This is a genomic window from Arthrobacter sp. K410C (genome assembly GCF_059090105.1).
Genome location: NZ_JBNHFJ010000003.1, coordinates 169,355 through 222,884, shown reverse-complemented (window position 1 = coordinate 222,884; position 53,530 = coordinate 169,355). Strand labels below are relative to the sequence as shown.

Genomic DNA, 53,530 nt, shown 5'->3' with positions numbered 1-53,530 from the left:
CGGCGGGCCAGCTGCACAATCAGGGTGTAGCGGCTCTTGGCGCCCTCGATCTCATCCTCACTGGGCAGGTCGGCGGGCAGCTGGCGGTCCAGCGGCAGGTCCTCGGGATTGACGCGGAGGGTCTTGGCCAGCTGGATCCGGGCATACTCGGGTCTGATCAGCCGGTCCAGTTCGCGCCCGAGCTCCAGAGCTTCCTTCTCCGTCTCGCCGATCACGGGCACGATGCCGGGCAGGACCTTAATGCTTTCCGGGTCCCGGCCAACGGCGGCGGTGCGGGCCTTAAGGTCCCGGTAGAACTCCTGCGCGTCGGCGAGGGTCTGGTGTGCGGTGAACACCGCATCCGCGTACCGGGCGGCCAGGTCCTTGCCGTCTTCGGACGAGCCGGCCTGGACGATCAGCGGGTGCCCCTGCGGGGAGCGGGGGACGTTGAGCGGGCCGCGGACCCTGAAGTGCCGGCCCTCATGGTCAATGGTGCGGATCTTTTCGGCGTCGCCCCAAACGCCATCAGCCTTGTCCGCGAGTATGGCGTCATCCTGCCAGCTGTCCCAAAGTTTCCGGGCCACCTCGATGAACTCGGCGGCCCGCTCGTACCGGACGGCGTGGGCGGGCTGGTCCTCCACGCCGAAGTTCCGGGCGGCGTCCGGGCCGGCTGTGGTCACCACGTTCCAGCCGGCGCGGCCACGGCTGACCCAGTCCACGGAGGCGAACCGGCGGGCCAGGTTGAACGGCTCGTTGTAGGTGGTGGAGGCGGTGGCGATGAGTCCGATCCGCTCCGTGGCGCCGGCGATGGCGGTCAGCAGGACGGTGGGTTCCAGCTTGCCGGCCGGCCGGCGACCCACTTCGCCGAACAGGACGGGGGAGTCGGCGAAGAAGATGGAGTCCAACTTGCCCCGTTCGGCGGTGCGGGCCAGCTGCTGGTAGTGCTCCACGCGGCTGCCGGCATGGGGGTCGCTCTCCGGGAGCCGCCACGAGGCCTCGTGGTGTCCGGTGCTCATGAGGAAGGCGTTCAGGTGCAGCCGGCGCTGCGGGGACGGGTTCTGGGAAGCCATGCGGCTACTCCTTCGGAAGTGGGAAGAGGGGTCAGTGGGAGGCAGGTACGACGCCGGACGCCGGACGCCGGCCCGGAGGAACGGTGCGGGAAGGCGCGGAAAGGGATGAAGGGGAGTGCCGGCGTCGGACGATTGTGCCCGACGCGCCGGTGTTGAAATACCTAAACACGGCCGTTGCGGCCTTGGCCAGCACCGTGAAACGGGAGGAAATGGCGCTACTTATTGCGCCATTCCGGGGTCAAAGCAGGCAATGCGGCGCCATGATCCGCAACGCGGGTTAATGTGGGCTGGAAGGGTTGGGATATGGGTCGATGGGAGAAGCGCATGCGTCACGGGGTCCCTGCTGCGGCTGCCGTCTTTGGCGCAGGAATTTTGCTGGCCGGCTGCACCGCCGCCCCGGCGCCTCCGCCGGGAACCACGTCCCCTGCACCGGTAAGCACGCCTGCCCCCGAGACCTCCGCCGCACCGCCGTCCGCTCCGGCTTCCTCCAGTCCCGCCACCGAAGCTCCCACAGCGGCCGCCACCATCGCCGGCGCCCCGCAGCAGGTGGCGGCGGACCTTAACGCTCCCTGGTCGGTGGTCTTCCGGAACGGGACGCCGCTGGTCAGCGAGCGGAACAGCGGGCAGATCCTTGAACTCCGCCCGGACGGCTCCTCGCGGTCCATCGGAACGGTGGAGGGGGTGGCGGCCCGCGGCGAGTCCGGCCTGCTGGGCCTTGCCGTGGGCAGCCAGGGCGACCTTTACGTGTATTCGACGGCGGCGGACGGCAACCGGGTCCAGCGCTTCCCGGTCAGCGGCGAACCGGGGTCCCTCACGCTGGGCCGGCCGGACACGCTCCTTGACCGCATCCCGTCGGCGAGCATCCACGACGGCGGCCGGATCGCCTTCGGCCCCGACGGCATGCTGTACGTGACGGCGGGCGATGCGAGCCAGCGTGACAGCGCCCAGGACCGCGGCTCCCTTGCCGGCAAGATCCTGAGGATGACGCCCGACGGCGACGTTCCGGCGGACAATCCCTTCCCCGGTTCGCTGGTCTACAGCTATGGCCACCGGAACCCGCAGGGCATGGCCTGGGCGGACGATGGAACCATGTTCGCCACGGAATTCGGCCAGAACACCTGGGACGAATTGAACATCATCACGCCCGGCGCCAACTACGGGTGGCCCACGGTTGAGGGAATCGCTGGCCGGGAAGGCTTCGTGGATCCGGTCCAGCAGTGGCGGCCCGGTGCCGCAAGCCCCAGCGGCATGGCCCACGCCGGCGGCACCTTGTTCGTGGCCAACCTGCGCGGCCAGGTCCTACGGTCGGTCCCCGTCTTGGATCCCGGCACGTCCACGGAGCATTTCAGCCGCGAATACGGCAGGATCCGGGACGCAACGGTGGCGCCGGACGGCCGGCTGTGGTTCCTGACCAACAACACCGACGGCCGTGGCGACCCCCAACCCGGGGATGACCGGATCCTCGCCGTCGACCTGGCGGACGGGTGAGCCGGCACCCCGTCAGCTTCGCGCGCCGGCCTGCGCCAGTTCCACGATCTTCTCGGTGGCGGCCCAGGAGGCGAGCAGCTTGAGCGCCTCGTCGGAGGGGCTGCCGGGTACACGGTGAGGGAGTGCCCGGGGTCCTCCTCAAGGCCCAGCACCTGGTAATTCAGTTCCAGGAGTCCCACCACGGGATGCTGGAAGAACTTGGTTCCGGCGTAATGGCGGCGGACGTTGTGCGCAGCCCACAGCGTCCGGAATTCCTGGCTGCGCATGGACAGCTCACCAACCAGTTCGGCGATGCCCTTGTCGTGCGGGTTCCGGCCCGCCTCGCGGCGGAGGATGGCAACGTTGGTGTTGGCTGCCCGCTCCCAGTCCGTGTAAAAATCACGGGACCGTCGGTCCAGGAAGATGAAGCGGGAGTGGTTCCTGCCTGAGGGGCATGGTGGGCACGTACGGCGCGGAGGACCGCGACGGCACCATCACCCAGGGCGGCTACTCCACCCATGTTGTGGTCACCGAGCACTTTGTGGTTGGCATTCCGGACGGCCTGGAGCTGGACGTCACAGCCCCGCTGTTGTGCGCCGGCATCACCACCTACTTGCCGCTGCACCGCTGGGGTGCCGGCCCCGGCAAGAAGGTGGCCGTGGTGGGCCTTGGCGGGCTGGGCCACATGGCCGTCAAGCTCGCCGCAGCCATGGGCGCCGAGGTCACCGTCCTGTCCCAGTCCCTGAAGAAGCAGGAGGACGGCCTGCGCCTGGGTGCAACCAGCTACTTCGCCACCAGCGATCCCGGCACCTTCGAGCAGCTGGCCGGCAGTTTTGACCTGATCATCAACACGGTCAGCGCGTCCATCGACATCAGCGCCTACCTGCAGCTGCTGACGCTCGACGGCGCCCTGGTCAACGTGGGGGCCCCGCGGAGCCGCTCCCCGTCAACGCCTTCGCGCTGATCGGCGGCATCCCCGAGACCCAGGAGAGGCTCAACTTCTGCGCCGAGCATGGCATCGGCGCCGACATCGAGGTCATCCCGGCAGAGAAGATCAATGATGCATACGAACGTGTCCTTGCCTCTGACGTCCGCTACCGCTTCGTGATCGACACCGCCACGCTGTAGCCGGGAACCGCGTAACGGCGGGCCGGCCCCGGAAGGTGCCGGCCCGCCGTCGTGCGTGGGGCGTTACGTCCTTTTGTTATGCCCCGCAACGGTTCTGCGGCAATCAGCCCGCTCGGGGGTCCGGATTCCAGCTCCAGTTCCACAATTGAAGGACCAGTTTTCCAAGCCCCGGAGGGTGTGATGAAAAGGTCCGGCGGGTTGCTTCCCGCGTTGATCCTGGTCGGTGCGGCGGTGGCCGGATGCGGCCCGCAGGCAGGACCCCCGGCGTCGTCGCCCACCACAACGGCAGCGTCCGCCTCCCCAACTCCCTCGGCGTCGTTACCGGCCGCCACGGCTCCCGTCACCGCAACTGCAACGGCAGCAAGTCCCGCGCCCGCCACCACTGCCACGAGGGGGTCCCTGAAGACCTTTACGACGGCGGACGGCCAGTTGGCGTTCGACCTCCCCGCCACGTGGAGCGTGCGCGATCCCGCCGGGGAACTTCCCGAGGGCGGCGGTGCCTTCGCGGAGGTGACCAACGAGGCCGGCAGGCCGATGGCCACGCTGCGGACCAACATGGCCACGGGCTCCACCTGCCTGGAGAAGTACCCCTATGAGGTCCTGGAGTCGCAGGAGCTGCCGGCCCTTGCGCAGGACGGCGAGGTGCCACGGTTCATCTACGAAACCCGGGGCAACGCCGCAACCCCCGGTCCCGCTGACACGCCGGCCGCGGCGTATGGCATCGTTTCCGTTCCTGCCCCCACCGGTGACCTGGCCTGCCCCATGTTCCACTTCTTCACCTGGCCGCCCACCGCCGCCATGTTCGGTGCGTTCTACAACCCGGAGAACAACAGGACCCCAGGCGCCGAGTCCCTGCCTTACCTGGAACAGGCCCGCAGGTACATGGACACCACCGAGTACCAGAACATCCGCAGGATGATCACCTCGCTCCGGCCGGTGGGCTAGAAGACCCGCAGGTCTCCGCCATCCGTTCCCGCAACCACAACGAATTACTGCCATGAACTACTACACCCCGGCGGCGCAGGAAAGAGTCCGGGACGCCGCATATGACGCAGTGGAAAAAGTACTCGACGGCATGTTCTCGCCGTTGAACAGGCACGCGCTGAACGCGCGCTGGAACCAGGCCTGCGAAGCCATGGCAAAGTACCTGGAAGCCCAGGACACCGGCGAGGAGTAGGGCCCGCCCCTACTCCGCAGCCCGGGACTCGAATGCTTCCCGGTCCAGGAACACCAGTTGCGCCTCCTTTTCGGGCAGCCGGACCTTGGGCCCGGTCTCGAAGCCGAAGCTGGTGAAACGGCGAATGGCTTTGGCGTTCCGCGCATCAGGCTCGGCCACCACACGGTCCTTCGCCGGATCGGAGAGCACGAACCGCACCAGCGCGGACAGCAGGGTGGCCGTGAAGTTCGGGACCGGGCGCGCAGCCGGGGCCAGCAGCAGGTGGATGCCGGCATCCCCGGCACGGGCCGGATATACCTCGCCCACGGGATCGTGCAGCGGCTCGTACGTCTGGAAGACGCCGGCGGGCTCGCCGGCAACGGTTATCAAGAACCCGTGGTGCGTGTCCAGGCTGTCCAGGAACGCGTAGACGTCCCGGACCTCGTCCCGGCTCCAGCCGTTCATGCCCCAAAATTTGGCGCGCTCCTCCCGCACCCAGCTGTGCACCAGGTCAGCGTCCTGTTCAGGTGCCAGGCGGAACAGCCGGAGGCGGCCCAGGCCCGGGAGGTCCTCCGCGTAGACGGCGTCCCGGATTGTGTGCGGAAGTCCGGACTCGATGCTTGTCATGGGGTCTCCTTGGTGAGCTGGTCCCAGTCGGTGGTGACGGGGATGAGTTCGCCGGCGGCCCAGAGCGGCAGCTGGCTGAGGAAGTTCGGGTCATCGGGTTGTCCGGACGCGCCGAACGGCACGATCCACCGGCTCTTCGCACGATCGGAGAGGTCCCAGACGTAGCGGGCCACGGGTCCGCGGAAGGACGCATCCGTCACGCCCGGCAGGCTTTCCGTGCACAGCACGCAGCTGGTGTCCCCGGACAGGGCGGTGGCCGGCACGGCGGGCGCGGCGGCGCACGCGCCCGGGAAATCCGACAGCGAGTGCAGCGGCAGGACCGTGTGGCTTTCGCCCCAGGCAGCGGACGACGGCGATGCTGCCGCCGCCTCCAGCGCCCGGCCCGCCGCGGCTGCCACGTCCAGGCCGTGCCCGGCGCCCTTGGCAATGATGGTTTCCAATGCGAAGCCAACCCGGGACACCGGGTTCAGCCAGGGTGCGAACAGGGCCGAGTGCCCGGCGGGGGCCGCGAGCGGTGCCAGCAGGGGAGCGCCGGCCAGCGCGGCCACAAGTGCCGAACGCCAGGCCGCGAAAGCTCCGGCGTCCGTGCTCGCGGCATGCATGTCTCCGTCCCATCCCAGCAGCCGGTCCCGCAGGTCCCCGGCAGGGGCGGAGAGGCGGACCCCATTCTCCCCGCCCAGTTCCGCCAGCAGGGCACGCAGCGCAGGCCAGGCCCCCAGCCGGCAGTCCATGTGGATCCGCTGCATGTCCTCCGCGTCCAGGTTGTCCCCGGCTTCTTCCAGCAGCTGGCGGATCCGGCGTGCCCGGTGGGCGGGGGCGAACTCCAGCCCGGTCAGGCTGCCGCCGCCGGACTCACGGTCATTGGCGTTCACCGCCAGTGTCTCCACCCGTGACACCGGCAGATCCACCCATTGGCCCGTCCACCGGTGCTGCGGCGACTGGGCAGGGACGGGACGGACCCGGTTCGCCGGGTTCCGCACCGGAACCTTGCCCGCCACCAGCTGCCTGACGTCACCGCCGGCATCGGCGGCCAGCACGCAGTTGACCGGCTCCACCCAGGCCTCCAGGGCAGCCTCAATCTCCGCGGCGCTGCGGCTCCGCAGCAGCGGCAGGAGGGCCTCGAAACCCAGCCACCAAGCGGCCCGCGACGGTGCCCGCAGGCTCAGCGCACCGCCGTCGGGCCCGCCCGAGATGACGGGGCCGCGGGCTGTCTCAATCACGTCCACCGTCTCCGTGGCGGCGCCGCGGACCAGGATCTTCTCCTGGTGGTCGGCAACCACCGGCTCCCAGCCGTCCGGGCCGAGTGCCTGGAGGGTGGCGCCGTCGCGCCTTAGCTGTTCACGGTAAAGGTCCTGGTAGTCGGCCATGGCATTGGTGACGGCCCACGCCGCCGTCCCCGTGTGGCCGAAGTGCGGCAGGCCGGGCACGCCGGGAAAAGCCAGCCCAACAACGTCGAACTCCGGGCAGGCAAGCCGCACCTGCTGGTAGACGCCGGGCAGTTCCAGGAGCCGGTGCGGGTCGCCGGCGAGGAGCGGTGCGCCGGAGCCGGTCAGGCCTCCCGCGGCGGCCCAGGCGTTGCTGCCCGCCCAGACCGGGGCCTCGATGCTGAAAAGCTCCACGGCTTCCGGGCCAAGGGTCCGGGCCACGTGGTCCCGCCACAGCTTGTTGGGAAAGGTGCTGAACAGGATGTGGTGGACCAGGAAAACGCCGAGCGGAGTCCACGGCTCCCAGCGGGCAGGCGCCGTGGCCGTGTACCCGAACTCCCGCGCATCCCGCCGGCCGGCATCCAGGGCGTGGTTCACCCCATCCACGTAGGCCCCGCACCACTGCTGCGTGGCCGGATCCAGGTTGTGGAAGCAGCGGCGGGCGGTGTCATCGATCCGCGCCTGCCGGGCAAACCGGTCCCATACCACGCCGTCCGGCCCCAGGTGTTCCGCTGTCCTGCCCTCCGAGCGCCAGCGCTCCACCTCGATCTGCCAGGAGCGGTCGGTCGCGGCGTTCGCACCCTGCAGGAAGGCAAGCTCCGTGGCCGACCCGGCACGCAGGTGGGGGATTCCCCACGGGTCGCGGAATGTCTCAGCGGCCATGGTGCGGAATTGCGGCAGTGGTGGGCACGGGTCTTTTCCTTCTCTTAGGTAAGCCAAACCTAAGTAAGGGTACGGGGACGGGCGGGCCATCCCCAAAACCCGTGGCGCAACAAACGGCTCCGCAGCCTAAGGCGTGAGCGCGGCCAGGATCGAGGCGGCGGGTCCCTCCACGGCGTGCCGGAACCCGGTGCCCGCCCAGAGGTTCAGCCAGTCCGGATCCCCGGCCGCGGCGGCCGCTGCGCGCAGGGGAGTGGTCAGGTGGTGGATCTCCGGGTAGCCATAGGGTGCCTCAGCGTCGTGCAGGCGCATGAATTCGTTGGTGAGGCCGCGGGCATTCCTGCCGGAAAATGACCGGGTCACGGCGGTGGCGGTGAAGCTCCCGGAAGCCAGCGCTGTCCGGTGTGCGGCCTTGGTCCCGGCCTCGTCCGCGCACAGGAACGCCGTGCCCGCCTGGACTGCTGCCGCACCCAGGGCCAGGGCCGCGCGGACATCCGCTGCGGTGGCAATCCCTCCGGCGGCGAACAGCGGCAGCGGAAGGTCCGCGAGCCCGCCCAGCAGGGTGTGCAGGGGCTGTGTTTCATCGGCGGCGGGATCGAAGGTGCCGCGGTGGCCTCCGGCTTCCGGCCCCTGCACGGCGAGCGCGTCCACGCGGGCGTCGAGCGCCTGCAGGGCTTCGGCGCGGGAAGTGACGGTGGCGAGGACGGCGATCCCCCTCTGCTGAAACGCCTCGATGACAGCGCTGTCCGGCAGGTCGAAGGTGAAGGAGACGACGGCGGGCGCCAGCTCCAGCAGGACGTCCACCTTGTTGTCCCAGTCGTCATCGTCGTGCCGGGGATCCCCCAGCCGGATGCCGAAGCGCTCCGCGTCGGGCGCCAGGGCCTCGGCATATGCGCGCAGCGCATCGGGGTTGCTGAACGGGGGCTGGGGAACGAACAGGTTGACGCCGAATGGCCTGCCCGTGAGGCTGCGGGTGGTCGCAATATCCGCCCGCATGGCATCCGCCGTCTTGTAGCCCGCGGCCAGGAAACCCAGTCCGCCGGCTTCGCTCACCGCGGCCGCCAGCCGCGGCGTGGACGGTCCGCCGGCCATGGGCGCCTGGATGACGGGAACCGGCAGGGAAGCGGGATCGAATCGGGACATGGGCTGGTTACTCATGGATTCCTTGTGGTGCCTTGGCGACTCCGGTGGACGCCGCCTGTATGCCAAGCTGCTTGAGGAGTCCCACGATACCCAGGATGGCGGTAACGGCAGCACCCCAAAACACCCGGAAGCCTTCTGGCACTGGGGGAAACGCCCTAGTCCTGTCAGTGCTGGCCGCGGGGTGCCACCTTGTAGGAGCCGCTGATGGCCACGCGGTTGAAGGTGTTGATGACCATGGCCACCCAGGTGATGGCTGACACCTGCCCCGGCGTCAGGACCGCTACGGCGCTTTCATACTGGCCCACCTTGGAGTGGGACTCTTCGATCCGCGTGATGTACTCGGCCAGGGCAAGTGCAGCCTGTTCCTGGTCGTCGAAGTACCGCGTTTCCCGCCAGGCTGGCAGGACACCCAGCCGCTCCGGGTCCTCGCCCTTGGCCAGGGCGTCCGCAGTGTGGATCCGCAGGCAGTAGGCGCAGCCGTTGATCTGGGACACCCGGATCTTGACCAGTTCCAGGAGCAGCGGGGAGACGCCTTCTGCGAGCGCAGCCTGGTCCGATTCCTGTGCCAGCGTGGCCAGGGTGCTGTACAGCCGCGGATGCCTGCTGCCGACGTTTGTCCGTGCCGGGGTGGTGGTGATGGTCATGGTTCCGGTCCTTCTGCCAAGTCGGTGAAGCGCCAGTTCCGGCGCTTGTTCAACTATGGTTCGGTCCGGATACCAGGGGCCACGGAATGGAACGAAGTGGCACTGAACGTCCCATTCCGCATCACCCGGAGCCGGGCTGCTGCAGGTAGGCGGCGGTGGCGCAGCTGCGCACGGCTAGGCCTGTCAGCTGGCGAAGGAAGGCAGGATTGATCGGGTCCCCGGTGCCCACCAGGCGGTGGTAGACCGCGCCGTACACGGCGTCCACCACCGTGCCCAGGTCCACATCCGGGCGGACCTGCCCGCGGGTCCGCCCGCGCTCCAGGACGGCCAGGAAACCGTCCCGGCGGTCCCGGAGCAGTGTCTGGCGGTACAGGCTTGCGAACTGCGTGCTCCTGATGGCTTCGGCAAGCAGGTTGGCCACGGTGGACGCCGTTTCTCCCTCATCCAGGCACTTGGTCAGCGCCACCAGGTAGGCGTACAGGTCCTGCCGGACATCCCCGGTTTCCTCCACGTGGGTCAGCAGGTTGGTCTTGAAGGTAAATGCCTCCAGCACCAGAACCTGCCGGGACGGCCAGTGGCGGTACAGGGTGGATCTGCTGACGCCGGAGGCCCTCGCTACCGCGTCGATAGTGACGTCGTCGTAGCTGAGCCGGTCGATCAGGCCGCTGGTGGCCGCCAGGACGCGGAGGCGGATTTCCGATTCGCGGGAGCCGGCGGCCGGCCGCGCAGGGTCAGCGGCCCGGCGTGCCGCGGCGGATACCCCGCGGCGTCCTTGCCGGGGTTCGCCGGCTGTTCCTTGCATGGTACCCATGGGGCCCTCCCGCCGTCGTCGTGCCTTTGTCCCCAAGGTCAGCTGCGGACCGGTCCGGTCGATTCCCGGATGACAAGTTCCATGGACGGGAGCGGCGGGGCTTCCGACGCCGGCTGCCCGCCGCGGAGGCGTGCGATCAGTTCCGTCATGCTGCGGGTTCCGAGCGCCTCAAGGTCCATGTGGACCGTGGACAGGGACGGGATGTGGAACTTTGATTCCGGTGTGTCATCCCAGCCGAAAACGCTGACCTGGTCCGGTACCGGGATGTCCTGGTCATGCAGTGCGCGGATAACCCCGATGGCCACCTGGTCGTTGGCCGCCACCACCGCCGTGACGTCCCGGATGGCCGCAACCTTGAGCCCCGCCTTGTAGCCGGAGGCTGCGGACCAGTCAGTCGCTTCGATTCCGTGCGAGGTGAGCCCGAGGGCCTGGACGGTTTCCTCGTACGCAGCCCTGCGGTTGCGGGCCGACGGCCACCCGGCGGGTCCCGCCACGTGGAAAAAGTCCCGGTGGCCCAGCGAGGCCAGGTGCTCCACGATCCTCGCCGCAGGTGTCCCGTCCGCGAGGCTGCCCAGCGCCCGCATCCTGTTGTCGTATTCCCCGGCTACCACCAGCGGAACCTTGGGCGGCTGCCGGTTTCCGGCCGGTCCCGGCCAGGGGACGAAGGACAGGATCCCCGCAATATCCTCGGCGGCCAGTAGCGCGTCCAGCTGCCGTCCGCGGGCGTCTGCAGTCCCCTCCATGGCCACCACGTCCACCCGGTAGCCCGCGGAATGCGCGGCCGCGGCTGCACCGTTGAGCATTCGGCTCGGGAAGTACAGGGACGCTTCGGGCACTACCACAACCACGCGGTACAGTTCGCGGGACCGGAGCGAACGGGCAGCGAGATTGGGGGTGTAGTTCAACTCCGCCAGGGCCTTTTCAACGCGCTCCAGCGTGCTCGGCTTCAGCGCGTTCCTGTCCCTCAAGTAGCGCGAGACGGTCTGGTGGGAGACGCCGGCCAGCGCCGCGACGTCGTAAATAGTGGGCGCCTTCGATCGTCCCGCGCCAACTGTTTCCTGCACCATCTTCGTGGCGTCCCTTCACATGCCGTTCCCGCGCAGGCGGGAGGGATCCGGCTCCCAGCCTAAACCCTCCCCGCTGAACACTGGCCGGAGCTCTGGCCGGAGCCGGACTGCCGGAGCCAGCCAGGGGCGGGTTCAGTAGAGGAAGATGTCGATCCATTCCCGGTTGTGGGCGTGGATCAGCACCAGGAACAGCACGAAGTCGAACAGCAGGTGGACGCTGACAATGTAGGAGAGGGACTTGGTCACCGTGAAGAGCCGCGCCTGCAGCAGCGCAAACGGGAAGATGAAGAAAGGCGCCCAGGCGTGGAAACCGAGCTCCCACAGGAACGACGTGAAGAGTACGGCCTGCAGCAGGTTGGCCTGCCAGTCGGGGAGGTGCCGGCGGAACAGGGTGAACGCGGTGCAAATGAAGAACAGCTCATCCCAGATGCCCAGCGCGTTGGTCCCCAGGAAGAGCCGGGCAATGCCGTCCACGTCATTGACGGCCGGCCAGTTGTTGTAGACGCCGGTGCGGATCATGTAGACCGGCATCAGCGCATAGCCGATCACCAGGACGGCCGGCAGGTACCACTTCTCTGCGCGCGTCCACGGCTGTCCGGTCCTGACGGGGAACCGGATGGCATGGTCCTTGGTGATGAACCGGGATACGGCGTAGGGGATGCCTACCGCCAGGATCATTGCGGTTCCCATCACCGCCATATGTTCGGTGCTGATATCCGTGGTGATGGGCACCAGGCTCATGGCTGTCAGCCCCACCTCGATCAGCGCCAGGTCAATCAACAAACGCCTGCTGACGAACCCCGCCAGGACAAGTGCCGCAGCCAGGAGTAGGAAGCCGGAGAGCCTGTCCTCCCGCGCAAACAGCAGGAAGCCCGACGCCGATACGAGGGCCGCGGGGACCACGGCCACTGTAGTGCGGGTAGGCTTTCCTGTTTCCGCGCCCTGGAGATCGGCTTGCGCCTGTGATTGCTGCCTCATCACGTCCCTATGCTTCAGTGGCGCTTCCGGTGGATGCTCAAAGTCTACTTGCCGACCGGACACCGGGCGAGGTGCGGCGGTTCACCACAGCAGCGTCAGTTCCAGGTCCACGGCGGGCCGGGCGTCCCTCCAGGCGTCGAGCACCGGGCTGAGCCGGGATTCGGCGCCGGCCAGCCCCAGCCGCGTCGCGTCGGACGATGCCGGCACGTGGTGGTGCCCGTCGTCGGGAGTTCCATGGGAGCATTCCGAGCACAGGAGGCGCATCCCGGACCAGTCATCGGCGCCCATGCCGTGCTGCTCCAGGAGATCGGAGAGTTCCTGGAGGTCGTCCGGTGTTGCCCCGGCCACCTGGGCCTGCCACGTGGGCAGGCCGGAGTCCTCCAGCCGCAGGAGCTGGTCGAATACCGCCACGTCCTGCCCGCCCAGCCTGCGGAACCCCTTCGGTTCGCCGTCGTGCAGGACGACGTCCCTGAACCGGTGCCCGGATTCTGGCAGCGGGACACTCGCGATGACGGCGTGGGCGGGGCTCCTGCGCCAGCACCAGACCACTTCAGTGGCGCCGGCGGAGGGCAGCACCTGGTGGGGAAGGCTTGGCTGGTCCGGATTCAGCCGGATGGGCGCCAGGCCGAAATTGGAGTCGATGGGATCGTAGCCGGTTCCCATGCCCTTAATGCCGTAGGCAGCCCAGGCCCGGCGGGCGGTTGCCCAGTCGCCCAAGGCCGTGGAGGCGATTCCCAGGTTCCAGGCGGCGGGGTTGACGCCGTCGAAGTCCGCCGCCTCCACGGGCGTGAAGAGCTCAACGGCCCGGGCGTTGCGTTCCAGGCTTTCAGCCCACTTGCCCAGCGCCTTCGACAGCAGCCCGGCATGGAACCAGGCGTAGAAGGAGTCCGGCGCGAGGCGCAGCATTTCGCCCGCCAGCGCCCTTGCCTTGTCCGTTTCGCCGGCGTCGTCCGCGGCTGTCCAGTCGGACCACACATCCCGGGGCGCACGCTGCTCCCCATGGCCCTGCCATTTGCGAACCGTCACCCGTCCAGTATGCAGGGGCCGCCGGGTGCGCACCATGGCCTTACGGCCCCCTGTCCGGATTAAGGCGAAGCGTACGACGGCGGGGGGGGGCCGGCGTCGTACGCTTCGCCTTCGAAACGGGTTGCCGCTTAGGCGCCCACCAGGGCGTTGTCCTCGCCGCGCACGCTCAGCGTGAAGGTGTTGGGGCCGCTGCAGGTCACGGCAACCCGGCATGTGGTGGTGTTGTGCCGTGCCGAAAGGTCGCTGATCGCGGAGTCCAGGGTGTGGTGGAGGGAGGCTTTGTCCCAGATCTTCAGGGTCACGGAGTCAGTGGCATCGAACGTCATTATTCAACTTCCATTTCTTGCGGTCTGGCGGCCCGATCATGTCCGGCCGTGTCCTCGTCAGTGAGGACAAACAGTAGGGAAAGCGCATTCCCATGTTTCATGGTGCATGGCCCCCGGATGAATGGCAACCCGAACGGGGGTTTGTGAGCAAGCACACCGGAGGGCGGGAAAGCCCGCCCGGCTGCGCTAAAGGGCCGGATTCAGGCTGAGGGTGAAGGTGTTGGGGCCGCTGCAGGTCACTGCGATGCTGCCCTTGTCAGTGTTGTGGCGGGCGGAGAGGTCCTCCACAAGCGTGTCCAACGTGGCGTGGACGGCGGAGCGGTCCCAGATTTTGAGGGTCACGGATTCGGCAGTTTCAAACGTCATTGTTCAGTACTTCCTTGCATTGGTCCGGCCGGTAAAGCCGGAAAGTCGGCCTGCTCGCGCCGTGGGGCGTTCGGCCGCCCGCTGGGCATGCCGGCGCGCCTCATTGCGTCACCAGGATGGGTAAGGGCCGGAAACACCTCCTGCCCTGCCCTTCCATGGTGCCGAAACCGAAAGGGTGCTCTCAACCAAATCGCCGTTTATTGCAAGTGAATCTCATCACGCATGGACGGGCGCCGCCCCCACCGTTCCCAGCGGGATAACGTGCGGACGGCCTTCGGTGGGTTCGGCCACCACGTGGGCGTCCAGGCCGAACACCTCCAGCAGGCACTCGGGGGTGATGACCGCGGACGGGCTGCCCTGCGCCACGATGGCGCCGTCCTTCATGGCGATGATGTGGTCCGAGTAGCGGGCGGCCAGCGAGATGTCGTGGAGCACCATCACGATGGTCCGGTGGTGCTCGCGGTTCAGCCGGCGGACTAGTTCCAGCACATCCACCTGGTGGGCCAGATCCAGGTACGTGGTGGGCTCGTCCAGCAGCAGGATCCCCGTTTCCTGCGCCAGCGTCATGGAAATCCAGGCCCGTTGCCGCTGTCCGCCCGAAAGGTCCTCGAGCGGTGAATCTGCCAGTCCCAGGATGTCGGTGGCCTCCAGGGCAGCCTCTACTACCCCTTCGTCGGCAGCGGAAAACTGCTGGTACCACTTCTGTCGCGGGTGCCTGCCCCGGGAGACGAGGTCCGCCACCGTCAGTCCGGACGGCGCAGTGGGGGCCTGTGGCAGCACGCTGATGCGGGTGGCGATGTGCCGGGTGGAGTGTTCCCGGAGCGGGATGCCGTCCAGCAGTACGTTGCCGGACCGGGGGTTCAGCAGCCTGCCGAGGCCCCTCAGCAAGGTGGACTTGCCGCAGCCGTTGGGGCCGATGATGGAGGTGACCCGGGCGTCGGGGACATCGAGGGTGAGGCCGCTGATGATGTCTGCGCCGTCGTAGCCGAGACTGACGTCCCGGGCACGGAGGCCCTGTTGCCGGGTGGACATGTTCAACTCAGCCTCCGCTGGTATTTGAGGATCAGGTGGATCAGGAACGGTGCCCCCACCACGGCGGTGGCCACGCCCACCGGCAGCGGGGCGGCGAGGGCATTGGCGGACAGGGTGTCCGCCAGCAGCACGAAGATGGCGCCCACCAGGGCGGACACCCCCACGGAGGGAATCACGGTGGATGCCAGTGCCCGGGCAATCCGGGGACTTGCCAGGGCAACAAACGCCACGGGTCCCGCCGTCACGGTCGCCACCGACGCGAGCAGGACGGCGAGGGCCAGGACAACCAGGCGGACCGCGCCGATCCGGGCACCAAGCCCGACGGCGGTGTCCTCACCCAGGCTGGTGAGCAGCAGCCACCGGCCGCTTAGCATCGCAGCCAGGAGCAGCACCGCAGCACTGAGCGCCATGGGCTGGACGGTTTCCCAGTCCTTTCCATTGAGCGAGCCCATCATCCACGTGAGCGCCTGGGCGGCGCTTGTCACGTCGCCCAGGGTGAGGATCCACGTGGTGAGGCTGGCTGCCAGGCCGGAGATGCCCAGGCCGGCCAGCACCAGCCGGTAGCTGTCCAGCCCGCGCCGGTAGGAGAGCAGGTAGACGGCGACTCCGCTGGTAATGCCTGCGGCGAACGCGGCAGCGGGCATGCCCACCGTCGCGGCCAGCCCGCTCAGGCCCGCGTGGCCCCCGCCCGCGATGACCAGCACGGCCACTGCCCCCAGCGAGGCGCCGGCCGTTACTCCCAGCAGGTCCGGGCTTGCCAGCGGGTTGCGCGCTACGGTCTGCGTGATGGCGCCGGCGGCAGCCAGGCAGGCTCCCACTACGACGGCGGCCACCATCCGCGGTGCGCGGAACTCCGTTACTGCCAGGTGGATCCGGGTGTTGGAGTCGTCGCCCAGAAGGGCCCGGAGGACGTCCGGGTAGGCCATGGGTGTGCCGCCGAAGGCAACGTGCAGCGCCATGGCGGCCACCGTTGCCAGGACCAGCAGGACCGCCACCACCAGCACGCGGACGTTGAAGCGGACGGAAACGGGGCCTGCCCGCAGCGCCCTGATGCCTGTGGGGCTCGGGGAAGTTTTCCGGAGCTGCGCCTTCTGGAGGACGGTCATAGCGTCTGCAGCCTCTTACGCCTGGCCAGGTAGATGAAGAAGGGTGCGCCCACCACGGCAAGGACCACGGCGACCGAGAGTTCGCCGGGCCTGGCGATCAGGCGTCCCGCCGTATCAGCGAGCAGCACCACGGTGGCGCCGGTAAAGAGCGAAACCGGTACCAACCAGCGGTAGTCCGGGCCGGTGATGGTACGGGTGAGGTGTGGAACCAGGAGTCCGGCGAAGGCGATGGGGCCTGCCAGGGTCACGGCAGTACCGGCAAGGAGGGTGACCGCGCCAATGCCCACGGCGCGTGCCCGCAGCACCGGGATGCCGAGCGAGACGGCGGTGTCCGTTCCCAGCGCCAGCGCGTTCAGGGCGCGGATGTTGAGCAGGGCAAGCAGCACTCCGGCAGCGATGAACGGCCACACCAGCTCGAGGACCCCGGTCCTGCCGGCCAGGGAACCCACCTGCCAGAACCGCAGGGTGTCCAGGGCCTGGTCGTTGAGCAGGACGATTCCGGCCACAAGTCCGGAGCACAATGCAGTGACGGCGGCACCGGCGAGCACCAGCGTCACAGGGGTGGTTCCGTAGCGGGCCGCCGAGCCGATCATGAACACCAGGACGCTGGCCGCGAGGGCACCGGCGAAGGCCAGCAGTGCCTGGGCCAGGGCGGGAAGGTCACCAGCAATGGCGGTGGCAGCCACGATGGCCAGCGCGGCTCCCTGGTTGATCCCCAGCAGGCCGGGGTCCGCCACGGGATTCCGGGTGTGGCCCTGGACCAGGGTTCCCGCCAGGCCGAGGCAGATACCGGCGCAGATTCCCAGCACGGTGCGGGGCCAGCGCAGTTCGCGGATGGTCACGTCCATGACGTCGCCAGTGGGAGTGAACAGGGCGTGCCAGGCTTCCTGCAACGAGGAGGGCTGCCCTCCGATGCAGATGCTGAGCACGCTGGCCAGGAACAGGGCCAGCACCGAAGCCAGGAACCAGGCTGCCCGGTTCCGGGGAGCCTTCCGCGGCGGGGGAACGGGCGCAACGGGTCCTGCCGGCGCCCGTTCCACCATGGGGCCCGGCTCAAAGTTCAGCGTTTTCACATCGGACTTTCTATTACGTCACGGGTTTGTGAGCTATTCCTCCAAATGCTGCTACAGTCTACGGCAGACGCAGGTAAGCCTTACCTAATGCGTCGCAGACCCGTTCCGTTTATGAAGGCATCCCCGTGAAAACTCGCATCTCCAGGCAGCTCACTGCTGCCGCCGCCGGCGTGGTCCTCCTGGCCACAGCGGCCTGCGGCTCCCTGGCCGCCACCACCAGCAGCACCGCCACCACCGCCGCTGCCGAGGCCGCCGGATTCCCGCTGACCATGGAACACACCATGGGCTCGACCACCATCGAAGAGGTCCCGAAGCGCGTAGTTGCGCTTGACCCCAGCTACATCGACGCGGCGCTCCTGCTCGAGGCTGACCTGGTGGGCTACGTGCAGTACCGGCAGGACCCCAAGGCCCCCTTCGCCCCTTACCTCGGCGACGTTGCCGATGCCACCAAGGATGCGGTGAACGTTGGAACCCTGGCCGAACCCAACTTGGAAAAGATCCTGGAACTGCAGCCGGACCTGATCGTGTCCGCGAAGGTCCGCCACGAGGCGCTCTACTCGCAGCTGTCCAAGATCGCGCCCACCATCTTCTCCGTGAGCACCGGTCCCACCTGGAAGGAGAACGTTGTTTTCCTCGGTGAGGCACTGGGCAAGAAGGCCAAAGCCGAGGAACTGGTCAAGGCCTACGAGGACCGTGCGGCAAAGGTCGGCGCCGAGATCCTGGCAAAGAAGCCGGACGCCACCTACTCGCTGATCCGCTTCACCGGCGGTGACACCGCACGCCTGTACTCCTCGAATTCCTTCATCGGCGAAATCATGGCGGACATGAACATCCCGCGGCCCAAGGACCAGCCGGACAGCGACAAGGAGATCTTCGTCCCGCTCTCCGCCGAGCAGATCCTGCAGGGCGACGCCGGCCTGGTGATGGTCAGCGCCTTCACCCCCGCCGGCGCCGAGGGCGACAAGGCCCGCGCACAGCAGGAGGCCTTCCAGTCCAACCCGCTGTGGCAGCGGCTGCAGGGCGAGGTCAAGAACGTTGACGACGCCACGTTCCTGGCGTCGGTCAGCATCCAGGGCGCCCACGCCGTGATCACCGAGCTGGCCAACCACTACGGCGTGGATCCCCAGCTGCCGTAATGCCCCTGATGGCTGCTTCAGCACCGGTTTCCGGGCACCCTGTGCGGGTGTTCGAAGCAGTGGTGGCGGAAGTGCGGGACCTGTCCCCGAACTTCCGCCGCGTCACGTTAACCGGTCCTTCCCTGCTGGACTTCGGTGTGCCGGGGCCCACCCTTGACCTCCGCATCAAGCTGCTGCTGCCCACCCCCGGCCATCCCCTGCAGCTCCCAGGCGGTGCGAACGGCGTCCTCCAAACGGGCTGGTACCAGGACTGGCTCCGGCAGGACCAGCCCGGCCGCGGCTTCATCCGCAGCTACACGGTCCGGGCGCTGCGCCGGACCCCCTCATGCCCGGAAGTCGACGTCGACTTTGTCCTGCACCGGGGACCGGGGAACCAAGCGGGGCCGGGATCCGCTTGGGCGGCGGAGGCAGCCGCGGGCTGCCCGGCCTGGTTCGTGGGCCCGGATATCACGGCGGTGACAGCCGCCACCCCCTTGCCCGAGGCCGGGATCAACTGGCACCCCGGCCGGTCGGAACGGGTCCTGCTCGCGGGGGATGAAACTGCGGTTCCCGCCATCAGTTCCATCCTCGAAGCACTTTTGCCGCAGATCGGCGGACACGCCTTCCTGGAAGTCCCCGACGCCGCGGACGTCCTTCCGCTCGCCACACAAAGCGGGGTGCGGGTCATCTGGCTCCATCGCGGCTCCGGCGCCGTGCCGCGCGGTGTCCGGCTCGTAAAGGCTGTGCAGCAGGCAGTTGCCTCCGGCGCCAACGCCGGATACCCCTATGCCTGGGTGGGCGCCGAAGCGGCAACTGTTAAATCCCTCCGCCGGTGCCTCACGGATTCGGGCGTGGACCCCAGGGCGTCGGAGTTCCGGGGCTACTGGAGCCTTGGCAAGGCCGGCTCGGGCGTCAACGGGATTCCCGTGCCCAAGCCCTGAACCCGGAACTGTTCGTCGAAGCAGGTAAGGCGGGATCCCTTGAGCCCACAAAGGGGCGGCGCCTTTTCCCGGCGGACAGTAAGATGGGCCCATGTCGACTTCCGCGGATAACGAGTCAGTACTGCAGCTGCAGGAAGTCCTGGTGGGCGCCGAGAACGCGGTGGAATTCCTCTCCGGACTTTCCGGCTTGGCGGCAGCCGCGGTATCGGAAGCGGCCAACGACCAGATTGAATGCGCGGTCACCCTCAAGCTGCGGCGCAGGCCTGCCACGGCTGCCGGGAGCAGTCCGCGGGCCGTGGAGCTTGACCGTATAGAGCAGGCGTTGGGCGATGGTCCTTGCATCAAAGCACTGCGCGAGATGTCCCCGGTGATAATCGATGACGTTTCCGAGGACCCCCGGTGGCCGGAGTTGAATCAGAAGTTCAAGGAGCACGGCGTGCACAGCAGTCTGGGGGTGCCGCTGGAAATCAGCGGGGACTCCCGTGCGGCCCTCAATTTCTTCGCTGCAAAACCGCGCGCCTTCAACGCGGACGTCTATGACAAGGCTTTGGGATTCGCCGCGGCCGCCCACAACACACTGAATCTCTCCGTCCGGATCAACACTGCCCAGAACCGGGCGGAGGACCTCGAAGCAGCCTTGCAGAGCAGGACCGCCATCAATCTGGCCTGCGGTGTCATCATGGCGCAGAACCGCTGCTCCCAGGCCGAAGCCATGGACATTCTTACCAAGGTCTCCAGCAACCGGAACCGCAAGCTGCGTGACGTTGCCGCCGAACTGATCGAACAACTGTCCGGCAACAACATCCAGACCCACTTCGACGGGTAGCGGCAGCCCGCTGTCAGCCCGCCCGCAGGACAGAGACGACGGCGGATCCGCCGGCCGCGTTTGCGTCGCCTGACCCCCGTCCCCGCACATCCCAGCAGTTGCCGCTGCCGATCACCTCGAAGTCCTCCGAGCCCGCCGCGGGCAGGATGAGGGCCGTGCTTTCGTCAATGGCAACAGCCCTCGCCACCAGGCCTGCCGCCACGGCACCGACAGCCCGGCCAAGTGTTCCGGCCTGCGCCGCATGGACGTCCACGGCAAAGGGGGCAAGGCCAAGACCCTCGCGGATGTCCAGCGCGTCCAGTCCTTCCGAGCACTCTTCACCGCACACCTCGATGCCATGCACCCGGTAGCCGCCGATCAGTGCCTGCGCCGGTGCCACCATGGCGCCCGCGGAAAAGCCAAGGTAGGAAGCGCCGCCGGCAACAATGCGGGTAAGTGCCGGCATCGCGGGATGAAGACCCGCCAGGTAGGCCGGGGTCAGTCCGCCGCCCACCACCACCGCATCCACGCCGTCGAACAGCGCCGGGTCCGCGGACCGCACCTCGCCAAGGAGCACCGGAACCAGCTCGAACGGCAGCCGTGCACGCAGCGGCTCAACATACTCGGCCAGCAGGCCAGCGGGGTTGCCGGCCTGGTCATGGACCACCACGGCAATCCTCGCGGAGCGGGCAGCGCCCGGTTTCTGTGACACTTCCGCGGCAAAGCGGTCAAACACTTCGGGAAAGGCCAACGGGTCCGGCCCGGCACCGGCGAGGAAAATGCTCATGCGCTTCAACCTACCCGCCGGGCCCGGGCGTTGTGCGGACGGCGCAGAAGAGGGGGAAAAACCCCTTGACCCGCGCCCGGGACGGGAATATCGTACAACCAAATGGTTGTAGATAAGCTCCGTGATTCCGAACTGGACCGCCTCTTCCAGGCGTTCGCCGATTCCACCCGCCGGGACATTGTTCGGCGCGTGACAGTGGGCGAGTACTCGGTCTCGGGTCTCGCGGCCCTCTACGCCATGAGTTTCGCCGCAGTCCAGAAGCATGTGGCGGTGTTGGAGCGCGCTTCCCTGGTCACCAAGGAAAGGCGCGGAAGGGAGCAGATTGTGCGGGGTGATCATGAAGGCCTGCAGAAAGCCCGGCGGCTGCTCGACGAATACGAACAAATCTGGCGGCAGCGTGCCGCCCGGATGGCCCACATTCTCACTGAAGGTTAGGAAGGCATTGCCATGACAGTCATCAGTATGGTCAAGAATCCCGAGGCCCTGAGCATGACGCTCGTTGCCGAGTTTGATGCCGGCGTGGATCGGGTCTGGCAGCTCTGGGAGGACCCGCGCCAGCTTGAGCGCTGGTGGGGTCCGCCCACGTACCCGGCCACGTTCCACAAGCACGAGTTCGTGCCGGGCGGCAAGGCCAACTACTACATGACAAGCCCCGAGGGGGAGAAGTTCCACGGCTGGTGGGAGTTCACCGCCATTGAAGCGCCGCGGCAGCTGGAATTCAACGACGGCTTCGCGGACAGCGATGGCAACCCCACTGGCGAGCATGGCACCTCGCACGCCCTGGTCACGATCGAACCGCTGGGGGAGCGGACCCGGATGACCATCCTGTCCACGTTCGAGTCCGAAGAACAGCTGGAACAGATGGTGGCCATGGGCATGATGGAGGGCATGAGGGAAGCAGTCGGCCAGATCGATGCGATCCTCGCGGAGCACGCCAACGCCTGACGAAAGGAAAGCGTACGACGGCGGGACCTCCCGCCGTCGTACGCTATGCGTTGGGCGCCGCCTGTTGTGGCGCGGCGGCGGCGAAAACCAGCAGCGAACTGGTGGCGGTGGCCAGCGGGCCGCCGTCCGGAGCGAAGACGCGGCCCTCGGCAAAGATGACCCGGGACCCCGACTTCACCACCGATCCTTCGGCGCGCAGGACGGCATGCTGCAGCGTAATGGGGCGGAGATAGCTGACCGAGAGGTCAATGGACGTGTAGCCGAAGCCGGCAGCCAGCGTGCTGTGCGCCGCGCACCCCACCACGGTGTCCAGCAGGGTGCACGCCAGGCCGCCGTGCACCACACCCAGCGGGTTGTAGTGTGCCTCGGCCGGCCGGCACTCGAACTCCACCCGCCCGTGTTCAACCGCCACCAGGCGCAGGTTCATCAGCGAAGCCATGGGCGGTCGCGGAATGCTGCCGTCCCGCATGCCGGACAGGAAGTCCAGCCCGGACATGGTCGGCAAGTGCTCCAGACCCACTTTCGGGTCCGTCCAGCTGAAGGTCTCCGAGCGTTCCGCCTGCCCGCTGGTGTCCATGGGCTTCTCCTCCGCCGTGGCCGCCTTTGTGTGCCAGCTTAGGCGCTGCCGGGGTTAGCCGGCAGGGCGTTCGGCCCTCTCCTGCCATCCCGTCCAGCGCAGGCGTTGAACCGTCCGAGGGGCGTCCGAAATACTTGAAGAGGGCATTGAAGGGCGGTGGACAGGGTGAGCAGCGGGTCAGGAGAATTCCGGAAGCGGCGGCTGGAGCGTGCCGCCGAGGTGCGGTCCTACCGGGGAGCCGGCATCAGCGCCGAAGAGGAAGCCGCCCTTGCTGCCCTTGAAGCCAAGGAACGGGAGAAGCGCCGCAAGGTGGGCGATGCCGCCAGGGCGGACTACCTGATCCGGGATGCCATGGCCCAGGGCAAGTTCGACAACCTCAAGTACGCCGGCAAGCCCATCCCGGGGCTGGGTGAATCGTATGATCCCGACTGGTGGGTCAAGGGCCTGCTCCAGCGCGAGAACATCAGCGGCCTTGGCCCGCCGGCCATTCTCCTGCGCACTGAGGACGCCGAGCTGGACGCCAAGCTTGACGCCCAGTACACGGAACAGCAGGTCCGCGACATCCTGCAGGACTTCAACCGCCGGGTCATCGATGCGCGGCGGCAGCTGCAGGGCGGGCCGCCGGTCGTCACCAAGCTCCGGGAGGTCGAGGAGGAAGTGGTCCGCTGGCGGCACCGGCGGGCCTCCCGGACCGTCGAGCCACCGCCGCCGCCGCTAGCGCCGCGTTCGTGGTGGCAGAAGCTGTGGAAGGGCGCGGGTTAGGCAGTCCGCTCGAACAGCTCGCAGAGGGCGTTGTAGTAGCGCCCGGTCTGCCCCTTGTGGACCAGCCCAATCCGGGTGCACACCCTCTGTGAGGCAGTGTTGGCCGGTGCCGTCACTGCCACTACCTTGTGAAGGCCGCTTTCGAAGGCGTAGGCGAGGACCGCGGCCGCGGCCTCGCTCGCGTAGCCGTTGCCCCAGAAATCGGGGTGGAAGTGCCAGCCGATCTCAGTGTCCCCGGAAGGCTGCAGGGGAAGGGAGCCGCCCGACGCCGGGATGGACTTCAGGAGCAGCGTGCCGGCCAACTCCCCGGTATCTTTGATTTGAACGGCCCAGACTCCATGGACGGGGTGGTCCATCGCCCGCCACACGCGGATCCGTTCCTCCGCCTGCGCCAGGTCCGTCATGACCTGGGGCGGATTGCCGATGAACTGCTGCACCTCCCAGCGGGAGTAGAGATCCAGCACAAAAGTGGCATCCGCCGGCTCCCACTGGCGGAGGACCAGCCGCTCAGTTTCGAGGCTCTTCAGGCCGTTCATTGTGGCAGGCCGGGCCCTCGGGATGACTGAGGCTTGGCGTGGAATCAGGGCTTGGGTGTCGGATTGGGGCCGATCATCGATGGGGGAGGGCCAGGGAAGGGCGCTGCCGGGTACAGCGGCGCCGCCTTCAGCATGTAATTGGCCCACTGCGGTCCTGCAATCATGTAGCCGTCGAGCCGGGGGTAGAACGTCCCGTTGATGGTGACGTTCTGGCCGGGGCGCTTCTGGCTTTCCAGGGGGTCTCCGAAGAAGGATGCGGTGGATAGTCCGGTGGTGTAGCCGACGATCCAGGTGGCCCCATTGTTGTTGGACGTTCCGGTCTTGGCGGCCGTGGGCCACTTGTCATGGACCTTGGGATTGATCCAGAAACCCGATCCCCTTACCAGCACGTCCTGCAGCACCGAATTGACGCCCCGCGCCACGTCGGGCTTTACGGCATCCCGGCACTCGACATTCTGCGCCGGCAGCTTGCCGCCGGCGGCATCCGTGATCTCCACCAGCGCGATCGGGGTGCAGTAGCGGCCGTCATTGGCGAAGGTCGCGAAAGCGTTCGCCATATGCAGCGGAGCCACGTTGGTGGCACCGAGCAGGTTGCCCAGCTGGTGCATGTTGATCGGTGACCCGTCCAGCCCGTTGTGCAGGCCCACGCTGTCCACCATCTTCTGGATGCCGCAGAAATCCAGCTGCGTGGCTGATGCGAAGGTGGCCGTGTTGATGGAGTTGTACAGGCCGTAGTTGATGGCCATCTTCCGGTAGAAGCCCTCTTCGGCGTTCTGCAGGTCATCCGCGGCGCCCAGCTCAGGGTTGTTCTGCGCCGTACTGTAGGCGCCCAGCACCTTGCCGCAGCTCGACCGCCACGGGAAGCCCAGCGGGTAGACGCGGCGTGAGGCGTCCACCTCCGCGGTCAGCGGCTTACCCTCGTTCAGCCACTGGGCAAACGTGAACGGCTTCATGGTGGAACCCGTCTGGAACCCGCCCGCACCGTTCAGGTTGTTGCCCTGGGGGTCCTTGGCGTCCACATTGAAGTTCAGGTGGGTGTCGAACTTTCCCGGCTCTGCCAGGAACACCGTGTTCTGGGCCATTGCCAGGATCTTGCCGGTTCCCGGCTGGACCGTGACCAGCGCGGCGCCCCACCGGTCGGGGTTGGCCCCGGCCGTGCCGTCCACCTGCGCCTGGGCAGCGGCCTGCAACCGGCTGTCCAGAGTGGTGATGATGGTCAGGCCCCCGCGGTACAGTTTGCGCTGGCGTTCGGCCTCGTTCTGCCCGAACGCAGGATTGTTCAGGATCAGGTGCGAAATGTAGTCGCAGAAGTACGGGGCCATGGTGGCGTTCGCGCAGCCCTGGCGCTCCGGACTGATCTTGAGTTCAATCGGGGTGGCAACCGCCTGGTCGTGCTCAGCCTGGGTGATCATGCCGAGGTTGCGCATCTCGCCCAAAACCTGGTTGCGGCGGGCCATGGAATTGTCCGGGTTGAGCGCCGGGTTGTAGAACGTGGGACTGTTCACCAGCCCGGCCAGCAGGGCCGCCTGGGGGAGGTTAAGGTCCTTGGCGGTGGTGCTGAAGAAATAGCGCGCGGCGGCCTCGACACCGTAGGCGTCACTGTTGAAGAACACAATGTTCAGGTAGCCCTCAAGGATCTGCTCCTTGCTGAACTTCTTCTCCAGGGCTATGGCCAGCTTCATCTCGCGCAGCTTGTCGCCCATGTCCTTCTGGCCGCTGAGGACCACCTCGTCGGGCCGGTCCTGGGACACCCGCGACTCGTTGATGACATTGGTGACGTACTGCTGGGTGATGGTTGAAGCACCCTGCTGGTCGCCCTTGGTCAGGTTGGCCACCACAGCCCGGAGGATGCCCTGCGGGTCCACGCCGGCATGGTCGTAGAACCTGCTGTCCTCGATGGCGATGACGGCGTCCTTGATGTACGGCGACATCTGGTCCAGCGGGATCCGGACCCGGTTCTCCGCATAGAACGTGGCAATCGGCTGGCCGTCGGACGTCAGCACCTTGGTGGATTGCGACGGCGGCTGCACGGTCAGTTCCTCGGGCAGGCTTTCAAAGAACCCGATGGAGTTGCTGACGCCGAATCCTGCGGCAGCTACTGCCGGGACCACCAGGCTCGCCACCAGGACACCGCACATGGCAGACGCGGCCAGGAACCCCAGGAGTCGTCCCACGGCGCTGCCTTTACCGCGCCTGCGCTTCCTTTTTTTCACCATTTTTCAGCCCTCGGAGCTTGGAGGTGTGAAAAGACTACGCCCGGGTAAGAGGGTCTTCCATAGCCCGGCAGGTCAGGATTTGGTCACACTTCGCCCTTGACGGGCCGATAGTTACCAACATATCGTTAACTATCGCTGAATAGGTTAGTGAAGATAATGATCCTTTGGAAGGACGAGCCACCATGAAAGGCATTTCTGACGAAAAATTCCCCCACCGCGATGTCGGCAGGGGCAGGTTTGAGCGGGGTAGGGGCCGCCGCGGGCCGCACGGCCACCGCGGCGGCGGATTTGGCCCAGTCTTTGGACCCGGTTTCGGCCCAGGCTTCGGCCCAGGATTTGGCCGCGGGTCGAGGCGAGCAAACCGCGGTGATGTCCGCGCAGCCATCCTCTCGCTCCTAGCCGAATCGCCGTCGAATGGTTACGGCTTGATCAAGACCATCGCCGAAAAGACGGACGGCGCGTGGCGCCCGAGCCCCGGCTCCATCTACCCGACGCTGCAGCAGCTCGTGGACGAGGGCCTCATCGAGCCGCTGAGCGAAGGGCGCGGCACCGAGTTTGCCCTGGGCGACGCCGGCAGGGCCTACGTTGCAGAGCACGCCGAGGAGATGGAGAACGTATGGAATGCCGGTCCGGACAGCTCGGACCGGGAATTCCACCAGAGCATCGGCAAGCTGATGGGCGTTATCCACCAGTTCCGCAGCGGCGTCTCGGAGGAGCAGCGTGCAGCGGCGATCGAAAAGCTGGATGAAACCCGCCGTGCCCTGTACAAAATCCTGGCGGACTAGGTAGGGAAGCCCGGCGGCGCCGACACCCTAGGCGAACGCATCCTCCTTGGCCCTCCGCATGACAGCGTCCTTGGTTGTGCCATGGAGTTCGGCAGAACCGGGCCGCAGCGGGTTGAGCCCGGCGCCCAGCTGACCGAAGGGGTAGGCGCTCTCTGCGTGCTCGGACAGGTCCACGCCCGCAGTCTCCGCTTCGTGGCTGACCCGGAACCCGATGGTCTTGTTGATGGCCCGGGCGATGACCAGGGTGCCGAGTCCGGAGAGCAGCATGGTGACGACGACGGCCGCCATCTGGGCGATGAGCTGCTGGATGCCGCCGCCGTAGAAGAGCCCGCCGCCCTGGCCGTCAACGGGCAGGGCAATGAAGCCAAGTGCCAGGGTGCCGATGAGCCCGGCACCAAGGTGGACGCCCACTACATCCAGGGAGTCATCCAGACCGAACCGGTACTTGAGGTCAACGAAGACGGCGCAGGCGGCACCGGCCACCAGGCCCAGGCCGATTGCGGCCACCGGGCTGATGTTGGCGCAGGACGGGGTGATGGCCACAAGTCCGGCCACCACACCTGATGCCGCCCCCAGGGATGTGGGGTGGCCGTGCCGGATCTTTTCCGTGACCAACCAGCTGAGCATGGCCGCGGCCGGGGTAACCAGCGTGTTGACCCAGATCAGGCCTGCCTGTTCGGCGCTGGTGGCAGCGCCGCCGTTGAAACCGAACCAGCCGAACCAGAGGATGGCCGCACCCAGCATGATGAAGGGCACGTTGTGCGGGCGGTGGTTCGGGTCCTGGGCGAAGCCGTGCCGCTGCCCGACGATGAGTGCGAGGACCAGGGCCGCTGTTCCGGAACTGATCTCCACCACGGCGCCGCCGGCGAAATCGATGACCTGGCCGAAGACCGCGGTGAGGGCGCCGCCAGGGCTCAGGAGCCCGCCGCCCCAGATCATATAGGCGAGGGGGCAGTAGACCGCCGTAATCCAGAGCGGCACGAACAACGCCCAGGCGCCGAATTTCGCCCGGTCGGCGATGGCACCGCTGATCAGGGCCACGGTAATGATGGCGAACGTGGAGCTGAAGCCGGCCTTGATCAGGTCCGGGGAGCCCATCAGTTTCTGGAGCCCGAAGCTGGTGAAGGGGTTGCCGAAGAGGCCCAGCACGCCGTCGCCGGTGGTCATGGAGTAGCCCCACAGCACCCACACCACCCCGACGATGCCGGCGGAGATGAAACTCATCATGATCATGTTGAGGGCGGCTTTGGCGCGCGTCATGCCGCCGTAGAAGAGACCCAGTCCCGGAGTCATCAGCAGTACCATCGCGGCCGACATCATCAGCCAGACGTGTTGGGCAGAAATTTCCACCGGCGGTCCCTTCGCGCAAGATCCTCCCGGGACGGTTCTGACGTCCCGGCAATTCCCCCGGGGACCAATCTTTCGTTGCCTGTGTTTCGGTTATTGCCCCGGAAAGTTGCGGCGAGGTTACGCAAATCGCTTCCGCGTGAAGTTCGCGTGTCGAAGATGTTTCAGCTGTGTTAACCGGCGCCCTCCGGGCTGTGCCGGAAATGGGGCGGGCGGCTCTCGCGCGCCGGAATGGCGGGGAAGGTCCGGGGGAAAAGGTGAGGCACGCCGTCGTACGCTTCCGCCGCCACGTTTCCTGCCCGTGAACGGCGGCTCACAGCCGTGGGCTAGAACTGCCGGGCGTTGGTGAGGACCGGGAGCTTGGCGCGCACGTCCTCAACCGTGGAGGGATCGATGTCCACGACGGCGAGTTCTGGCTTGCCACCAAGCGATGCCAGGGTGGAGCCCAGCGGGGAGATGACGGCGCTGTGGCCGATTCCGGTGGGCGCGCTGCCGGCCGGTCCTGCGCCGGTGGTCTCGGGGTCGCCCTGGCCGCAGGCCACCACGAAGGTGGTGCTGTCCAGTGCCCGGGCGCGGACCAGGAGGTCCCACTGTTCCGCCTTGCCTTCACCGGCACCCCAGGAGGCGCACACGATATTCACCTGGGCGCCGGCCTTCGCATTGGCCGTAAACAGGGCCGGGAACCGGACGTCGTAGCACGTGGCCAGGCCGAAGACGGTTCCGTCCACCTCGAACGTGACGGGGCTTTCCCCGGCGTCCACAGTCTTGGATTCGGTGAAGCCGAAGGCGTCGAAGAGGTGGACCTTGTCGTAGGACGTGTCCACGCCGGGGCCGGTCACCAGCAGGGTGTTGCGGACCCGGCCGTCCTTCCCGGGGGTGAACATCCCCGCCACAATCACAATCTGGAGTTCCCTGGCGATACCCCTGACTTTGTCGGCCCACGGGCCGTCCAGCGGTTCCGCAATGTCCTTCAGGGAGTGGCCGAAGGCCCGCATCGCCGCCTCGGGGAAGACCACCAGTTCCGCGCCGGCCGCCTTGGCCTGTGCGGCATAGTCCCGGATCAGCTCCAGGTTGGCCGCCGGATCGGCGCTGCTGATGATCTGGGCGACTGCAAGACGCATGGAAGAACTCCAATCTGGTGCCGCAGGCAGGTGCGCCGAGCGGGGGATATTCCCAGCTTATCGAGCTACTGCTTGTAGCCCTCCACCTCGCTGACGGGCCTCGGTTCGGCCTCATTGGGGTTCTCCCCGGAGTCCGACTTCGCCCTGCGCTGGCGCAGCAGGTCCCAGCACTGGTCCAGGCTTTCCTCCACCTGCCTGAGCCGGGCCTGGTCCGGCACCTGTCCGTCACCGGCCGCCTCGCGCAGGGAATGCTCCTCCTCCACCAGGGCCTGGATGCGCGCCAAAATGTCCTGATCGTTCATTATTTCCCTCTTTCCCTTGCCTGTCCCTCCGGTCCCCTCAGGGTACGTAGTCGCTGCAGAACCCACCACCCCCTGCGCGGTACCATCAGGTTCATGCCCACTGTGCTTGATATGGCAGGTCCAATCCTGGAAATGCTGACCTGGATGTGCCTGCCCACCGGCCTGGGCCTGCTGTTCTACACAGGATTCCTCCGCCGCTTCGTGCACCCATGGGCAGTGGCCGACGCCGTGGTGTACTCGGACAGCACCGGCGTGGGTTTCCGCTGGCTGGACCGGAAGCAGCAGATGCACCGGGCACCCATGTCGCCCCATGACATCAAGCACCTATCCGAGGGCGATACGCTGCCCATTTACTACCATCCCAAGCGTCCCACCCAGTGGCAGACCGTGGAGCCGGAGGAGGCCGGCCGGACGGCTGCGGTGCTGGGGCGTGTGCTGACCGGCATCGGGGCCGTGGCCCTGCTGGCCGGTTTTGTCCTGCCGATGTTCTGAAAGGGTGCCCGGCGGCCGGCAGCTAAGCGGCGAGGACCACGCCGATGCCCAGGCCGCCCAGCACAACCCCGGCGAAAGCCGTCCATAGCACCGCGGCGATGTCGGCGTCGACACGTTCCCTGGCTATGCCGCGGGAGCTGGTGCTGTAGCGCCGGCGCTGGGTGAGGTAGATGGCCAGGGCGGCAGCCGAGGAAACGGCGAACAGCAGCAGGATGGGGAATCCGTGCACCGGAAGCCAGCGCAGGAAAATCGCGCTGACCGTCACCAGCGCCATCATGGTGCGGCCCCACGCAAGGCTGGTTCGTTCAGGCTGCAGGCCCGGATCACCGTGGGGGCCGGGGCGGGAACGTGCCATCGGTCAGCGCCAGAGGATGAAGACAAGCACGACGGCGGCCGCCAGGGCGCCTGCCCCGGCAAGCAGCGGCACAATGAGGGGCAGCGGCAGGGGTGCTTTGTTGCGCATGCTCCGTTCCACCCGGAGCCACCGTACGGCCGCCCCGGCGCTGAGCAGCATGCCCAGCAGCAGCAGGACTATGGCCAGGCCCTTGCGGACCGGCTCCAGGAACAGGTCGGCGGTGAACGCCTCAATGGCGATCCCGCCCGCCAGCAGCGCCAGGGATGTCCGGATCCAGGCAAGGAAGGTGCGCTCATTGGCGAGGGTGAACCGGGGGTCCGGTTCCTCCCCGCCCGGCAGCAGCCGCTCGGCGATCTTTCCGCGCGGCGGCGTAGGTTCGCTGGATGCCGGCTGGGAGTTGGTCACGGTGCCAGTTTAGGCGGTGCGGCCGGACCTCCTTTAACTGCCGCTCCTAACTGCCGCCCCGTGGTGCGAACATGATCACCGCCACGCCCAGCAGGCAGATGAGGGAACCGGCGATGTCCCAGCGGTCGGGCCGGAAACCGTCGAAGACCATGCCCCAGGCGAGCGAACCGGCAACGAACACGCCCCCGTAGGCTGCCAGGATCCGGCCGAAGTGGGCGTCCGGCTGTAGGGTGGCCACAAAGCCGTAGGCGCCCAGGGCGATGACGCCCAGCCCTGCCCACCACCAGTCCTTGCCTTCCCGTACGGATTGCCACACAAGCCAGGCCCCGCCAATTTCCGCTGCGGCGGCCAAGGCGAACAGCAGGACGGCCTTGCCGATGGTCAGTGTCGTGTCAGGAGTACCCACGCAGCCATCATGCCAGCCGGGAATGCCGCCGGGGTCGCGGAGGTTGGGGACAGGTATGGAGCGCATTGGATTCTTGTCATTCGGCCACTGGGGTCCCGGCCAGGGCTCCCGCACCAGGACGGCGGGTGAGGCGCTGCTCCAGGGCATCGAACTGGCCGTGGCCGCGGAGGAGCTTGGTGTGGACGGCGCGTTCTTCCGCGTCCACCACTTCGCCCGCCAGCAGGCCTCCCCGTTCCCGCTGCTGTCCGCCATCGCGGCCCGCACCAGCCGGATTGAAATCGGCACCGGGGTGGTCGACATGCGCTACGAAAACCCCCTTTACATGGCAGAAGAGGCAGCAGCCGCCGACCTGATCAGCGGCGGCCGGCTCCAGCTGGGCATCAGCCGGGGATCACCCGAGCCGGCCCGGCAGGGCGCATCAGCCTTCGGCTACGTGCCGCAACCGGGTGAAACCGACGCCGATATGGCCCGGCGGCACACGGCCCTTTTCCGGAAGGCGATCAGCGGCGCCGGTGTGGCAGAGGCTGATCCGCGGTACGCCGGCGGTGCCACCGGACTGCTGCCGGTCCAGCCCCAGTCGCCCGGCCTCGTCGAACGCATCTGGTGGGGAGCAGGGAGCCGCAAGACCGCCGTCTGGGCTGCCGAGCAGGGCATGAACCTGATGAGTTCCACCCTGCTGACCGAGGACACCGGCGTTCCGTTCCACGAACTGCAGGCCGAGCAGATCCGGCTGTTCCGGGATGCGTGGGCCGCGGCCGCCCACCGGCACGAGCCCCGGATCTCCGTCAGCCGCAGCGTGCTGCCCATCGTGGATGCCGAGGACAGCCGCTACTTCGCGGGCAGCGCCCTGCGGGACAGCCGGGACCAGGTGGGGATCATCGACGGGCTCACCGCAAGGTTCGGCAAGAGCTATGTGGGCGAACCTGACCAGCTGGCAGAAGAACTGGCCGCAGACACCGCCGTCCAGGCAGCGGACACCCTGCTGCTGACGGTCCCCAACCAGCTGGGCGTGGAGTTCAATGCCAAACTTTTGAAAAACGTGGCCAGGCACATCGCCCCGGCGCTGGGATGGAGCCCCTCCCGCTCCTGACAGGCCGTAATCTCTCCCGGGTGGCACGTAATGTCCGCCCGCCATAGCCGCTCCAGGGTATATACTAAGCATGCTTACGATAAACGCGGGAACCGTCTGCGCACGCCAACCGTTACTCTTAGAGTGCGGCTTGGGGGCTTAGCGCCCCTTTTACAGCGTGACTGCGGAACGGTCATATGACGGAGAGAGAGAAATATGGCTCGCGCCGCTCTAGGCTTAATCGCATGATCCGGCTAAGACAGCTGGCCCAGGCGGCCTCAGTACTCACCACGCCCCTGGCGCCCGAGGACATCCTTGCCCTGTTCAACCCGGTGTACTCCGCCCGGCAGCTGCGCGGGGTGGTTACGCGCGTGGTGCAGGAAACCGCGCAGTCGGCCACCATCTTCTTCCGGCCCGGCCGCGGCTGGCACTCCCACCTCGCGGGGCAGTGGGCGCGCATCGGCGTCGAACTCAACGGCGTCCGGCACTGGCGCTCCTACTCCCTCAGCGCTCCCGCCGGCAAGGACCCTGCCATCACCGTCACGGACGTGGGCGCCGTGTCCGGAACGCTGGTGCGCACCACGCGTCCCGGCGATGTCCTCTTCCTGGCACCGCCGCAGGGCGACTTCGTGCTCCCGGAGCACCCGCGGCCCCTGCTGATGGTCACCGCGGGCAGCGGCATCACTCCAGTGATGTCCATGATCCGCACGCTTGTTCCGCGGCGCCCGGATGCCGACGTCGTGCTGGTCCATTCCGCCAAGACCCCCGGCGACAGCCTGTTCCGCGAGGAACTTGCCGAGCTTGCCGACCAGTTCCCCAACTTCAGGCTGGCCCACTGGTTCACCGGTGAGCAGGGGCGCATGGACCTGACCAGCACAGACCAGCTGGACGAGCTCTGCCCGGACTGGAGGGAACGCGCGGCCTACGCCTGCGGGCCGGACAGCTTCCTGGATGACGCCGAAGCGCTCTGGAAGCGTGCAGCGCTCACCACCGCGGCGCCCGGCTCCGAGATAGCCGTGGCCGGCAGTGCAGGCAACCTGATGATCGAACGGTTCAACACCACGTTCAATGTCGGTGTAGGACATGACGGCGGCTTGGTCACCTTCGAAACGTCCGACCGGGAAGTGGAAGCCGACGGCGACACCCCCCTCCTGGACGTGGGCGAGGACGCCGGAATCCTGATGCCCAGCGGCTGCCGGATGGGCATCTGCCACAGCTGCCTCACCCCGCTCCGGGCCGGCCAGGTCCGCGACCTCCGCACCGGCGAAGTCCACGGCGAACCCGGCCAACTGATCCAAACGTGTGTCTCGGCAGCCGCCGGACCCGTCAACCTCGAACTCTGAGGAGCATCACGGTATGTCTGTAATTTCACCCAGCAAAGCCACTCCCTCGTCCACCAAGGGCAGCGCCGCCGGCGGGTCCAGGACGCGCCCCGGAAAGCTGGCTGAGTCCGGCAGCCCCACCGTCCGGCCGCCTGCAGCGGCGCACCTGACCGACGAGCAGGTAGCCGAGCTGGGCCGTGAACTCGACGCCATCCGCGACGAGATCCTGGCCAAGCGCGGCGCCGAAGACGCGGCCTACATCCGCCGGATGATCAAGATCCAGCGCGGACTCGAAATCTCCGGCCGCGCCGCGCTGCTGGTCAGCAAGAACAAGGCCGCCTGGGTTACCGGCACCACCCTGCTCAGCCTGGCCAAGATCCTGGAGAACATGGAGCTGGGCCACAACATCCTCCACGGCCAGTGGGACTGGATGCGGGATCCGGACATCCACTCCACCACCTGGGAATGGGACTTCGTCACCCCCTCGCGCTCCTGGCAGCACACCCACAACGACCTGCACCACCGCTGGACCAACGTGGTGGGCAAGGACAACGACGTCGGATACAACCTCCTGCGCATGGACGATGCCCAGCCGTGGAAGCCCATCAACCTGGCCAACCCGCTGTTCAACGCCATCCTGGCACCGGTTTTCGAGTGGGGCATCGCCATCTACGACCTCGAGCTGACCGAGTACAAGGAAGGCACCAAGTCCAAGGAAGCCCTGCTCAAGGACCTCAAGGCTTTGGGCAAGAAGGTGGTCACGCAGTTCACGAAGGATTACGCCGCCACCCCTGCCGTGGCAATGCTGACCGGTTCCGGGAAGCAGGCCCTCTACGGCACCATCGCGGCCAACGCGATCCGCAACGTCTGGGCTCATGCGGTGATCTTCTGCGGCCACTTCCCCGAAGGTACCGACACCTTCACTGAGGAAATGGTGGAAGGCGAAACCCGCGGCGACTGGTACGTCCGCCAGATGATCGGCTCGGCCAACATCTCGGGATCGAAGTTCATGCACATCATGACCGGCAACCTGTCGCACCAGATCGAGCACCACCTGTTCCCGGACCTGCCCTCCAGCCGGTATGCAGAGGTGGCTCCCCGCGTCCGCGAAATCTGCCAGCGCTACGGGCTGAAGTACACCACCGGACCGCTGATCAAGCAGGTGGGCTCCTCCTGGGCCAAGGTGTTCAAGCTGGCACTGCCGGGCAAAACCGCCAAGGCCTGATGTTTTGGCTGCCCCAGCCGCATAATTGATCCCACAGCCGCCGCGGCCTACGGAGGAATCATGCGGTTCTTGGGAGCACTTCTTGTCATCTGGTTGATCATCGGCGGGGTGGCCGCCTGGCAGCGCGGCTACTTCGGCGGGGCACCGGGGAACTGTGCCGAGGCGGGAACGGTGCTCGTCACCATCGTGGCCGGGCCCTTGAATTACATGGGAGTCAACCCGCAGATCTCCTGCGAGCTGCCACAGCCGTCGCAGTAGCAGGATCGGCACCCAACGCCATTCGCGGCCCTAGAGTAGGGAGTGCGCGGGCTCCGCACAACGTTGCCCGCACCGACCAGCCTCGAAAGGAATCTGCCCGTTATGGCTTTCATCACCGTTGGGACCGAGAACAGCACTGACATCGAGCTCTACTACGAGGACCACGGCTCAGGCCAGCCCGTTGTTCTGATCCACGGCTACCCCCTGGACGGCTCGTCGTGGGAGAAGCAGACAGCTGCCCTGCTGGACGCCGGCTACCGGGTCATCACCTATGACCGCCGCGGCTTTGGCAAGTCCAGCAAGCCCACCGAAGGCTACGACTACGACACGTTCGCTGCCGACCTCAACGAGCTGCTGACCGCGCTGAACCTGAATGACGTGGTGCTGGTGGGCTTCTCCATGGGCACCGGCGAGGTGGCGCGCTACCTGGGCACCTACGGATCCGCCCGCGTGGCACGTGCTGTCTTCCTCGGTTCCCTGGAGCCGTTCCTGCTCAAGACCGACGACAACCCGGACGGCGTCCCGCAGGAAGTCTTCGATGGCCTGATGGAAGCAGTGAAAGCGGACCGCTACGCCTTCTTCACCGAGTTCTTCAAGAACTTCTACAACTCGGACACCTTCCTGGGCACCCCGAGGCTCAGCCAGGAGGCCGTGAACGCCAGCTGGAACCTGGCCTCCAGTTCAGGGGCAACGGCATCCGTTGAGGCCCAGCCCACCTGGATCACGGACTTCCGCCAGGACATCCCCAAGATCGACGTTCCGGCTCTCATCCTGCACGGCACCGCGGACAACATCCTCCCCATCGACTCCACCGGCCGCCTCTTCGCGAAGGCACTGCCCGGCGCCGAGTACGTGGAGATCGAGGGCGCCCCGCACGGCCTGCTCTGGACCCACGGCGCCGAGGTGAATGAAGCACTGCTCCGCTTCCTCGCCAAGTAGCGTTCCGAGCAAACAACTTTCGACGACGGCGGGAGGCCGCCGTCGTCGAAAGTGCGCGAGCGTCGGCCTGCCCGGCAGTAAGTCGCCGAAGAATTCGCCCTATATGCGAGGGGCCTGTGAAACGGGAGCGGGGGACAGCTGCAGAGCCAGGTCCCGGAGCTCCGTAGGCCGGAACGGTTTGGTGAGGTACGCCGCGGCACCGGAAGCCATCCCTGCCAGCACGTCATCATTTTCAGACCGGGCCGTCAGGAACAGCAGGGGGGCCTTGCTGACCTCCCGGATGGCGCGTGCCACAATATGGCCGTCCATGTCCGGCAGGCCAAGGTCCAGGGTGACAAGGGCAATAGCCGGATCTTCGGCCGCGGCTATGGCCTCGGCACCGGTCGGGACCGAAAGCACCTCGAATCCGGCGCGCGAAAGCACCACGGTGATCAGTCCAGAGATGTCTTTGTCGTCTTCCACGACAAGGCAGACCCTTATATTTTCCATCAAAGCCCCCCGGCGAAAGTTTGCCTTATTCTACCTGCGCCGCGGTGCTTTGCGGATGTATTAATTAGCCGTCGTAATGTGTGCGCGCCGGGCCCTGGCCCAAAGCGTTGACGACGGCGGCCGCCACGTCATGCAGCTTCGAGTTGCGGGTGCTGGACGCCGTCTTGAGGATCTCAAAGGCGTCAAGCTGGCTGCAGCGGTTCTGGGCCATGATGATGCCCACGGCCATGTCGATCACGGTGCGGGATTCCAGCGTGGCGCGCAGGTTGGCTGCCGTCTCGCTGTAGTGGGCAAAACGCACGGCCAGGCGGAGCGCGAGCGACGTCTGGCTGACGAAATCCTCAGCGAATTCGAGGACCCGGCTGTCAAAGCGGTTCGGCCTGCGCGAATACAGCAGCAGGGCAGCCTTCGTCTCGCCTTCCAGGTGGAACGGCAGCGCCACCACGGAGCGGACCCCCTCTGCGGCCATGGCGGCGGAATACTCGGGCCACCGACCGTCCGCCTCGAGATCCGGAACGTGCACGGTCTCCCGGGTGATGGAAGCAGTGAGGTTGGGAGCTTCTGCGAACTGGTGCTCAAGGAGGCCAAGGGCCTTGGCCTCCGGGCTGCTGCTGGCCACCGTGGCGGCCTTGCGCTGCCGGAGCAGGGTGATGGCGCACAGCATTTCGTCGCCGGGCTCGGAAAGATTGCGGGCAGACACCTGCGCCAGTTCGTTGAGGAAATCCTCGACGTCCGAGCTGTTCAGGACCAGCTCGTGCAGGTGCTCTGTGATGGATGTATCGGTTTTTGCTGTTGACTCGCCGACCACGGTTTTTCTGGTGCCATTCGCTCAGGTCAAAACAACCCGGCAACACACACCGGCCCTGCCGCGAAGACGGGAACCGGTGGAGGTCGCTGGATAGATGAACTGTCCAACGGCCTGCTGCTAAACCGATATTCCGAGTATATACATCCCGGCGTCCGCCCGGGCGTCACATTCACCCGCGCCGGAACACGCCACTCTGGCGCACTGCCGGTGTTCCCGGCAGAATGAAGCAGGTGCCGGCGCCCCGGCGGCGGGCCGGGAGGCCCGCGCCAGCTTCCCCGGAAGGGACACGAACATGCCCAGGCTACTCATCATCGGTCCGCCCGGCTCGGGCAAGGGGACCCAGGCCGAACACCTGGCCCGGCACTTCGGTGTCCCGGCGGTCTCCACCGGGGACATCTTCCGCAGCAACGTGAGCCGGGGGACGGACCTGGGTGCCCAGGCGGCCAGGTACCTCGACGGCGGCGACTTCGTTCCGGACCACCTCACCAACGCCTTGGTAAAAGACCGGCTGCTGGACAGCGACGTCCGGTCCGGCTTCCTGCTGGACGGGTATCCGCGCACGGCCCCCCAGGTGGTGGAACTGGACAACCTGCTCGGCTCCCAGGGACTGGCCCTGGACGCCGTCATCGAGCTGCGGGCACCGGACGCCGAACTCGAGCAGCGGATGCGCGTGCGCGCCGATGAACAGGGGCGCACCGATGACACCGTGGACGTGTTCCGCCGCCGGCTGGACCTCTACCACCGCGAGACCCACGAGGTGGTCTCCGTCTATGCGGGCAGGGGGATCCTGGTCTCCGTGGACGGAAGCGGCGACCCGGCGGACATCACCACACTGGCGATCGCCGCCGTCGAAAAGTTCCTTGCCACACCCCGGGCCTGATTCGGGCCCATCCAACCAACCGAAGGACATCCTGATGAGAATTGCCGTCACCGGCGGAAGCGGAAAACTCGGCCGGCACGTGGTCCGCCGGCTCACCGACGACGGACACCAGGTCCTCAACCTGGACCGGGAAGGAACCCGGAGCCCCAGACTGCTGGTGGTGGACCTGCGCAACTACGGCCAGGTGGTGGATGCGCTGCTCGGGGTGGACGACAGGCACACCGGGTTCGACGCCGTGGTGCACCTGGGCGCCATCCCCGCGCCGGGCATCCTTCCGGACGCGGCGACGTTCGAAAACAACATGCTCTCCACCTACAACGTCTTCCAGGCGGCCCGGCGCGCGGGCATCAAGAAAGTGGTCTACGCCTCCAGCGAGACGGTGCTGGGACTGCCGTTCGACGTCGATCCGCCTTACATCCCTGTGGACGAGGAATACCCTGCCCGGCCGGAAAGCACCTACTCCCTGGTCAAGCACCTTGAAGAGCAGATGGCGGTGGAGCTGACGCGCTGGGACCCGGAACTGAGCATCGTAGGCTTGCGCTTCTCCAACGTCATGGACGTGGAGGACTACGCCAGCTTTCCCTCGTTCGATGCCGATGCAATGCTGCGGAAGTGGAACCTCTGGGGCTACATCGACGGCCGGGATGGTGCCCAGGCCGTGGCGCGGGCGCTGGAGAACGGCAGGCCCGGGTTCGAAGCGTTCATCATCGCGAATGCGGACACGGTCATGGACCGGTCGAGTGCCAGCCTCGCCGCCGAGGTTTTCCCGGCAGTGAAGGTGACCAAGGAACTGGGCGAGCACGAAACCATGCTGTCCATTGACAAGGCCAGGCGGCTTCTGGGATTCGAACCTGTTCACAGCTGGCGGGACCACCGGCCGTAGCCCCGCGGGCATGGTCCGGCGGCGGAAAACCCGGCGCGCGCAGGAATGCCCAAGGGTTCCCGCAGGATCCTGCGAAGACCAGCCTGCGGGCCTATCCGGGCTCCTATTCTGGTGGTGACAGCGGTGGTTCCCCGGCCCCGCACCTCCAACGCCATCACACCAAGGACCCCAAAATTCGCACCCCATCTTTTGTGCTGTCCGCAGCCGCAGCACTGGTCTCAGCCGTCGCCCTGACTGCCACGTCCGTCCCCGCCGCAGCGGTACCCAAAGAGGACGCGGGCACCGCGGGCCGCTACATCGTCCAGTTCGCGGCGAATGCCAATGTGGAAGCCGAGGCGGCAAACCTGCGCGGGCAAGGGCTCGCCGTCGGCCATACCTTCAAAAACGCGCTCCGGGGCGCGGTGATCACGGCCAACCCCGCCCAGGCCGAGGCGCTGGCCCGGTCCGGCCGCGTCCTGTCGGTGGAGGCGGACGCCCCCGTCAGCATCTCCGGCACCCAGCAGCCTTCGCCCTGGGGCCTTGACCGGGTGGACCAGCGCGGCCTGCCGCTGTCCGGATCCTACTCGTGGACCGCTGCCGGGACCGGTGTGACCGCCTACGTGGTGGACACCGGCGTCCTGGCCTCCCACGCCGATTTCGGCGGCCGTGTGGCCGCAGGCTGGAGCGCGGTGACTGACGGCCTGGGCTCCGGCGACTGCAACGGCCACGGCACCCACGTCGCCGGAACTGTGGCGGGATCCACCTATGGCGTGGCAAAGGCGGCAACCGTGGTGCCCGTCCGGGTGCTCGACTGCAAGGGCTCCGGCTACAACTCGGACGTGGTGGCCGGACTGGACTGGATCGCGGCCCACCACCCGGCAGGCGTGCCGGCGGTGGCCAACCTCAGCCTCGGCGGCCCCGCCAGCACGGCGGTGGACACGGCCATCCAGGCAGTGATGAACGACGGCGTCTCCGCAGTGGTTGCCGCCGGCAACTCCGCCGTGGACGCGTGCGGCAGTTCACCCGCACGGGTGTCCGCGGCCGTCACCGTGGCTGCCAGCGATTCGGCAGACCGGCAGGCGTCCTTCTCCAACTACGGCTCCTGCGTGGACCTGTACGCCCCAGGCGTGGGCATAACGTCCACGTACTACACCTCCGCCACGGCAACGGCCTCCATGTCCGGTACATCCATGGCCGCGCCCCACGCTGCCGGCGCTGCCGCCGTGCTGCTCTCGCAGAACCCGGCCCTCACCCCGGCCCAGGTAGCCGGTTCACTCGTGTCCAACGCGACCGCCGGCGTCATCACCGGCGCCACCGGCGGAACCCCGAACCGGCTGCTGTACGCCGGCACCGTGGCTGCCGCGCCCGCGCCAGCTCCTGCTCCCGCGCCCGCTCCTGCACCCACAGTCACGGCCATTGCTCCCGGTGCGAACGCCACCTCGGTGGGGACCGGCAGCAACGTGACGGCCACCTTCAGCACTGCAGTGCAGGGCGTCTCAGCGGCCACCTTCGTGCTCAAGAACGCGGCTGGCAGCAGCATTCCCGCCACCGTTACCTACAACGCCACCACCCGGACCGCCACCCTGGACCCCTCTGCCAGCCTCGCCGCCGACACCGTGTACACGGCTTCGCTGGTGGGTGGCTCCGCCGCCATCAGGGATGCAGCCGGAACCCCGCTGGCCTCCGCCAGCTGGAGCTTCCTGACCGGACCGGCCCCGGTGGTTACCGGCACCACCCCGGGCAGCAATGCTTCACTGGTGCGCCGCGGCAACAACATCAGCGTGAGCTTCAGTGAGGCGGTCCAGGGCGTCAACGGCACCACCTTCACCGTGAAGAACTCCGCCACGGGGGCCGTGGTACCGGCCACCGTTTTCCGGAACGGCACCACCAACCAGTGGATCCTGGACCCACAGCAGGCACTGGCCGCCAAAACCAAGTACACAGTGACGGTCACCGGCGGCGGGACGGCCGTCCGCGACCTGGCCGGAAACCAGCTGGCCACCCGCACCTGGCAGTTCACCACCGGCTCGTTCTAGGCCGGGAAGGGTTAGGGGATTATCCCGCCCTGCGGGGATAATCTTCACCCAAGGCAATCTTCACGGCGCAGGGATGGGCACAGTGGCACAGCAGGAACCAGCAGGCTACGGAACAGCTTCCGGAAGAACTGGGAAGCACGCCGGCAAGTGGCGGGCCTTCCACGACAAGTTCGTGGTGGAGGAACGCTACCTGGATCCTGCCGACCGGCGGGGCCTCTACCGGGCGGCTGTCATCCTCGTGACTGCCGGCGTGGCGCTCTTCGTGGCCACCCTCATCAGCGTGCTGCAGGCGGACGGGCTCTCCGCGGCAGATGGCCCGGTCCGCGACTGGCTGCTCGGCCTGAGGTCCAACACCCTGACGGTCATCATGATCTTCCTGGCCGTGGTGTTCGGGCCCATCGCCCTTCCCATCATCATCCTGGTAGTCGTTCTCGCGTGGGGCTTCGCCGCCAAGCATGCCTGGCGGCCCATCCTGCTGGCCTCCGCGATGCTGACGGGCGTCATCGTCTCGCAGATCATCCTCCAGGTCGTCCGACGCTCGCGGCCACCCGTGGACCAGATGCTCTTTGGCATCGACCACACTTTTTCGTTCCCCTCCGGCCACGTCCTGGGGGCATGCGACTTCCTGCTGGTGGGTGCCTTCCTGATCTTCTCCCGGCGGAAAAACACCCGCGCTGCGGTATGGGGCTTTATTGGGGCGGGCTTCGGCATTGTCCTGGCGGCGCTGAGCCGGCTGTACCTGGGGTACCACTGGCTCAGCGATGCACTCGCCTCGGTCTCCCTCTCGCTCATCATCCTGGGCGGAGTGATTGCCGTGGACACCTGGCGGACTGCGCGGATCCCGGGGGAGCGGATCACCGGGGAGCTGTCCAAGGCGGAGACGCAGGGCGAGTAGCCCCGCCTATTCAGGCGGGCGGCCGGGACCGGGCCCGCTTCAGGGCGCGGTGGAGTTTCACGTTGGCAGCCTCCAGTTCCAGCACCTTGGCCACGCCTGCAAGGTTCAGGCCCTGTTCCAGGAGTTCGCCAATGCGCAGCAGCACGGCGATGTCGCCGTCGCTGTACTGGCGGGTGCCACCCGCGGTCCGGGACGGGGTCAGCAATCCCTTGGTCTCGTACAACCGGATGTTCTGCTGGCCCGTCCCCGCCAGCTTGGCCGCAACCGAAATGGCGTAGAGCGCACGCCCGCTGGCTGGGCGCGGCGCCCGTCCTGCTCCGTCTGCCATGGGGCCTCCAAAATCGTCGTGCGGCGGTATTGCCTCAGTTTCCCACGGGTGCTATAAAAAATCTATATCCACCACCATAGATCGGCGGGGGATACAGAACCGATCCAACACTTACAAGCTGAAGGAGTGGGAAAAATGATGTTGATGCGCACGGACCCGTTCCGCGAGCTGGACCGGCTCACGCAGCAGGTCTTTGGAACCGCCGCCCGCCCGGCTGCCATGCCCATGGACGCCTGGCAGGAAGACGGTGAATTCGTTGTGGCATTTGACCTCCCGGGTGTCAAGGTTGACTCGCTGGACCTCAATGTCGAACGCAACGTCCTCACCGTCCGGGCCGAGCGCCAGGACCCCACGCAGCCGAACGTTGAGCTGGTGGCTGCGGAGCGTCCCCGCGGTGTCTTCAGCCGCCAGCTGATCCTCGGCGACACGCTGAACACGGACAACATCAAGGCAAGCTACGACCAAGGTGTCCTGACCCTGCGCATTCCCGTCGCCGAGCAGGCAAAGCCGCGCAAGATCGAGATCGACACGCAGCAGGGCCAGAGGCAGCAGATCTCAACCTAGCTCCCGAATACCGCCAGGCACGCGCACGGCGCCGCCCTGGCGGTGAAGTCCATGTCCGAACGGCGGCACCCGGGCCTTTCGTGCCCAGGCGCCGCCGGTGCGGAGGGCCAAGATGACTGACACTCCCGATTACTACGCCACCCTGCACGTCCGCCCGGACGCCAGCCAGCAAGAAATATCCAGGGCCTACCGGGCCCTGATGCGCAGCCACCATCCCGACATGGAGGGCGCCAGTGACCCGGAAGGCGAACTGCTGCGGATCATGCAGGCGTTCAGTGTGCTGCGCAATCCGCAGCGGCGCGCCGCCTACGACAAACAGCAGGCGGCCTCCGGTCCGCGGGTGATTCCCGTGCGGAAAGTGCCCGCCCGCGGCGGCGCCTCCGAACCTGCATTCAGGGTTACCCCCGTCCGCTGGGAGAGCGGGCCCTGGTCCTAGCAAACGGCGTGCAGGCAGCGTTCCGGGTGTCACCAACGGAAAAACGGCAGCAACGAAAACCGCGAGGAGGCGGAGACCTGCATGAGCGATTGGCGGCGCTACGATTCACACCTGATTCCGGCATTCCATGAGCGCTTCGAGCAGCGGTGGGGTGTTGGGACGGCACCTTTCCTCGACCCGGAAGCGCATGAGGAACCCCTGCCCCGGGCGCAATGGATCAATCCGGCCACGGGTGCGGCGCTGGCCGTGGTGCCGGTGTGGACGGCCGAGGAGAAGCAGCAAAGGTCGTTTGGCGTGTTCTACCTGCCGCCTGGCGGGGACATCTGGGTCCTCCGGCCCGGCTATACCGGCTACCTGGAACCCGCGGACGGCGGACCGGAACATCTGGTGACGCTCCGCAATGACGCTTTCCGCAAGGCCGTGGCGCACGCCAAGGAGTTCATCTTCGGATCCCAGTAGTTGCTGGCTGCGGCGGCTGCGGCAACGTTTCGCGCCGGGGGCAGGCCTGCTCGTCAGCAGGCTTACTGTATGCCATCCTGAGACGTACTTATTCGACCGTGACGAAGGCCCGCCCCATGCACATCACCGCCAAGGAACTCGCAGCACTCATCCCCCCGGGGTTCACGCTGGGTGTTGCCACCGCTGCGTTCCAGATCGAAGGGGCACTGGACGAGGACGGCCGCGGACCCGCCGGCTGGGACGTGTTTGCCGCCAAGCCCGGCGCCATCGTGGAGGACCACAGCCCGGTGGTTGCCTGCGACCACTACCACCGGATGCCCCAGGACGTTGCCCTGATGAAGCAGCTTGGCGTGGATTCGTACCGGTTTTCGTTCGCGTGGCCGCGCATCCAGCCCACAGGGAGCGGGCCAGCCAACAAAGCGGGCCTGGCTTTCTACGACAAGCTCCTCGACGAGTTGCTGGCCAATGGCATTTCGCCCATGGCCACTATCTACCACTGGGACACCCCGCTGGCGCTGGACGAGGCGGACGGCTGGCTGAACCGGGACACCGCCTACCGGCTGGGGGAGTACGCCGGGATCCTGGCCGATGCCTTCGGTGACCGGGTGGCCCGGTGGGTCACCATCAACGAACCCGCCACGGTCAGCACCAACGGCTACTCGCTGGGTCTGCACTCACCGGGCAAGGAGTTGCTCCTGGGTGCCTTTCCCACTGTCCACCACCAGCTGCTGGGGCACGGTTTGGCCATGCAGGCTCTGCGGGCCGCCAAGGTTGCGGGCGAGATCGGCATGGCCAATGTCTACTCACCCATGGTCCCCAACTCGATCAACCCGCTGGACCGCATCAGTGCCGGGCTGATGGACCTGGCCCAGAACCGGCTCTACGCGGACCCCGTGCTCACCGGCAAGTATCCAGACCTGATCCGGGCCGCAAAGTTCTTCTCCTCCTTCGACCACCCGGAGGAGGACATGGCAGTCATTTCCCAGCCGCTGGATTTCTACGGCCTCAACTACTACATGCCCACCAAGGTGGCGGTGGGCCCGGGCGGCGGCGCGGTGCCCGCGAGCATGGCCGAAGCCATGGGCAGCGACCTCAGCGCGGCCGGCAGCGGCGGCACCCCCTTCCACGTGGAGACCTGGCCGGAGGCGGACATCACGTCCTACGGCTGGCCGGTGAAGCCGGAGTACATGGCGGTGGCCCTGAAGGAGATGGCCGAGCGGTACCCCAACCTGCCGCCGGTGATCCTTACCGAGGGCGGTGCCAGCTTCGAGGACATCATTGTCCGGGACAGGTCCACCAACACCCGGTTCATCCCGGATGAGCGCCGGCTGAAATACCTCTCGGACCACCTGGAAACGGCGCTGCGGGCAACCTCCCCGGGCGGCGAGGCGGAGTCCGTGGACCTGCGCGGCTACTACGTCTGGTCACTGCTGGACAACTTCGAGTGGTCCGCTGGCTACAACCAGCCGTTCGGGCTCCTGCACGTGGACTTCGAGACGCTGGAGCGGACGCCGAAGGCCTCGTACTTCTGGCTCCAGGAGCTGATCGAGGAACGCGACCTGGCCGTGGCGGCAGGTGCTGCCATAGCGCAGGCCTTGGTGCCGGAGGAGTTTGAAGCGGAAGCGCCCGACGACGGCCTGTCCCCGCTGGGTGCCAGCGCCTAGGGCGTGTCTCCTAAAGCTGTCAGTCAGATGCTGATTGCTCTTAGAACGGCTCCTCTGCGGTAGGTGAGTGCGAGTTTGTCGTACTGCGTTGCCAAGGCCCGCCACTGCTTGAAGATGTTGAAGTTCCGTTCGACGACGTTGCGGCCTTTGTAGTCCTCTTTGTCGAAGGCCGGAGGTCGGCCGCCAGTGGAACCCCGTCGTTTTCGATGACCGATCTGATCGGCTGGTTGCGGGATGACAGCCAGGATGCCGCGGTCGCGGAGGTGGGTCCGGATCGCCCGAGATGAGTAGGCCTTGTCGCCGCGGACACGGTCCGGGCGGGTCCGTGGCCTGCCCGGACCGGCGCGGTTGATCTTCAACTGGTTCATCAGGTGGTGAACATTGGAGCGTCTCCGCCCTGCCCGGGGGCTACCAGCAGCACCAATGGCCGGCACATCGCGCCAAGCTAGCCCGCACCGATACCGGTAAATGATGCCCTCCACCACCCGTCGGTCGTCCCGGAAAGGACGACCCCGACGACCATCAGAGGAGGGCAACAACGGCTGAATGCGGGCCCACTGACCATCAGTCAAAACAGAAGTACGAGACACCAACCAAGCATCCCGGACAACCATCCGAGGATTTAGGAGACACGCCCTAGGAGCGCCCAGCAGGCCGGGTGCCCCCAGCGGATCGCGAGTTCCTGCAGCCCGGAAGATTCGGCTGCTTTATGAGGCACAATTGCGAGCCACACTACGGGCATGCCGGGCTGCCGCAAGTGACCCCATCAGTCCAGCGCCCGGCGATGGAACCGAGCCCATTCGGACAGCCCCGGCCGCAGCTGCTCGCCGTCCCGGTTCTGCGGGTCCTTCATGCTTCGATCACCCTCTCATCGGTGCCCCGCTCCGGCTCTTGTCTGGTCCATCACGTCAGAACGGCTTCGATCATTGCCACGCCGAGCCGGACCGTGACAAACCAGTAGGGCTGATCTGGTGAGCGCTGCTTCCTGGCCGGGTACTTTCCGGGGTTCTCGGCTACTGCGGTGTATGCAGTCGGCGCGGCGATGACTTGGCGCAGAAGGAAGGCCGCCTCCGTGGAGACGGCCTTCTGTGAAACGTTGGAACGGTCGTCTAGAACTTGTTCTTGTCGAACTTGTCGTTCCTCGGTTGCTCGGACCTGGTTCCCTTTTCCTGTGAGTTCTGGCACTCCCAACCGCCGGCTACCTTTGTAACCGTGTGCCCACCCGGACAGGTGATTGGAGCGGCGCTGGCGGCCGGTGCGATGACGGCCAGAGCAGTAAACAGGAGTCCGGCGACAGCTGCGGAACTAAAAAATTTGCGCATAATTGATCCTTGATCTCGTCGCCGGTGCTGAAGCACCGGCTATTACCTTGGGGCGGTGCCGCGGTGCGTCTGGCCCCCTAGATGAGGCGAGGAGTCCGAGACCAAAAACTCGACCCTCGCGTGCAGTATACGTCGCTGCCGCTGGTACCAACAGGGGGTCAGCAAAGCGTCGTACCTTGACGATTTCTCATACCTCCGCATATCCGAGCGAACAGGTTCTTCCGCGCTCACGGAGCCTAGGGCAGGCTCTGGTCGGCTGGCACCTCCGTTTGCCAGCCATCCGCCGATCAGGGCCGTGCCGGGTTGTTGCCCCATCCTTAGCTGGCAGAAGCGCACTCAGCAGCCATCGAGAGGCGAGACCTTGAGGAGCCCTACCTAGGGGAACTCGGAAGTTCTTGGAGGTGAGTCGGAATGGCTGGCTGTCCCCCTATGGGGACCTGACTGACTGTAAAGCGCAGTCGATTGAGGTGGCTAGAACTCTCGATCCAGGGTGCCCGGTTCGTTGGCCGGTGCTGTTGAGGAGGGGGTGCCTGCCATGCTGGTGACCGCGGCGGTGGGGCTCCAGACCATGGTGGCTGCCGACGTCACGGTCCGCAGGCCCGTGGCTCCGCTGGCGACGCTGCCCAGGGTCACGGTGATGATGGTGCGTTGGGCTCCGTTGATGGTGGCTGTGGCGGCGGTCATGGTGGCGTTGAACACGGTCGTCTTGCGGCTCTTGGCGTAGTTCTGGTTGAGGTTCACGGTGCTGTTCTGGCGTTGGATGTCCACGGTGTCGCCGTTGTTGCCCAGGCCCAGGAGGTTCCCGTCGCGCAGGCGCAGCGTGACGGGCAGGGCCGCGCCGTTCCAGCCGGGGGATACGGTGGCGGAATTGGCCTGCTGACTGTAGGTGAAGGTCATGGTATCCCCGGCATCGAGCCTCCCCTCAGTCCCGGACCCGTTCGTGGTCTGGATGTCGGTTCCGCGCAGCGGGCTGTTGTCAACCCTGCGTGCGGCCACGGTAGCGGAGATGGTCTCCCTCCCGGCTCCGTCGGTGAGGATGGCCCGGAGGTCGTAGAGCCCGTCGGGGACGGTACGGGTGTCCCAGTTGCAGGTGTAGGGGGCGGCGGTGACGGTGCAGGCTGTGGTCCATCTCGTTGTTCCGGCGGGGGCGTATTGGATCCGGACGGTGGCGACGCCGGCCGAGTTCGGCCCGTGGCAGACCATTTGGAAACGTCACCGCCGCTACAGCGGCGACGGAACCTGGGACAAGATTTTGGCCGGACTGTTCACGGAAGCCGACGCCCGCGGGGAAGTGGACTGGTCGGTCTCGGTCGACTCGACTGTGAATCGCGCCCACCAGCACGGCACCAACCTTCCCCGCACCACAGGGGGCCCCGTCGAATTACATGAATCTGTTTGATGAACCAGGCGATCATGCGATTGGCCGCTCCCGCGGCGGATTGAGCACGAAGATCCACGCCCTGGTTGATGGCAAAGGCCGGCCATTGGTGCTGCTGGTCGCCCCCGGGCAGGGCGGAGACGCTCCAATGTTCACCCACCTGATGAACCAGTTGAAGATCAACCGCGCCGGTCCGGGCAGGCCACGGACCCGCCCGGACCGTGTCCGCGGCGACAAGGCCTACTCATCTCGGGCGATCCGGACTCACCTCCGCGACCGCGGCATCCTGGCTGTCATCCCGCAACCAGCCGATCAGATCGGTCATCGAAAACGACGGGGTTCCACTGGCGGCCGACCTCCGGCCTTCGACAAAGAGGACTACAAAGGCCGCAACGTCGTCGAACGGAACTTCAACATCTTCAAGCAGTGGCGGGCCTTGGCAACGCGGTACGACAAACTCGCACTCACCTACCGCAGAGGAGCCGTTCTAAGAGCAATCAGCATCTGACTGACAGCTTTAGGAGACACGCCCTAGGCCTGCGCCGGTTTCAGAGCATTCCCAGCATGGTCAGCTGCTTGGCCATTCCGGCGCCGTCCGGGGAGTAGATCCACGGGACCTTGGAAGCGGTGTGGTCGCCGTCCTCCGAGTGGCCGCCGGCAAACACGGACTCGCTGACGGAGAGCTGGCGGATGGCAATGGCCGCCACCTTGTCCGGGTTATCGCTGGCAAAGCCCGAATAGATGGCTTCGTCATGCTGGCCGTTGTCTCCGATCAGGAGCCACTGCATGTCCGGAAACTCCTTGCTCAGCCGTTCCAGGTTGCGGCGCTTGTGCTCCTGCCCGCTGCGGAACCAGCGGTCCTGGGTCAGGCCCCAGTCCGTCAGCAGCAGGGCCCCCTTCGGGTACATGTTGCGGTTGAGGAACCGTGCCAGGGTGGGAGCAGCGTTCCATGGGCCGGTGGACAGGTACACCACCGGCGCGTCGGGGTGTTCAATGGTCAGCCGGTCCAGCAGGACTGCCATGCCGGGGGTAGCCATACGGGCCCGCTCGCTGAGCACGAAGGTGTTCCAGAGGGCCAGGAACGGGCGGGGCAGGGCCGTCACCATGACGGTGTCGTCAATGTCCGAAACGATGCCGAATTTCACGTCGGGGGCGATCACCTGGATAAGGGCCTCGGCGGGCTCGGTCCCTTCGGCCCGCAGCACGGCGGTGTGCCAGCCGGGAGACAGCTGGACGCTGACTTCGGTGTCAATGATCCCGCCCCGGTCCGCACGCACGTGGGTGACAACATCGCCAATGGTGATTTCGACGTCGATGAACTGCAGCGGCACACCGGTGAACGCCCGCCAGCCGCGGATGTTCTGGTTACCGTTCTTTGCAGCGGTTTCGGCCTTGCTGCCCGGGAGCGGCTTTTGCGTCATCAGGACCCTGCCCAGCACCCGGACCAGGGTGGTGGACCCGTAACCCTGGTAGGCGATGGTCTGGGGTACGAACTTCCAGCGCCTGGCCAGCTTGATCCGGACCCCGTTGAAGGCGTCGGAGATCCGGTGGGCCAGGCGGAAAACCTGGTTGCCTGACGGTCCAAGCCGATTGTCCATGTCCTGGCTGGAAGGGTTGGCGGGGTTCCGGTGCGAGTCCTGCGGAGCGGTGTCCATGGCTCCACTCTGCCACAGGGCGCCGCCGGCGAGGAGGCCGTGGTAACCTAACGCCGCTCCGTGGCGCTGCCCTGCGGCGTCAACCCGTGCCAAGGATGCCGCGCAGGGTCTCCGCGTTCCGCACTGCGTTGCCGCCGCCGTCGTTATTGAAATAGGCGTAGACATCGAGGCCGTCTGCCGCCCATCCGCGGATCCGGTCCGCCCACCAGTGCAGGTCCGCGTCGGAGTAGGAGCCTGCGTAGAGGTGCTGGTGGTCCGGCCCGTGCAGCCGGACGTAGGCGAACGGGGCCGTGGTGCGCAGGAGGCAGGGCAGGTTGGCGCCGCTCATGATGCAGTAGGCGGCCTGGTGCCGTTCCAGCAGCGCGAATACCTCCGGGCTGTCCCAGGTGGGGTGGCGGAATTCCACGGAGACCCGGATCCAGGGCGGAACCGCCGCCAGGAAGTAGTCCAGCCGGGCATCGTCGCGTTCCATCTGCGGCGGCAGCTGGACCAGCAGGACCGCCCGTTTGTCGCCCAGTTCATGCCAGCAGCGTTCGATCCGCTCCAGCCACACCTCGGGGGAGTAGAGCTTCCGGGCATGGGTAAGGCCGCGGGGAGCCTTGACCGACATGCTGAAACCCGGGGGCAGGCGCCGGTTCCAGCCGGCGAAGGTGGTGTCCCTGGGCCAGCGGTAGAAGCTGGCGTTGAGCTCGACGGTGTTGAAGCGCGCGACATAGTGCTGGAGCCTGTCCTTCACCGGGAGCCGGGGCGGGTACAGGACGTTCTCCCAGTGGTCGTAGCTCCACCCTGACGTGCCGATATGGACTGCCACCCCTGCAGGCTACACCGAATTGTGCCTTTCAACGGGCCCCCGGAAGGGCGCCACTGTGGCAGGGTAAAGTCATGGCGCGAATAGAGGATTACGCGGTGGTGGGGGACCTGCAGACCGGTGCCCTGGTGAGCAACGAGGGCTCCATCGACTGGCTGTGCCTGCCCCGCTTCGATTCCCCCGCCTGCTTCAGCGCGCTGCTGGACACGCCCGACGCCGGCCGCTGGCTTTTGGCGCCGAAGGACGGGGGGCCCTGCACGCGGCGGGGCTACCGCGACGGCACCCTGATCCTCGAAACGGAGTGGGAGACCCCCGAGGGGACGGTGCGGGTCACCGACTTCATGCCGCCCCGTGACGCGGTGGCGGACATCGTCCGCATCGTCGAAGGCGTCAGCGGCAGCGTGAAGATGCGCGGCGAACTGGTCATGCGGTTCGATTACGGCCACATCATTCCCTGGGTCCGCCGGGACAAGTACGGGCTGCATGCCATCGCGGGCCCGGATGCCGTCTACTTCGTCACCCCCGCGCCCCTCCAAAGCGAGAACATGCACACCATCAGCGAGTTCACCGTCAGCGCGGGGGAGCGGATCCCGTTCGTGCTGACCTGGGCGCCCAGCCATGTGGGCCGGCCCCACACCGTGGACGCGGAGAAGGTCCTGGCCACCACCTATGCCTTCTGGCGTGGCTGGGCTTCGCAGTGCACCGTCAAAGGCGAATACCAGGAGGCCGTGCTGCGCTCCCTGGTTACCCTGAAGGCGCTGACCTACGCGCCGACCGGTGGAATTGTGGCAGCTGTGACCACGTCCCTGCCGGAGCAGCTGGGCGGCCCGCGCAACTGGGACTACCGGTACTGCTGGCTGCGGGACGCCACGATGACGCTCCAGGCGCTCCTTGCGGCCGGATACAGCGCCGAAGCAGCCGCGTGGCGGGACTGGCTGCTGCGCGCCGTTGCCGGCGACCCCGCGGACCTGCAGATCATGTACGGGATCCACGGCGAACGGCGGCTCCCCGAAATGGAGCTGTCCTGGCTGAAAGGCTACGAAAACTCTTCACCGGTCCGGATCGGGAATGGTGCCGCGGAACAGCTGCAGCTGGATGTCTGGGGTGAGGTGCTGGACTGCCTGGCGCTGACCCGCAACTCGCTGCTCAAGCACACGGACGAGGCCTGGGACCTGCAGTGCGCCCTGATGGCGCACCTGGAGACCATCTGGGACCAGCCGGACAACGGGCTGTGGGAGATGCGCGGCCCGCGCCGGCACTTCACGCATTCCAAGGTGATGGCCTGGGTGGCCGCGGACCGGATGGTAAAAGGTGTCCGCGAATCCGGGCTGCCCGGCCCCGTGGAGCGGTGGGAAACCCTGCGGGACACCATCCACCGCGACGTCATGGCCAACGGATTCGACGCCGCCCGCAACACGTTCGTCCAGTCCTACGGCAGGCCGGAGCTGGACGCCAGCCTCCTGCTGATCCCGCGGGTGGGGTTCCTGCCGCCGGACGATCCGCGGGTCATCGGAACCATCGAGGCCATCCAGCGCGAGCTCACCGAAGGCGGCTTTGTGCTGCGCTACCGTCCGGCCGAGAGCGACGACGGGCTTCCGGGCGACGAGGGCGTGTTCCTGGCCTGCTCCTTCTGGCTGGTGGAGGCGCTCCTGGGGGCGGGCCGGCAGGAGGAATCCAGGCAGCTTTTCGAACGCCTGCTGGAACTGCGGAACGATGTGGGGCTGCTGAGCGAGGAGTGGGCGGTCAAGGCCGGCCGCCAGCTGGGTAATACTCCCCAGGCTTTCAGCCACTTCGCCCTTGTGACTAGCGCTTTGGAGCTGCATCAGGATACGGTTCGCCGGAGTGATACCCCCATTCCGCCGGAATCGGCGGAACGGCGCAGAGGCGGCGCCGACAGGGGTACGGCTTCTCCTTCGCAGAATAGATAAGTATACTTACTAACACCTCATGGAGTGCTCCAAAAAGCACAGTGCCGTGACTGACGGAGGAGTGATTTTTATGGCCGGGTATTTTGAGCTCGTGGACGCGCCCGATGGCGGCTACAGGGTCCGGATGATGGATGGAACCGGAAACCTGATGGCCATCTCGGTGACCTTTCCCACCAAGCGGGCGGCAGTGGCCGGTGTGGCGATGGCCCGCGAAATAGCAGGCACCGGCCTGATCAGGGACAAGAGCCACGACGGCGCGGGCACCATCATCCGGGAGCGTGTGCGACCGGTTAACACCGCGAAAGAGGCAGCCGCCCGGCACAAGAGGGTGCCGGAGGCCAAACGGGCAGCGGTGGGCTGATGGTCCAGCCGCGGAAGTCACCCCCTGGCGGGCAGCGCCGGGGGGTTCTCTTTGACGTCGACGGGACGCTGATCGACTCGTCCTACATCCACACCATTTCCTGGTGGGAAGCCTTCCGCCAGCAGGGCTACGACATACCCATGGCTTCCATCCATCACTTCGTGGGCATGGGCGGGGACCGCCTGGTGGATAACCTCCTGCCCCCGGACCGGGACCGGGAGGCGGACAAGGACGTCATGGCCAGCCACGGCGCGCTGTATGCCTCCCACTGGCCGGCGCTGCGGGCCTTCGACGGCGCCAGGGACTTGCTGGCCCGCTGCCACGACGACGGGCTTGCTGTTGCGCTCGCCTCCTCGGCGCGGAAGAAGGACCTGCAGGTCATGAAGGGCATCCTGGGCGCCGACCCCTTCATCGACGGTGCCACCAGCGCCAACGACGCCGAGAACAGCAAGCCGTCCCCTGACATCCTGGTTGCCGCCCTGGAAAAGATCGGCGTAGAGGCCCGGAACGCAGTCTTCGTGGGCGACGCCGTATGGGACATGAAGGCCGCCGGAGCCCTCGGCATACCTTCGGTGGGAGTCACCTGCGGCGGTATCAACGCTGCAGAGTTGCGCGAAGCCGGCGCTGTTGAGATTTACGAGGGCCCGCGGGACCTTCTGGAGAATCTCGGGTCAAGCGCCATCGGCCAGCTGCTGCGGCAGGATTCCTAGGTTACTCAGACCGTCTGCCCGCCCGTGACCGTATCCTCGTCCCCGGCATTGGCGGGCTTTGCCCAGGACACCGCAACCCGCACGGAACCGTCGTCGCTACGGTCAATGTCTGTGACGATATCTGCCGCGCTGGCGCCCATCTCCAGGATTCTGG

At 66.9% G+C, this 53,530-nt stretch carries 60 protein-coding genes and 3 pseudogenes (2 of these 63 cut by a window edge); 29 read left to right on the top strand and 34 right to left on the bottom strand.

What is annotated here, in order from left to right:
• A protein-coding gene (locus AC5RU7_RS07825) for an LLM class flavin-dependent oxidoreductase (RefSeq protein WP_494051789.1) crosses the window boundary here: on the bottom strand, window positions 1-1,049 show its 5' portion. It extends 331 nt beyond the left edge of the window; only the first 1,049 of its 1,380 coding nucleotides appear in the window; the start codon lies at window positions 1,047-1,049; its stop codon lies beyond the left edge, outside the window.
• A gap of 324 nt (window positions 1,050-1,373) precedes the next feature.
• Between AC5RU7_RS07825 and AC5RU7_RS07820 the strand changes: the two genes are divergently transcribed.
• Window positions 1,374-2,537, top strand: a complete 1,164-nt coding sequence (locus tag AC5RU7_RS07820; protein WP_494051788.1) for a PQQ-dependent sugar dehydrogenase — start codon at window positions 1,374-1,376, stop codon at window positions 2,535-2,537.
• Window positions 2,538-2,549: 12 nt separating this feature from the next.
• Here AC5RU7_RS07820 and AC5RU7_RS07815 read toward each other — a convergent pair.
• Window positions 2,550-2,956, bottom strand: a pseudogene (locus tag AC5RU7_RS07815) (MmyB family transcriptional regulator); the annotation flags it as partial.
• 2 nt (window positions 2,957-2,958) lie between these two features.
• On the opposite strand from AC5RU7_RS07815, the pseudogene AC5RU7_RS07810 reads away from it, so the two are divergent.
• The 3 genes and pseudogenes from AC5RU7_RS07810 to AC5RU7_RS07800 all read left to right on the top strand — a co-directional run.
• Window positions 2,959-3,644: pseudogene (locus AC5RU7_RS07810) on the top strand (NAD(P)-dependent alcohol dehydrogenase); the annotation flags it as partial.
• A gap of 180 nt (window positions 3,645-3,824) precedes the next feature.
• Window positions 3,825-4,589: a hypothetical protein gene (locus AC5RU7_RS07805; RefSeq protein WP_494051787.1), complete on the top strand. Its 765-nt coding sequence runs from the start codon at window positions 3,825-3,827 to the stop codon at window positions 4,587-4,589.
• Between the two features lie 52 nt (window positions 4,590-4,641).
• A complete protein-coding gene (locus AC5RU7_RS07800) occupies window positions 4,642-4,821 on the top strand; it encodes a hypothetical protein (RefSeq protein WP_035753009.1) in 180 nt (59 codons plus the stop codon).
• Between the two features lie 9 nt (window positions 4,822-4,830).
• On the opposite strand, the gene AC5RU7_RS07795 is transcribed toward AC5RU7_RS07800, so the two are convergent.
• From AC5RU7_RS07795 to AC5RU7_RS07735, 13 genes are all read right to left on the bottom strand, one after another.
• Entirely contained in the window at window positions 4,831-5,427 is a 597-nt protein-coding gene (locus AC5RU7_RS07795) for a GNAT family N-acetyltransferase (protein ID WP_494051786.1), read from the bottom strand.
• Entirely contained in the window at window positions 5,424-7,514 is a 2,091-nt protein-coding gene (locus AC5RU7_RS07790) for a penicillin acylase family protein (RefSeq protein WP_494051785.1), read from the bottom strand. The genes AC5RU7_RS07795 and AC5RU7_RS07790 overlap by 4 nt, the downstream gene beginning before the upstream one ends.
• A 126-nt stretch (window positions 7,515-7,640) precedes the next feature.
• Window positions 7,641-8,669 (bottom strand): nitronate monooxygenase, encoded by a 1,029-nt coding sequence (locus AC5RU7_RS07785; RefSeq protein WP_494051784.1) that lies wholly within the window; start codon window positions 8,667-8,669, stop codon window positions 7,641-7,643.
• A gap of 149 nt (window positions 8,670-8,818) precedes the next feature.
• Window positions 8,819-9,298 (bottom strand): carboxymuconolactone decarboxylase family protein, encoded by a 480-nt coding sequence (locus AC5RU7_RS07780; protein ID WP_494051783.1) that lies wholly within the window; start codon window positions 9,296-9,298, stop codon window positions 8,819-8,821.
• Between the two features lie 121 nt (window positions 9,299-9,419).
• Complete coding sequence (locus tag AC5RU7_RS07775; protein WP_494009522.1) at window positions 9,420-10,109, bottom strand: TetR/AcrR family transcriptional regulator; 690 nt, start codon at window positions 10,107-10,109, stop codon at window positions 9,420-9,422.
• A 38-nt stretch (window positions 10,110-10,147) separates the two neighbouring features.
• Entirely contained in the window at window positions 10,148-11,176 is a 1,029-nt protein-coding gene (locus AC5RU7_RS07770) for a LacI family DNA-binding transcriptional regulator (RefSeq protein WP_494051782.1), read from the bottom strand.
• Between the two features lie 132 nt (window positions 11,177-11,308).
• Window positions 11,309-12,154 carry a CPBP family intramembrane glutamic endopeptidase gene (locus AC5RU7_RS07765; protein WP_494051781.1) on the bottom strand — a complete coding sequence of 282 codons (846 nt, stop codon included), beginning with the start codon at window positions 12,152-12,154 and terminating at the stop codon, window positions 11,309-11,311.
• A gap of 81 nt (window positions 12,155-12,235) precedes the next feature.
• Entirely contained in the window at window positions 12,236-13,180 is a 945-nt protein-coding gene (locus AC5RU7_RS07760) for a tetratricopeptide repeat protein (RefSeq protein WP_494009520.1), read from the bottom strand.
• A gap of 128 nt (window positions 13,181-13,308) precedes the next feature.
• Complete coding sequence (locus AC5RU7_RS07755; protein WP_494009519.1) at window positions 13,309-13,506, bottom strand: hypothetical protein; 198 nt, start codon at window positions 13,504-13,506, stop codon at window positions 13,309-13,311.
• A 186-nt stretch (window positions 13,507-13,692) separates the two neighbouring features.
• A complete protein-coding gene (locus tag AC5RU7_RS07750; RefSeq protein ID WP_494009518.1) occupies window positions 13,693-13,872 on the bottom strand; it encodes a hypothetical protein in 180 nt (59 codons plus the stop codon).
• 216 nt (window positions 13,873-14,088) lie between these two features.
• A complete protein-coding gene (locus tag AC5RU7_RS07745) occupies window positions 14,089-14,904 on the bottom strand; it encodes an ABC transporter ATP-binding protein (protein WP_494051780.1) in 816 nt (271 codons plus the stop codon).
• Window positions 14,905-14,906: 2 nt separating this feature from the next.
• Window positions 14,907-16,010: a FecCD family ABC transporter permease gene (locus AC5RU7_RS07740; protein ID WP_494051779.1), complete on the bottom strand. Its 1,104-nt coding sequence runs from the start codon at window positions 16,008-16,010 to the stop codon at window positions 14,907-14,909.
• Window positions 16,007-17,083 (bottom strand): FecCD family ABC transporter permease, encoded by a 1,077-nt coding sequence (locus tag AC5RU7_RS07735; RefSeq protein WP_494051778.1) that lies wholly within the window; start codon window positions 17,081-17,083, stop codon window positions 16,007-16,009. The genes AC5RU7_RS07740 and AC5RU7_RS07735 overlap by 4 nt, the downstream gene beginning before the upstream one ends.
• 125 nt (window positions 17,084-17,208) lie before the next feature.
• Here AC5RU7_RS07735 and AC5RU7_RS07730 point away from each other — a divergent pair, with 125 nt between their 5' ends.
• From AC5RU7_RS07730 to AC5RU7_RS07720, 3 genes are all read left to right on the top strand, one after another.
• Window positions 17,209-18,219 (top strand): ABC transporter substrate-binding protein, encoded by a 1,011-nt coding sequence (locus AC5RU7_RS07730; protein WP_494051777.1) that lies wholly within the window; start codon window positions 17,209-17,211, stop codon window positions 18,217-18,219.
• A gap of 8 nt (window positions 18,220-18,227) precedes the next feature.
• Complete coding sequence (locus AC5RU7_RS07725; RefSeq protein ID WP_494051776.1) at window positions 18,228-19,139, top strand: siderophore-interacting protein; 912 nt, start codon at window positions 18,228-18,230, stop codon at window positions 19,137-19,139.
• Between the two features lie 91 nt (window positions 19,140-19,230).
• A complete protein-coding gene (locus AC5RU7_RS07720; protein ID WP_494051775.1) occupies window positions 19,231-19,965 on the top strand; it encodes a GAF and ANTAR domain-containing protein in 735 nt (244 codons plus the stop codon).
• A gap of 13 nt (window positions 19,966-19,978) precedes the next feature.
• On the opposite strand, the gene AC5RU7_RS07715 is transcribed toward AC5RU7_RS07720, so the two are convergent.
• Window positions 19,979-20,731, bottom strand: a complete 753-nt coding sequence (locus AC5RU7_RS07715; protein WP_494051774.1) for a type 1 glutamine amidotransferase family protein — start codon at window positions 20,729-20,731, stop codon at window positions 19,979-19,981.
• Between the two features lie 102 nt (window positions 20,732-20,833).
• On the opposite strand from AC5RU7_RS07715, the gene AC5RU7_RS07710 reads away from it, so the two are divergent.
• Both AC5RU7_RS07710 and AC5RU7_RS07705 read left to right on the top strand, forming a co-directional pair.
• Window positions 20,834-21,166, top strand: coding sequence for an ArsR/SmtB family transcription factor (locus AC5RU7_RS07710; protein ID WP_494051773.1), 333 nt, complete (start codon window positions 20,834-20,836; stop codon window positions 21,164-21,166).
• 12 nt (window positions 21,167-21,178) lie between these two features.
• Window positions 21,179-21,676 (top strand): SRPBCC family protein, encoded by a 498-nt coding sequence (locus AC5RU7_RS07705; RefSeq protein ID WP_494051772.1) that lies wholly within the window; start codon window positions 21,179-21,181, stop codon window positions 21,674-21,676.
• A 43-nt stretch (window positions 21,677-21,719) separates the two neighbouring features.
• Here the strand turns inward: AC5RU7_RS07705 and AC5RU7_RS07700 are convergent, their stop codons facing one another.
• Entirely contained in the window at window positions 21,720-22,253 is a 534-nt protein-coding gene (locus AC5RU7_RS07700; RefSeq protein ID WP_494051771.1) for a PaaI family thioesterase, read from the bottom strand.
• A 165-nt stretch (window positions 22,254-22,418) separates the two neighbouring features.
• Here AC5RU7_RS07700 and AC5RU7_RS07695 point away from each other — a divergent pair, with 165 nt between their 5' ends.
• Complete coding sequence (locus tag AC5RU7_RS07695) at window positions 22,419-23,015, top strand: DnaJ family domain-containing protein (protein WP_494051770.1); 597 nt, start codon at window positions 22,419-22,421, stop codon at window positions 23,013-23,015.
• On the opposite strand, the gene AC5RU7_RS07690 is transcribed toward AC5RU7_RS07695, so the two are convergent.
• Window positions 23,012-23,551: a GNAT family N-acetyltransferase gene (locus AC5RU7_RS07690; RefSeq protein ID WP_494051769.1), complete on the bottom strand. Its 540-nt coding sequence runs from the start codon at window positions 23,549-23,551 to the stop codon at window positions 23,012-23,014. The genes AC5RU7_RS07695 and AC5RU7_RS07690 overlap by 4 nt on opposite strands.
• Window positions 23,552-23,595: 44 nt before the next feature.
• The gene (locus AC5RU7_RS07685; protein ID WP_494051768.1) at window positions 23,596-25,767 is read right to left on the bottom strand and encodes a transglycosylase domain-containing protein; all 2,172 of its coding nucleotides are present in this window, start codon (window positions 25,765-25,767) and stop codon (window positions 23,596-23,598) included.
• A 182-nt stretch (window positions 25,768-25,949) separates the two neighbouring features.
• Here AC5RU7_RS07685 and AC5RU7_RS07680 point away from each other — a divergent pair, with 182 nt between their 5' ends.
• Entirely contained in the window at window positions 25,950-26,552 is a 603-nt protein-coding gene (locus tag AC5RU7_RS07680) for a PadR family transcriptional regulator (RefSeq protein ID WP_494051767.1), read from the top strand.
• 27 nt (window positions 26,553-26,579) lie between these two features.
• Here the strand turns inward: AC5RU7_RS07680 and AC5RU7_RS07675 are convergent, their stop codons facing one another.
• The 3 genes from AC5RU7_RS07675 to AC5RU7_RS07665 all read right to left on the bottom strand — a co-directional run bounded on the left by AC5RU7_RS07675 (window position 26,580) and on the right by AC5RU7_RS07665 (window position 29,322).
• On the bottom strand, window positions 26,580-27,902 hold the full coding sequence (locus tag AC5RU7_RS07675) for an ammonium transporter (RefSeq protein ID WP_494051766.1): 1,323 nt from the start codon (window positions 27,900-27,902) through the stop codon (window positions 26,580-26,582).
• Window positions 27,903-28,225: 323 nt separating this feature from the next.
• The gene (locus AC5RU7_RS07670) at window positions 28,226-29,020 is read right to left on the bottom strand and encodes a carbon-nitrogen hydrolase family protein (protein ID WP_494051765.1); all 795 of its coding nucleotides are present in this window, start codon (window positions 29,018-29,020) and stop codon (window positions 28,226-28,228) included.
• 65 nt (window positions 29,021-29,085) lie between these two features.
• Complete coding sequence (locus AC5RU7_RS07665) at window positions 29,086-29,322, bottom strand: DUF2630 family protein (RefSeq protein WP_494009500.1); 237 nt, start codon at window positions 29,320-29,322, stop codon at window positions 29,086-29,088.
• A 93-nt stretch (window positions 29,323-29,415) separates the two neighbouring features.
• Between AC5RU7_RS07665 and AC5RU7_RS07660 the strand changes: the two genes are divergently transcribed.
• Complete coding sequence (locus AC5RU7_RS07660; protein WP_494051764.1) at window positions 29,416-29,814, top strand: hypothetical protein; 399 nt, start codon at window positions 29,416-29,418, stop codon at window positions 29,812-29,814.
• A gap of 22 nt (window positions 29,815-29,836) precedes the next feature.
• Here the strand turns inward: AC5RU7_RS07660 and AC5RU7_RS07655 are convergent, their stop codons facing one another.
• The 3 genes from AC5RU7_RS07655 to AC5RU7_RS07645 are packed head-to-tail and all read right to left on the bottom strand — an operon-like array spanning window position 29,837 to window position 30,959.
• Complete coding sequence (locus tag AC5RU7_RS07655; RefSeq protein ID WP_494009498.1) at window positions 29,837-30,169, bottom strand: DUF202 domain-containing protein; 333 nt, start codon at window positions 30,167-30,169, stop codon at window positions 29,837-29,839.
• Between the two features lie 3 nt (window positions 30,170-30,172).
• On the bottom strand, window positions 30,173-30,574 hold the full coding sequence (locus AC5RU7_RS07650) for a YidH family protein (protein WP_494051763.1): 402 nt from the start codon (window positions 30,572-30,574) through the stop codon (window positions 30,173-30,175).
• Window positions 30,575-30,620: 46 nt separating this feature from the next.
• Complete coding sequence (locus AC5RU7_RS07645; RefSeq protein WP_494051844.1) at window positions 30,621-30,959, bottom strand: YnfA family protein; 339 nt, start codon at window positions 30,957-30,959, stop codon at window positions 30,621-30,623.
• A 76-nt stretch (window positions 30,960-31,035) separates the two neighbouring features.
• On the opposite strand from AC5RU7_RS07645, the gene AC5RU7_RS07640 reads away from it, so the two are divergent.
• From AC5RU7_RS07640 to AC5RU7_RS07620, 5 genes are all read left to right on the top strand, one after another.
• Window positions 31,036-32,070, top strand: coding sequence for an LLM class flavin-dependent oxidoreductase (locus AC5RU7_RS07640; protein ID WP_494051762.1), 1,035 nt, complete (start codon window positions 31,036-31,038; stop codon window positions 32,068-32,070).
• A gap of 224 nt (window positions 32,071-32,294) precedes the next feature.
• The gene (locus tag AC5RU7_RS07635) at window positions 32,295-33,392 is read left to right on the top strand and encodes a ferredoxin reductase (protein ID WP_494051761.1); all 1,098 of its coding nucleotides are present in this window, start codon (window positions 32,295-32,297) and stop codon (window positions 33,390-33,392) included.
• A gap of 13 nt (window positions 33,393-33,405) precedes the next feature.
• Window positions 33,406-34,596 carry a fatty acid desaturase family protein gene (locus tag AC5RU7_RS07630; RefSeq protein WP_494051760.1) on the top strand — a complete coding sequence of 397 codons (1,191 nt, stop codon included), beginning with the start codon at window positions 33,406-33,408 and terminating at the stop codon, window positions 34,594-34,596.
• Between the two features lie 60 nt (window positions 34,597-34,656).
• Entirely contained in the window at window positions 34,657-34,854 is a 198-nt protein-coding gene (locus tag AC5RU7_RS07625) for a hypothetical protein (protein WP_494009493.1), read from the top strand.
• Between the two features lie 102 nt (window positions 34,855-34,956).
• Entirely contained in the window at window positions 34,957-35,793 is an 837-nt protein-coding gene (locus tag AC5RU7_RS07620; RefSeq protein ID WP_494051759.1) for an alpha/beta fold hydrolase, read from the top strand.
• A gap of 99 nt (window positions 35,794-35,892) precedes the next feature.
• Here AC5RU7_RS07620 and AC5RU7_RS07615 read toward each other — a convergent pair whose 3' ends face one another.
• Together AC5RU7_RS07615 and AC5RU7_RS07610 are read right to left on the bottom strand one after the other, a co-directional pair.
• Complete coding sequence (locus AC5RU7_RS07615) at window positions 35,893-36,255, bottom strand: response regulator transcription factor (RefSeq protein WP_494051758.1); 363 nt, start codon at window positions 36,253-36,255, stop codon at window positions 35,893-35,895.
• Window positions 36,256-36,346: 91 nt separating this feature from the next.
• Window positions 36,347-37,090 carry a GAF and ANTAR domain-containing protein gene (locus AC5RU7_RS07610; protein WP_494051757.1) on the bottom strand — a complete coding sequence of 248 codons (744 nt, stop codon included), beginning with the start codon at window positions 37,088-37,090 and terminating at the stop codon, window positions 36,347-36,349.
• Between the two features lie 292 nt (window positions 37,091-37,382).
• Between AC5RU7_RS07610 and AC5RU7_RS07605 the strand changes: the two genes are divergently transcribed.
• The 4 genes from AC5RU7_RS07605 to AC5RU7_RS07590 all read left to right on the top strand — a co-directional run bounded on the left by AC5RU7_RS07605 (window position 37,383) and on the right by AC5RU7_RS07590 (window position 41,763).
• Entirely contained in the window at window positions 37,383-37,970 is a 588-nt protein-coding gene (locus AC5RU7_RS07605; protein WP_494051756.1) for an adenylate kinase, read from the top strand.
• 34 nt (window positions 37,971-38,004) lie between these two features.
• Entirely contained in the window at window positions 38,005-38,853 is an 849-nt protein-coding gene (locus tag AC5RU7_RS07600) for an NAD-dependent epimerase/dehydratase family protein (RefSeq protein ID WP_494051755.1), read from the top strand.
• Window positions 38,854-39,044: 191 nt separating this feature from the next.
• Window positions 39,045-40,868, top strand: coding sequence for a S8 family serine peptidase (locus AC5RU7_RS07595; RefSeq protein ID WP_494051754.1), 1,824 nt, complete (start codon window positions 39,045-39,047; stop codon window positions 40,866-40,868).
• Window positions 40,869-40,941: 73 nt separating this feature from the next.
• Window positions 40,942-41,763 (top strand): phosphatase PAP2 family protein, encoded by an 822-nt coding sequence (locus AC5RU7_RS07590; RefSeq protein WP_494051753.1) that lies wholly within the window; start codon window positions 40,942-40,944, stop codon window positions 41,761-41,763.
• 10 nt (window positions 41,764-41,773) lie between these two features.
• Here AC5RU7_RS07590 and AC5RU7_RS07585 read toward each other — a convergent pair whose 3' ends face one another.
• The gene (locus AC5RU7_RS07585; RefSeq protein WP_494051752.1) at window positions 41,774-42,091 is read right to left on the bottom strand and encodes a MerR family transcriptional regulator; all 318 of its coding nucleotides are present in this window, start codon (window positions 42,089-42,091) and stop codon (window positions 41,774-41,776) included.
• A gap of 138 nt (window positions 42,092-42,229) precedes the next feature.
• Between AC5RU7_RS07585 and AC5RU7_RS07580 the strand changes: the two genes are divergently transcribed.
• The 4 genes from AC5RU7_RS07580 (at window position 42,230) to AC5RU7_RS07565 (ending at window position 45,214) form a co-directional block, all read left to right on the top strand.
• Window positions 42,230-42,655 (top strand): Hsp20/alpha crystallin family protein, encoded by a 426-nt coding sequence (locus AC5RU7_RS07580; protein WP_494009902.1) that lies wholly within the window; start codon window positions 42,230-42,232, stop codon window positions 42,653-42,655.
• A 112-nt stretch (window positions 42,656-42,767) separates the two neighbouring features.
• Window positions 42,768-43,091 (top strand): J domain-containing protein, encoded by a 324-nt coding sequence (locus AC5RU7_RS07575; RefSeq protein ID WP_494009485.1) that lies wholly within the window; start codon window positions 42,768-42,770, stop codon window positions 43,089-43,091.
• Window positions 43,092-43,172: 81 nt separating this feature from the next.
• Window positions 43,173-43,550, top strand: a complete 378-nt coding sequence (locus AC5RU7_RS07570; RefSeq protein ID WP_494051751.1) for a hypothetical protein — start codon at window positions 43,173-43,175, stop codon at window positions 43,548-43,550.
• 116 nt (window positions 43,551-43,666) lie between these two features.
• Complete coding sequence (locus tag AC5RU7_RS07565; protein ID WP_494051750.1) at window positions 43,667-45,214, top strand: glycoside hydrolase family 1 protein; 1,548 nt, start codon at window positions 43,667-43,669, stop codon at window positions 45,212-45,214.
• A 23-nt stretch (window positions 45,215-45,237) separates the two neighbouring features.
• Here the strand turns inward: AC5RU7_RS07565 and AC5RU7_RS07560 are convergent, their stop codons facing one another.
• The 3 genes from AC5RU7_RS07560 to AC5RU7_RS07550 all read right to left on the bottom strand — a co-directional run bounded on the left by AC5RU7_RS07560 (window position 45,238) and on the right by AC5RU7_RS07550 (window position 47,739).
• Complete coding sequence (locus tag AC5RU7_RS07560) at window positions 45,238-45,828, bottom strand: transposase (protein WP_494051749.1); 591 nt, start codon at window positions 45,826-45,828, stop codon at window positions 45,238-45,240.
• Between the two features lie 289 nt (window positions 45,829-46,117).
• Window positions 46,118-46,399 carry a hypothetical protein gene (locus AC5RU7_RS07555; protein ID WP_494051748.1) on the bottom strand — a complete coding sequence of 94 codons (282 nt, stop codon included), beginning with the start codon at window positions 46,397-46,399 and terminating at the stop codon, window positions 46,118-46,120.
• A gap of 608 nt (window positions 46,400-47,007) precedes the next feature.
• Window positions 47,008-47,739, bottom strand: coding sequence for a hypothetical protein (locus AC5RU7_RS07550; protein WP_494051747.1), 732 nt, complete (start codon window positions 47,737-47,739; stop codon window positions 47,008-47,010).
• Here AC5RU7_RS07550 and AC5RU7_RS07545 point away from each other — a divergent pair.
• A pseudogene (locus tag AC5RU7_RS07545) lies at window positions 47,711-48,422 on the top strand (IS5 family transposase); the annotation flags it as partial. The gene AC5RU7_RS07550 and the pseudogene AC5RU7_RS07545 overlap by 29 nt on opposite strands.
• 40 nt (window positions 48,423-48,462) lie before the next feature.
• Here the strand turns inward: AC5RU7_RS07545 and AC5RU7_RS07540 are convergent.
• Both AC5RU7_RS07540 and AC5RU7_RS07535 read right to left on the bottom strand, forming a co-directional pair.
• On the bottom strand, window positions 48,463-49,569 hold the full coding sequence (locus AC5RU7_RS07540; RefSeq protein ID WP_494009482.1) for an App1 family protein phosphatidate phosphatase: 1,107 nt from the start codon (window positions 49,567-49,569) through the stop codon (window positions 48,463-48,465).
• A gap of 79 nt (window positions 49,570-49,648) precedes the next feature.
• Entirely contained in the window at window positions 49,649-50,380 is a 732-nt protein-coding gene (locus AC5RU7_RS07535; protein ID WP_494051746.1) for a DUF72 domain-containing protein, read from the bottom strand.
• Window positions 50,381-50,451: 71 nt separating this feature from the next.
• On the opposite strand from AC5RU7_RS07535, the gene AC5RU7_RS07530 reads away from it, so the two are divergent.
• The 3 genes from AC5RU7_RS07530 to AC5RU7_RS07520 all read left to right on the top strand — a co-directional run bounded on the left by AC5RU7_RS07530 (window position 50,452) and on the right by AC5RU7_RS07520 (window position 53,376).
• The gene (locus AC5RU7_RS07530; RefSeq protein WP_494051745.1) at window positions 50,452-52,305 is read left to right on the top strand and encodes a glycoside hydrolase family 15 protein; all 1,854 of its coding nucleotides are present in this window, start codon (window positions 50,452-50,454) and stop codon (window positions 52,303-52,305) included.
• Window positions 52,306-52,375: 70 nt separating this feature from the next.
• Window positions 52,376-52,666: a hypothetical protein gene (locus AC5RU7_RS07525; protein WP_494009479.1), complete on the top strand. Its 291-nt coding sequence runs from the start codon at window positions 52,376-52,378 to the stop codon at window positions 52,664-52,666.
• A complete protein-coding gene (locus tag AC5RU7_RS07520; protein WP_494051744.1) occupies window positions 52,666-53,376 on the top strand; it encodes an HAD family hydrolase in 711 nt (236 codons plus the stop codon). Before AC5RU7_RS07525 ends, AC5RU7_RS07520 begins: the two co-directional genes overlap by 1 nt.
• A gap of 5 nt (window positions 53,377-53,381) precedes the next feature.
• Here AC5RU7_RS07520 and AC5RU7_RS07515 read toward each other — a convergent pair whose 3' ends face one another.
• Window positions 53,382-53,530, bottom strand: partial view of a hypothetical protein gene (locus AC5RU7_RS07515; RefSeq protein WP_494051743.1) — the 3' portion only. It continues 100 nt past the right edge of the window; the window shows 149 of its 249 coding nt (coding positions 101-249); the start codon falls outside the window, past its right edge; the stop codon is at window positions 53,382-53,384.

Excerpts from the sequence above, each read along its gene's own strand:
- AC5RU7_RS07685 (WP_494051768.1), bottom strand. The coding sequence starts at position 25,767 with ATGGTGAAAAAAAGGAAGCGCAGGCGCGGTAAAGGCAGCGCCGTGGGA.
- AC5RU7_RS07805 (WP_494051787.1), top strand. The coding sequence starts at position 3,825 with ATGAAAAGGTCCGGCGGGTTGCTTCCCGCGTTGATCCTGGTCGGTGCG.
- AC5RU7_RS07775 (WP_494009522.1), bottom strand. The coding sequence starts at position 10,109 with ATGGGTACCATGCAAGGAACAGCCGGCGAACCCCGGCAAGGACGCCGC.
- AC5RU7_RS07570 (WP_494051751.1), top strand. The coding sequence starts at position 43,173 with ATGAGCGATTGGCGGCGCTACGATTCACACCTGATTCCGGCATTCCAT.
- AC5RU7_RS07640 (WP_494051762.1), top strand. The coding sequence starts at position 31,036 with ATGGAGCGCATTGGATTCTTGTCATTCGGCCACTGGGGTCCCGGCCAG.
- AC5RU7_RS07770 (WP_494051782.1), bottom strand. The coding sequence starts at position 11,176 with ATGGTGCAGGAAACAGTTGGCGCGGGACGATCGAAGGCGCCCACTATT.
- AC5RU7_RS07600 (WP_494051755.1), top strand. The coding sequence starts at position 38,005 with ATGAGAATTGCCGTCACCGGCGGAAGCGGAAAACTCGGCCGGCACGTG.
- AC5RU7_RS07575 (WP_494009485.1), top strand. The coding sequence starts at position 42,768 with ATGACTGACACTCCCGATTACTACGCCACCCTGCACGTCCGCCCGGAC.
- AC5RU7_RS07565 (WP_494051750.1), top strand. The coding sequence starts at position 43,667 with ATGCACATCACCGCCAAGGAACTCGCAGCACTCATCCCCCCGGGGTTC.
- AC5RU7_RS07630 (WP_494051760.1), top strand. The coding sequence starts at position 33,406 with ATGTCTGTAATTTCACCCAGCAAAGCCACTCCCTCGTCCACCAAGGGC.
- AC5RU7_RS07725 (WP_494051776.1), top strand. The coding sequence starts at position 18,228 with ATGGCTGCTTCAGCACCGGTTTCCGGGCACCCTGTGCGGGTGTTCGAA.
- AC5RU7_RS07625 (WP_494009493.1), top strand. The coding sequence starts at position 34,657 with ATGCGGTTCTTGGGAGCACTTCTTGTCATCTGGTTGATCATCGGCGGG.
- AC5RU7_RS07585 (WP_494051752.1), bottom strand. The coding sequence starts at position 42,091 with ATGGCAGACGGAGCAGGACGGGCGCCGCGCCCAGCCAGCGGGCGTGCG.
- AC5RU7_RS07785 (WP_494051784.1), bottom strand. The coding sequence starts at position 8,669 with ATGAGTAACCAGCCCATGTCCCGATTCGATCCCGCTTCCCTGCCGGTT.
- AC5RU7_RS07800 (WP_035753009.1), top strand. The coding sequence starts at position 4,642 with ATGAACTACTACACCCCGGCGGCGCAGGAAAGAGTCCGGGACGCCGCA.
- AC5RU7_RS07680 (WP_494051767.1), top strand. The coding sequence starts at position 25,950 with ATGAAAGGCATTTCTGACGAAAAATTCCCCCACCGCGATGTCGGCAGG.
- AC5RU7_RS07620 (WP_494051759.1), top strand. The coding sequence starts at position 34,957 with ATGGCTTTCATCACCGTTGGGACCGAGAACAGCACTGACATCGAGCTC.
- AC5RU7_RS07560 (WP_494051749.1), bottom strand. The coding sequence starts at position 45,828 with ATGGTTGTCCGGGATGCTTGGTTGGTGTCTCGTACTTCTGTTTTGACT.
- AC5RU7_RS07520 (WP_494051744.1), top strand. The coding sequence starts at position 52,666 with ATGGTCCAGCCGCGGAAGTCACCCCCTGGCGGGCAGCGCCGGGGGGTT.
- AC5RU7_RS07670 (WP_494051765.1), bottom strand. The coding sequence starts at position 29,020 with ATGCGTCTTGCAGTCGCCCAGATCATCAGCAGCGCCGATCCGGCGGCC.
- AC5RU7_RS07795 (WP_494051786.1), bottom strand. The coding sequence starts at position 5,427 with ATGACAAGCATCGAGTCCGGACTTCCGCACACAATCCGGGACGCCGTC.
- AC5RU7_RS07750 (WP_494009518.1), bottom strand. The coding sequence starts at position 13,872 with ATGACGTTTGAAACTGCCGAATCCGTGACCCTCAAAATCTGGGACCGC.
- AC5RU7_RS07540 (WP_494009482.1), bottom strand. The coding sequence starts at position 49,569 with ATGGACACCGCTCCGCAGGACTCGCACCGGAACCCCGCCAACCCTTCC.
- AC5RU7_RS07820 (WP_494051788.1), top strand. The coding sequence starts at position 1,374 with ATGCGTCACGGGGTCCCTGCTGCGGCTGCCGTCTTTGGCGCAGGAATT.
- AC5RU7_RS07710 (WP_494051773.1), top strand. The coding sequence starts at position 20,834 with ATGGTTGTAGATAAGCTCCGTGATTCCGAACTGGACCGCCTCTTCCAG.
- AC5RU7_RS07745 (WP_494051780.1), bottom strand. The coding sequence starts at position 14,904 with ATGTCCACCCGGCAACAGGGCCTCCGTGCCCGGGACGTCAGTCTCGGC.
- AC5RU7_RS07580 (WP_494009902.1), top strand. The coding sequence starts at position 42,230 with ATGTTGATGCGCACGGACCCGTTCCGCGAGCTGGACCGGCTCACGCAG.
- AC5RU7_RS07700 (WP_494051771.1), bottom strand. The coding sequence starts at position 22,253 with ATGGACACCAGCGGGCAGGCGGAACGCTCGGAGACCTTCAGCTGGACG.
- AC5RU7_RS07525 (WP_494009479.1), top strand. The coding sequence starts at position 52,376 with ATGGCCGGGTATTTTGAGCTCGTGGACGCGCCCGATGGCGGCTACAGG.
- AC5RU7_RS07740 (WP_494051779.1), bottom strand. The coding sequence starts at position 16,010 with ATGACCGTCCTCCAGAAGGCGCAGCTCCGGAAAACTTCCCCGAGCCCC.
- AC5RU7_RS07590 (WP_494051753.1), top strand. The coding sequence starts at position 40,942 with ATGGGCACAGTGGCACAGCAGGAACCAGCAGGCTACGGAACAGCTTCC.
- AC5RU7_RS07765 (WP_494051781.1), bottom strand. The coding sequence starts at position 12,154 with ATGAGGCAGCAATCACAGGCGCAAGCCGATCTCCAGGGCGCGGAAACA.
- AC5RU7_RS07530 (WP_494051745.1), top strand. The coding sequence starts at position 50,452 with ATGGCGCGAATAGAGGATTACGCGGTGGTGGGGGACCTGCAGACCGGT.
- AC5RU7_RS07605 (WP_494051756.1), top strand. The coding sequence starts at position 37,383 with ATGCCCAGGCTACTCATCATCGGTCCGCCCGGCTCGGGCAAGGGGACC.
- AC5RU7_RS07655 (WP_494009498.1), bottom strand. The coding sequence starts at position 30,169 with ATGGCACGTTCCCGCCCCGGCCCCCACGGTGATCCGGGCCTGCAGCCT.
- AC5RU7_RS07780 (WP_494051783.1), bottom strand. The coding sequence starts at position 9,298 with ATGACCATCACCACCACCCCGGCACGGACAAACGTCGGCAGCAGGCAT.
- AC5RU7_RS07690 (WP_494051769.1), bottom strand. The coding sequence starts at position 23,551 with ATGAACGGCCTGAAGAGCCTCGAAACTGAGCGGCTGGTCCTCCGCCAG.
- AC5RU7_RS07720 (WP_494051775.1), top strand. The coding sequence starts at position 19,231 with ATGTCGACTTCCGCGGATAACGAGTCAGTACTGCAGCTGCAGGAAGTC.
- AC5RU7_RS07665 (WP_494009500.1), bottom strand. The coding sequence starts at position 29,322 with ATGAACGATCAGGACATTTTGGCGCGCATCCAGGCCCTGGTGGAGGAG.
- AC5RU7_RS07705 (WP_494051772.1), top strand. The coding sequence starts at position 21,179 with ATGACAGTCATCAGTATGGTCAAGAATCCCGAGGCCCTGAGCATGACG.
- AC5RU7_RS07660 (WP_494051764.1), top strand. The coding sequence starts at position 29,416 with ATGCCCACTGTGCTTGATATGGCAGGTCCAATCCTGGAAATGCTGACC.
- AC5RU7_RS07550 (WP_494051747.1), bottom strand. The coding sequence starts at position 47,739 with ATGGTCTGCCACGGGCCGAACTCGGCCGGCGTCGCCACCGTCCGGATC.
- AC5RU7_RS07635 (WP_494051761.1), top strand. The coding sequence starts at position 32,295 with ATGATCCGGCTAAGACAGCTGGCCCAGGCGGCCTCAGTACTCACCACG.
- AC5RU7_RS07715 (WP_494051774.1), bottom strand. The coding sequence starts at position 20,731 with ATGAGCATTTTCCTCGCCGGTGCCGGGCCGGACCCGTTGGCCTTTCCC.
- AC5RU7_RS07790 (WP_494051785.1), bottom strand. The coding sequence starts at position 7,514 with ATGGCCGCTGAGACATTCCGCGACCCGTGGGGAATCCCCCACCTGCGT.
- AC5RU7_RS07755 (WP_494009519.1), bottom strand. The coding sequence starts at position 13,506 with ATGACGTTCGATGCCACTGACTCCGTGACCCTGAAGATCTGGGACAAA.